Below are 57,671 nucleotides of genomic sequence, written 5' to 3' on the forward strand. Positions count from 1 at the left end.
TTTTTAACATTCTCCGATCCCGATTTTCCTTTTATTATACAAGAAATACCCTATAGAATAGACTTTTTTCAAGTGTCTATTCTATAGGGTACATTTTACATATCCTAATCTTTTTTATTTATTCAATTGCACCAGCAACGTCATAATCGTTTAAATCTAATTCTATTGTTTGGCCAAGTGCTAATTTAGCAAGTTCTGATCCTAAATATGGACCTGCAGTTAAACCAGAAGCACCTAATCCGTTTGCAACGAGAATGCCTTTAAAGTTAGGTAATGGTCCGATAACAGGTAAGAATCCTGGAGTAAATGGTCTAAATCCAACTCTCGTTTCAAGCATAGTACTATCTTCTAAACCAGGCGCAACTGTTAATGCTTTATGGAATACTTCATGTAAACCACCTGCTGTTACACGGTGATCGAAACCAGTTTCATTCTCATGTGTTGCACCAATTACGACGTGACCATTGTCAAATGTTAAAATGTATTGATCGTTTGGCGGCATAACAACTGGCATATTTTCTGTTGCTGTATTTTCAATTTGCAGGTGAACAATTTGTCCTTTTTGGAATGTAACTAAGAAATTAATTCCTAACGGATTCAAGATTTCATTCGCCCAGGCGCCTGCAGTTACAATGACCTTTTCTGCTAAAATTGTTTCATCGTTTACTGTAACTCCAGTAATAAGATTACCTTCACGAACTAATACAGCATCTCCTTTTATAAAAGTAGCACCATGTTTTTTCGCAGCACTTATTAATGCGTTACGTAATAATCTTCCATTTACTCGTGCAGCGCCACTAATGTGAATAGAACTGTATTCTTCTGATAATGCTGGGAATAATTTTTTCGTTTCTTCAGCTGATAAACGTGTAATTTCCCCAATCTCTGGTGCATCTTCACGTCGTTTATAAGCTCGCTCTTCCATTTGATCTAGTTTTTTCTCGTCAGTATGTAAACTAATTGCACCTACACGGTTGTAACCTGTATCTGTCTCACCGTCTTCTTCTAATTGTTGGATTAACGAAGAATAGTAACGTGCACCGCCTTTAACGATTTTATACCACGCTTTATTACGACGCTGTGAAAGCCATGGACATACAATACCAGCCGCTGCATCAGTTGCTTGACCTAATTGTTGGCGATCAACGATAGTAACATTCGCACCTGCTTTAGCAAGGTGATAAGCTGTAGACGCTCCTAAAATTCCAGCTCCAACTACAATATACGATTTCATTTCAAACACCTTTTCTCTTTTACTAATTATTTAAATATAAGAACATACTTTAGTATACTGAAAGGAATTCTATTTTCAATGTGCAAAGTGACATTAATTGTTGCATCATTGTGACGTTCCTGACCATTATTTTTTCTTCTTACGGAATAATTCAATTGTTTTATAGCCTTGTGAAAGGATTTCAATCATTTTCTCAAGACGTTTATCACGTGTTTTTTCTTGTTTTACAGAAAATAAATTACGTGCCCAATCCTTTTGATATCCAGGTGTTAAACTTTGATAAAATTTAAGTTCAATTGGATGATTAGCCAATAGGGCTTCTACATCTTTAATACGATCTGCATAATCGGCAACACATTGACTCATAGCAGGCGCTTTTTTCTCTTTTTTCTTTTCATGCTTTAAGCCTACAACAGTAAAGACGTCGTCCATACTCACCATTCGTGCAAATTTAATATCACTCTGTCCTACATACCCATCTTCGCCAACGCTTAATGCAGGAAACATTTCATCACGGTGAATAAACGTACTGTAACGAGAATTACCTTTTTTCGGATACGCGAAGAATATGTAGCCTTTTTCAAGTAGTAATTCTTCATTACTAATAATATAATTCGTTTGTTTCACCATTTCATCAAGTGTTTCTACAAAAATAAAAATGGCATCGTGTTCTTTTGAAAATGCAGTTTCTTTTCCTGTAAAAATGTCATAATCATTAGGTTCATTAATTACGACCATATTTGTATACTTATTAAGTTTCAATTTATCAATAATTGACATAAAAATCTTCCTTTACATTCAAAATTCATTGTTTATAATTTTTCATACTGTTCTAGTGTATTATATCTAATTAGAAAATCAAACTTTAATAGTTATTTTAAATAAAAGTTAATAAAAATAGCCGATTCCGCGTAAGAACCGGCTAGCTATTCGTGTCATCACAACTCAATAGCAAATAAAGTATATAAAAACGCTCTATATTGATCTTCTGTAATTTCACGTTTCACTTTTTCACCATGAATGATTTCAGTTAAACTCGTATTCGTTAAAGAGACATGGCCAGAGACCGTCAATTTAACTGCAATTGGTCTTTTATTGAAAATAGATTTCTCATCTTCTATTACTCTTTTTTGAACATCATTCACTTCTGTCTCATCAATGATACGATTATAAAATGCATGACAAACTTTCCACTCACCGTTCGTATCTTTTCTTTCTAGAACGTAATTTCCTTTACTTGTATCTTTTCGTCTCACTCGATACGTACCATTTTTAGAGGAAACAGCCCCACCAGTAAAAGGTACAGGGACTAGAGGTACTAAAGAAGCAATACCTACATCAATTAAGTATCGTATGTTATCATAATTTAAAATAATCGTTATATGTCCATCCTCAAGTGCCCATGCGTTGATTTCATTTTTATATACGGTACCAAGTGCAAGTTGTACATCATAACCACAATCTTGTAAAAAGTAGTAAAAAAGAGTATTTAATTCATAACAAAGTCCGCCGCGGGACGTATTTAAAATTTTATTCTGTAAATTTTCCATAGTAATTGTATTCGCATTACGTGCTATAACATCTAAATTCTCAAATGGTATAGTGTGTGCGAATGCAAAGAGAATTGTGTTTAATTCTTCAAAGTTCACTTCAGTACGGTTTGCAAGATTCAATCTTGTAAAAAGCTTATGTTGTAGACTTGTCATAGTCAGCACCCCTTAACATGTATAAGTTAAAATAGTATATGCTGATTGTAAATTTGATGGGGTCCTGAAACAATGTACATTTCATTTAACTGTACCGGTACAAAAAGTCCAACTCACTAGATTACATAAGAAAAGAAGCTACAAATACAAATTTAATAGTTTATCTATAGGTAAATTATTAGCATCACTTAAATCAACAAAATATTGAAGTTGCCACAATTGGCTTTTTTTCGCTTGATTGCTAACAGGAGTATCCCAAAGCGGATAAATTCTCATAGCCATTTTGCCTTTTTGACTTTGCGTTTTCAATATTTTTTCTTTAAGAAGAATTTCTTTAGGGAAAACAAATTGTCCTAGTTTATTATCATCAATGCAAGTGATAACTAATAAGTCAGGAGCAGCGTCATAAGAAAATGCTTGATTTTGCATATTCTCATCTTTCTCCCAAAAAGAAACAAATTGCCCGATTTTATTAGGCGTAATTTTTGATACTCTAAAACGGATAGTTTTGTTATTTAAGTGAAATAAACAACCGGCATATTCTGCGTTTTGCTGTTCTTCTTTTAGATTCGTGATTATTAATTTGTTAGGTTTGTAAATTATATTGTTTAAATTTCCAATTACATCATTAAATTTGTTCAAGAAAACTCCCCCTTTATTCACCTCTTAGTTTATCACAAACATCAGTTCTTCTATATCGTATATAATCATGAACTAAGTGAAATGAGGGAATTTAGCAGGATATAATTATTACTTTAATGTACTTAGTTTTTCAATTGCTTGTTGTTCAGTTGATAAGTAAAATATATCTCTACCTTTATTACATTCATAAATAAAATCCTTTAAGCTTTTACTAGTATACATAGAGAAATCCCCAACAATAGCAAACTTTACCTTGTAGTTTATAAACTTTTGAAGAATATCGCCCGCAAGACGTGTCTTTAGATCAAAGAAGTCTTCGCTTATTAAAGATTTTGGGATAATAATATGTTTCGCATCTACCTCATATTGAACTGTTGCCATAGTATCTAATGCAGACTGAACATCCGATATTAATACCTTATCGTTTCTAATGACCGCAATATTGATTCCATCGACTACTACTTTCTTTATCTTCATAGTCCCACCCCTATATAATTTACACAGTATGAGTAAAATCGTTTTACAAAACTTCGTATTAATCATAGATTAAATTAGCCGCAGCTATTAAAATCGCCTCTATTTTTTATTGTAAATATATACTTTTTATTATTAATACGGTCAATGAAATTAATGATAGTTTCTCTTTTTTATATTTTTAAATATATATTTGAAATTGCTTTTACTTGTTATAAAAATATTGTGGAGTAACATAACTTAACAAACTATCCAAAGTGTTAATCTCGGCATATGGTTGTATTTGGGTAGTATTCTTGATTTTCTGAGGGTTAAACCACACACCTTTTATATTTGCATTTTGAGGACCAGCAATATCCTTTTCTAAGTCATCCCCAACAAATAAGGTATTTTCCGGCTGTGCATTTAGCTTACTTAATGCTAGTTCGAATATACGTTTATCAGGTTTACTCAATCCCACTTCTTCCGAAATAATGATTGTATCAAAGTAATTGTTTAAATTCGTATTAATTATTTTAGCCTTTTGCCTCTGAGTTGAGCCATTTGTTATTATTCCCACTTTAAAGTGTTTCTTTATATGATTTAAGAAATGAATAGTATTTTGGTCAATTGAAAAACATTTAGGGAAATTTTCATTCCAAAAATCTTGGATATACTTGCGTGGCAATCTATATTTCGGCGCGAATTCATCAAATAATGATTCTATAACTATCGTTTTATCACTAATGCCATATTCCCTTTTATCGTACTCTTTAAATTTCTGTAACATATTGTTTTTGACTGTATCACTAACATCCTCATAACACTTTTCTAAAACTAATAAAAACAAGTTATCTACTGCTTTATCCCTATCAAGTAACGTATCATCTAAATCAAACAGCATCGCTTTATAACCCATCAAATAATTTCACAACCTTTCTATATTTCCTAGATATTATCAAAAGTAATCAAAAACTCGTAATAGGACGATATTCGAAGAGTTAAATCAAAAATCCTTTTTCTGTTTATTAATTGATGTGACAGTACACTATTTCGACTAAGGTAATAGATGAATTTTTTGATTTTAATTTATAATTATCAGACTAATCGGAACACATTTTATGATAATCTGTACTTAAAGATTAAAAACAAAGGAGGATTCGTATGCAAATAAGACCCAAGGCAAGTGAATATAACCTCTATTATGCAACGTATATTAACTTGATATCAGACGGAAATATCATACATATTCTAGAACAACAGATACAGGAAACGAATCTTTTATTAAAGGGGATTTCTGATAGTGAGGGACTTTTCCGATATGCTCCTACTAAATGGAGTATAAAAGAAGTAATCGGTCATGTAGCGGATACAGAACGGATTATGGCGTATCGATTGCTATCTATCGCTCGAGGCGAGAAAGCAGAACTTCCTGGGTATAACGATGAAATGTATGTTCTTAAAGCTGCTTTTGATAAGCAATCTATGCAAGATCTTCTTGAGAATTTCATAGTTGTTCGTCAATCTACCGTACATTTACTTAAAAGTTTAGATAAAGACGCTTGGTTACAAAGAGGAAATGCGAATAAATCTACAGTTACAATTCGTGCATTAGCATACATCATTGCTGGTCATGAGCTTCATCATCTTCAAATTATAAAAGAACGTTATTTTGGTTCTAATGCATATCCATTAAGTTAAATATTATATTTAAGTATATAATATTTAATTTTCTAAATGTAAAAAGAGAATATGGTTAGCTCTTAGAGCCTTGAGCAATTTTTATTAAATTCAGCAGGCTAGCCACTTTTATTCGGTACATAATTTTCTTCAAACTGGTATAATATAAACACAATAGTTCTAGAAAGGTGATGATATTATGTATGAACAACAAAATAATAGGGATAGAGATCAAAAAATGATGTTTTCAATGCAAGGAATTCCCACAAATAGAGTTAACATGAATCAATTACCTAAATGGATTAGAATTTTCGGCTATTGTGCATTTGGTTGGTTGATACTATTTAGTTTCATTATGATCGTAGGGTTAATTCTGCAGTAACGATACTTATAAAATGTTTACGGGAAAGTATTTAGATCATAAGTCTAGGTAATAAACTATTTTAATCAATAAGACCTGTTACTGAATCTGTGTATGATTCTACCCATTCATAAAATGAAAGTTCATTATCCCAGGTGACCATATTCATTGCTTTTGCACAACCCCAATCTAGAAGTCGTTGATGAAGCATATGTACTTTAAGACGTTTTTTATATCCTCTTTCCCTTCTAAATTTCTACAATACAAATTAACTAAATGTTTTGCGATATTGCCTTCATTGTTATCTAAATAGTAAGTAATCATCTTAATTAGATCAGAAACAGGATCTGCAAAATATGAATTTGTAAAATCAAAAACACCACCAAATTCCCATCCATTGTCGCCTAAATAGATTAAGAAGTTTCCAGGCTTAAAATCGCCCATCACATAAGTTGGAGTAGATAAATTTTTAAAAGCCCCCTTGGATTCGTCTAATAAAGCTTCCACCCATTTGAAATCCTTATCCGTAATTTTCGAGTATTTTTTGGCATCCTCTAACCAAAATAATATTCTATTGAAAAGCCATTGCGTGTATGAATTTTTAAAGGGAATTATCATGAGTTTTTCCGTATTAAGTTCACCAAATTCGTTGACTTTCCAATTATGAAATTCAGATAATGTTTTAGCGATTAATTCGGCTATTTTAAACTTGTCATTTAATTTGAGTTTAGCTTTCAGATATTTTGAGTTTAGATGTTCGCCTTGAAGACAAGGCATTAGTGAATAACTCCAACCAAAAATTTCATCCGAATCATCAATTATATATGGCATAGGGACAATCACGTTTGTTCTTTTATGGATATTTTCTACAAAAAATTTTTCCTCAACCAATTGACCAGCATAAAGTGGGTTTCCTTTAAAAACATACTCTCCTTCTGTTGACGAGACAAACATAGTTTGGCCCATAGCTCCATTTGCTGTTTTTTTCGATGAAATGAGTTTACCCAAATTAAATTTATTGAGCATCGATTGTAATTGATTATCATTTACTATTCCTAGTTTATTAGATGCAAAGATTATTTCCGCAGTCATATGAGGCCTCCAATCCGCTTTATCTTTAAATAAACTTCCATATAACAATGATTTCGTTAACCATTTAAAAATACCCTTTAGCAGAATAAAGATTAGCTAATTGTTCATTTCTATTAACTTTCTGTATAAAGGTGCTCTGGACACATTTGATTTACAGTCATGCTTAAATCAAATAAGATATTTTATTACTTGGACGTACACGTACACATACTCCTTATCACCGTTGTGGATATAAATAATTGTATCTTGCGGAAAATAGTAATGAGGATGAAAACGGGGGATACTCACAATCCCTTTGAATTATTTTTGGATGATAAAACATGTTTTTCTACTCTTTCATATAGAGTAAGTAATTTCTTGATAAAAGAAAATTTCGGTACTAACCAATAAGAAAACAATGCTGAAACACATCCTATTAAAGCCCCTATTGCAACATCAAAAGGATAATGAACTCCTACCCAAATACGAGAGATTCCTACACAAAATGCAAGTATAAGCCATAACCAACCAGCTTTATTACGAACAAGCCAAAACGAAAAACAAATTGAAAAAAAGAGAATCGTATGGTCACTAGGAAATGAATTATCTACAGTATGGTCGACAAGTTTATTCACATCAGGCAATATTGCAAACGGTTGATAATTTAGATGGAATTTCCCTGCTATTTTTCCAATCACCTCAGCAATTACAAAAGCAACCATCGCTTGTATAACCATCATCCTAGTTTTTCTGGACCCAGTAAACCAATAAGTTAAAATAATTAAAGCAAAAATATACACCATATATTCTGCCAAAAACACCATGGTTGAGTTTAGGAATGAATATTGTTTACCTAATTCATTAATTGCTCGAAAAATATCAATATTGAATTGAGAAAAAGACATGTTCAAAGCCCTCCTTTTTTATAAGGTGTTTTACTGATTGCCATATACCTTCATTACATAAATAATTTTGATTATTGTACTCATCTGAAAATATCAACCTTTTATGACATCGCTTTCTTCTTTTTCACTTTAATAAAAAAAGAAAAAGGAAAACATCGAACTTTCTTACAAACATTCGTGCATTCTTACAGTTTTGTCATTTTCTCGTCACTTAGCAAATGAATTCGTCGTCTTGCCTTTCGTTATTTTCAAAACTCTTGTAACTCTAGGTTTATATTGTTCTTTCAGTATGCAACGGTTAGTTCTGTAGCAATGATCACATAAGTAAAAAGGAGAAGAACCTTGGTAAGTCTTCTCCTTTTTACTTATGTTTTTATTGAATTGTAATAAAATTACAGTACGTGAAATTATATTACTTAAACTTTAAAAGCGAAGTGAAAACAACATTCACTTCGCTTTTTGAATTTATTTAATTGGTTTCTCTATTTTTAAAACTAATGAACTTAACGCAGGAACTTTAATTTTATTATCATGGACAACATAAAGTGTTGTACTACCTGCTAGTTTACCGTCCACTAGTACTTTCCAAGGACCTTTTGATGGAAGCGTTATGTCAATGTCTTCCCTATTTGCATTGTGAGCCACCATAAAGTATTCGCTTTTATTCCCACTTACCTTTTCATCTATTGTATAAGCGACAACATTTTTTGGAACATCGATAAAAGTTATATGATTTTTAATCTGTTCTGCAGATGTCATTCGAAATGCTGGATACTTTTTGCGTAATTCTATTAAGCCCTTCATATAATCTACTTCATTATTAAATGCTGCACGGCGTAGCCAGTCCATTTGGTTAATTGAATCAGGGGATTTGTAACTGTTATGATCACCATATTTCGTGCGCATAAACTCTTGTCCTGCATGTAAGAATGGAATACCTTGTGATGTTAATAAAATCGAAGAAGACAATTTGTGCATTTGTTTTCGCACTTCTTCACTGTCACCTGGATTAGTCAACTCAAGTTTGTCCCATAATGTATGATTATCATGTGCTTCCACATAAGTTAGTACCTGCTCCGGATCTTGATAAGTAGACGAGTTTATATCGTAGTCAATGCCTGCTGTAATTCCTTTTTTAATACGGTCTTCCATGTTTTCCTTCCCATTTACAAAGCCATTTTCTTTTTCCTCAAATACGCTACCTTTCAATCCATCTCGTATATTATCGTTAAAATGAGCAATCCCTTTCATTTTTTTCGCATTTTTTTGATTTGCTTTCAACTCAGCTGCAAGAGGTGTATTTAAATCCCACCCTTCTCCATGCAATATAATAGAAGGGTCAATTTGATTTACAGCTTTACGTATTTCATTCATCGTTTCATAATCATGAATACCCATTAAATCAAAACGGAATCCGTCTAAATTATATTCTTTTGCCCAGTATGTGACCGAATCCACCATAAATTTTCTCATCATTTTTCGTTCTGAAGCTGTATCATTTCCTACTCCAGTTCCATTTGCAAATGTTCCGTCTTCATTGTAACGATAATAATAACCTGGAACTAACTTATGAAAATTAGATTCAGTAGCATTATACATATGGTTATATACTACATCCATCACAACACGAAGATTATTATCATGCAGTGTTTGAATCATTTGCTTTAATTCAGTTATTCGAACAGTAGGCTCATATGGATTTGTAGAATAGGATCCCTCGGGAACGTTGAAGTTTTTCGGGTCATATCCCCAGTTATATTGTGGTTCGTTTAAATTCTCTTCATTTACTGATGCATAATCAAATATCGGTAAAAGCTGAACGTGCGTAACACCAAGATCTTTTATATGATCAAGTCCTGTTTTCACACCTTCAGGCCCTTTTGTTCCTTTTTCTGTTACCCCTAAATATTTCCCTTTCTGCTTAATGCCACTTTCGGGCTGAATAGAAAGATCACGTACATGCAATTCATAAATAATAGCATCTTCCGGATTTTTAAATTTTGGCTTTTTGTTTGCTTTCCATTTTTTCGGATTTGTTTCTTCTAAATCAACAACTGCACCTTTATCTCCATTTACAGAAGCAGCACGTGCATACGGATCAACTGCTTCAGTCCACTTATCACCAATTTTTACCTTATATGTGTAATAGAGCCCTTTTTGATTCCCTTTAAGTTCTGCTTTCCAAGTTCCTTTTTCAGCTTGTTTCATGTTTATTTCAGTACCTATTTTATCGTTCCATTTTTCATATGTAACTAACTTCGCTTCACTCGCAGTAGGAGCCCATACACGGAACTTAGTAAATTGTGGCGTATATACATTCCCTAAATCGTTACCACCATAATAAAATGAATGATCAAATTCCTCACTACGAATTACTTTACCGATTTCCGTATACGCATCAGCTACGTTTTCGATTTTCACTTTGTATGATTGTTTTAAATCAATTTTCTGCTCCGTAATTATTTTAAACTTATTCGTAACATTTCCACTGTTTCTATCATAAGGACTAATATTCTTTATTTTAATGCCTTCAATTTCAATTTTCCGTTCCTTAATATGAAACGGGACATTAGTCGTTACAGTAATCTCATTGAAACTATCAATAGTTGCTTTTTGAAGTGATAGATCCGAAGAAGGCTTAGAGTTATATACTTTATCATCACCAGAAAGAATCCACACTTCAGCGCGACCGTCCTTTATATTTTCAATCCAACGATCACCACCATCTTTTTCCCAATCATTTGTACGAATGATAAATCCTACACGATTATATTCACCTTCTATATTAATCTTAGCGTACTTTCCAAATTCATCTTCACCAGTAAATTCATATGATTTACCATTTGCATTTTCTCCCCATGTCCAAAGGTTCCAGTTCTTTGTATTTCCAGATTGCTCTTTGTAATGAATGATAACTTCAGTTGTTTTCGAATTTGAAACTGCCTTTACACTTTGAAAAGAGAAAACAGATGATAACATAACGATTATAGTAAGTAATAAAACTGATTTGTTAACTAATCTTTTTATCATTTTCACCACATACACCCTTTCTTTAAATAGTAGGCACAATTTATTATGCTCGTACTAAATTACACTATTTAAATTAATCTAGAAATCTCTTTTACTTCACCCCCATATTGGCTATTTTCACATTTGTATTTCAATGATCTTTTTTATTACGAAAACGTTTGCATTAATTGTTAAAAAAATATATTTGATTCCGTCTACACATATTCGTAATTACTAAAAGATCAGGGAAATTATTTTAAAGCAATCGTTTGTTATCGCTTTCATTCTATAGTACTTCCTATCAATAGGTCAATATATTATTAATTTTCAGTTTTTTTATTTTTAATCCTTATATATTTGTCACAACTTATTGAAGATAGACGGCCTCATTATCGCTTAGTAAGTTTATTTTCACTCATACATTGCTGCATAAAAAAACAGCTACTATCTTTAAAATGACAGTAGCTGTTTTTCATAATGTAATAATATATGAATGAAAACTATATTTCTAACTTACTTAATTTTTGCTGCATCAAATGCCTTTTGAACTGCTTGAACTTCAGCTGTATTCGCTCCATATTTATTCGTTGCCACTCGAATACATGCTGATCTCAATTCCTTGAAATTAGAAGTCATATTTAACTCATCTGTATTTGCATAATAGAAGATATCAAACATTTTATCTTCACCAATCCCTTTAACAGTTACACCGTTATGAGTTCCACCTTTTGCAATGAGATACGCAACTTTATTAATAATACTTGAATTAAAATGAACGCCACCTTGATCCCATCCATTAAAATCATTAAATTCACTGTAATCATCTGGATAAGGTACACCAAGTGAAGATGGAACAGAAGCCGGGTTTTCCATATCACGGAAAATAGATCCAGTTTGTTCTCCCATCGTCCAGTTAAAGCTTCCATTATTTACGTATTTCTCAATAGATGTTCCCATAATATCAGATAGCGCCTCATTAATCGCACCAGATTCACCGTAGTATTCAAGATTAGATTCGCTAGAAGTAACAGCATGTGTAAATTCATGGCCAGCTACGTCATACGCTTTGACGATAGGATCTCCATATACAAGCATACTTCCATTATTCGCACTTAAAGCATTCTGCCAATTTTTCGGATCATTCGTATCTCCAGAATCCCAAGCATGTACAACTGAAACTACCTTTTGTCCCTTATTATCAAAGCTATTACGCTTATATTTATCTTTATAAAAATCAAATACTTTTGTTGCTAAGTAATGAGCACTTACTGCTTTTGAATCGCTAAATGTTGTCGAAGTACTAGTTGCTAATGTACCAGGATAATAGCTTTCTTCTCTAGTAATGTCTCTATAATTTACATCATATGTTTCAATTCCTTGGCCTCTTGTATAATCAGCAAGGGCATATTTGCCATTACTTTGTTTAGAGATACCAAATGTACGTGATATACCTAAATCATCTTTTCCTGTTCCAGTTAATGATGTAAGATTGCTTTTTTTACTTTTCTTTAATGCGCCAACTAGTTTTTCACTTGCTTTTAAGTTAGATTCTTGTACCATATTTTTTAACATATCACCATTTTGTGCATTTACTAAATAAGTTCCGGAAACATAGTTTGGTGTTGCAGCTTCAAATGTAACCTGATATGCATTGCTAGCTTGTCCATTCTTTTCATCAACAAAAATAACTTCTTTAATTTCTGGCTCAGTAATAAAATTGATATCGTTCCCGTACTTCGTATAAATATATTGTGTTGCTTCATCTTTTGATAGATTGATAGGTTTTTTCAATTCTTCTTGTTTTAAATTTTGCGCGCTATCGCCTGAAACACTTTTAATAACGCCCTTATTATCTACGTGTGCAGTTAATTGATGACCATATACTTCTTTTCCTTCGTATGTTTGCTGTATACGTACAAGTGTAGTCCCATCATATGAACCACGTTTTTGAAGAACTTTATAATCTACTCCTGTTTCCCCATTGACTTGCTTTGGAGAAAGAGCTTGTTCTGTTTTCTCCTTCAGAGCATCTTGTACTACATTCTCTGGTGCCTTTTGTGACGGTTGTGTAAGTTCACCTGAACGGAACGATTCTTCTTGAATTTGAACTTGTAGTTGATCTGTTTCCTCTGCATGACCTACTCCGTATGGTGCTACAGCTGTTAAAGCTAAGCCAGTTGTTAAAGCTACCTTAGTTAATGTCTTTTTGTTTTTCATTTTTTTCACCTCGTATAATTTTTGAAATAGAAAGCTTGTACAAAGTATACTTGCTGTTTCTGTCGAAAAAAAGAGAAAATACACAATTTATGTGATATTATGCAGAATTACATACTGCAAGGACGATGATATAAATAAAGAACAACCCATATAAGTGCATTAATTTCAATAAAAAAAGAGCTCCCTAAGGTGCTCTTTACATACGATTAAAAATCATAAATGCATTGTGTCATTTATTAGTATATGCTCGTCTCATTCAATTGTTTATTTAGTGGTTTCTCTGCACAATAACCTTTAAAAATTCGTTATCTAATACATTGAAATTCTCCGGTACTATTTGATTAGTAAATAATAGAGATAGTTAAAATAATGTAAGAAACAAACATGATGAAAGCAAAACAATAGATAAAGATAGCACTCGACATGTATTATTTTATTCTTTTTTTCATATTAATTTGTTTTATTTATTAACATTTCAGGATTAATTTGAAGTTGCCCTTTCCAAGATCCAGCTATTTTTCCTATTTTATTTATGTTTACATCTAATGTTAAAGATTGTTTAAAGGAACCTTTTCCTTCAGGACCTTCAACAAATGTAATGACACCTTCTGGTCTGTCTTTATCACGTATGCCTACATGCTCTAACTTTTTTCCTTCTGACATTAATTCGAATGGTAAATTGTCTTCACTTTGAATAAATGATAATTGTGAAAACATACCATTTCCTATGTTATACTCAGGATTTTCTTCTTGTTGTCCGTTTATTTTCCCATCACTTTTTATATCTAATCCATTTGTATCAAATTCAAATGGCATAAGAGTTCCATCGGCTTTTTCAACTCTATAATGAACAGATATGCGCGCATCTGCCACATATAATTCTTTAAGATGTACAGTTATTCCTTGATCCGTTATTTTTTCATCGATAGGGATAAACTGCCCTTTCAACATACCTTCTTGCTGTACACCGTTTTCATCTTTACTTCCTTCATTTACAACTGAATCATTTAAAACCTCATTAGCAAAGTAAGAAGCAATATTAGTTGCTGCAACTTGAACTTGCGGAATCATAGATATAGTAAAAATACCTACCGCAGCAACCGCCGTATACATGAAACGTTTTGATTTTTTATTCATATTTGAAAATACTCCCTGCTTTTTTTCTATCATTTGATTTGTAGTAAGTACATTATTAGACTGGTTATGATTATTAAATGTTTGCCATGCTTTTTCGACATCAATATTTATTTCTGGAGTCTCATGAAGCTTCTCCTCGGCAAGTGTTGAATTTTCCCATTGATTTAATTCCGTTAGCTCAATTAATAAATTTTGACATTCCTTACATTTGTCTAAATGCTTTATAAATTGTTTTCTTTCCTCACGGGAAAGTTCGCCATCAATATATGATTGAATGGATCCCATTTCATAACAGGTCATTTAGTTCCCCTCCATTTGTTCAAAAATTTCCCGAAACTTTAGCTTAGCTCGTGCCAACAATGTTCCAATAGATGAATCGTCAATTTGAAGTACTTGCGCGATTTCTTTATATCGAAACCCTGAAAATTTCATTAATAATATCGTTCTTTCTTGTTCCTTCATTTGCTGCAACACCATTTGTACTTTTGTAATTTCTTCTTTTCTAATCCATTCATCATCTAGTGACGAATCAATTTGAACTTCTTGATATTGAGCTTCTTTATCGATTCTTGCCTGATGTCTCTTTTCAGAGCGAATGTAGTTATAGGCGACATAAGTAGACGACTTTATAAGCCAAGCACGTAAATTTTCTATTGTTTTCCAATCTGAATGATACAGTTGTAAAAACACCTCTTGTGCTAATTCCTCAGCAACTGTCTGTTCTTTAATGATCCATATTATTTGTTTAACAACATACGCATAATTTTGTTTAAACAACTCTTCAAATGTTATTTGTGAAACATTCCTCTCTTCACTTTTTATTGTTTGCATGTAAGTAAAACCTCTCTCTCATTTGATGCCTGCATTATAGAGAAACCAGAATGCTCATTTTTGTGACAAAAAAGTATATTTTTTATTATGTACTACTGCGTCCATTCATCTTCTAAACAAATATTTATATTAATTAAAGTGAATTTTTTCTTAATAACAACATAAAACCCACTCTTCACTATTTTTAAGAGTGGGTTTTATACTAAAATAAATCAAATTCTATAATGGCAAAAACTTTAAAACATAGATCGATGTTTTAGAATTGATATTACATCACTGCATTTGTAGAAGTTATAGATATGTAAAACTTTTATCTTAACTTTAAATAAAGAATTCCTGCCATTTTTATACTAAATAACATAATAGAACCCCTTTTATTGTCCTAGCAAATTACTAGCAATACATTAATTAAAAACATTGTTCTTTCAATTTATCATTAAATAAATGTAAAAAATGCCCCTATTCATTCATTTTTCATGCGTATGTATGTACATTTGTTAATTTATTCGATATATTATGTGTATTGAATGATTATGAAAAGTTTATAGGTCGCTAAAAACCTTATATTTTTATATCCATGAAAACTACAAAATGTATGTAAATCCATTTGTCAAATGAATTTAATGCGGAAGGAGGTTTGTGGTTACTTCATCGGGATATAATAATCAGTTTTACACTGATAAAAATATAGGAGGCGACATAATGTTTCGTACGATTTCAAATTTCATGAGAGTAGCTGAGATAAGAAACAAAATTCTTTTTACACTAGCGATGCTAATTGTTTTTCGCATTGGCACGTTTATTCCAGTTCCTCATACTAACGCAGAGGTATTAAAAGTACAAGATCAAGCTAACGTTTTAGGTATGCTAAACGTATTTGGCGGAGGAGCACTACAACACTTCTCAATCTTTGCTGTAGGTATTACACCTTATATTACAGCTTCCATCATAGTACAATTACTACAAATGGACGTTATACCTAAATTTTCGGAATGGGCAAAGCAAGGAGAGATGGGCCGTAAGAAATCAGCTCAATTCACTCGATACTTTACAATCATTCTCGCATTCATACAAGCCATTGGGATGTCTTATGGTTTTAATAATATAGCAGGTGGACAATTAATAACAGATCAAAGCTGGACTACATACTTATTTATTGCGACAGTTTTAACTGCAGGTACTGCATTTTTACTTTGGTTAGGTGAACAAATTACTGCTAATGGAGTAGGTAATGGTATTTCGATGATTATCTTTGCAGGACTTGTTGCAGCGATTCCAAATGTTGCTAACCAAATTTATTTACAACAATTCCAAAATGCAGGCGATCAATTATTCATGCATATCATAAAGATGATTTTAATTGGCCTCGTAATTTTAGCGATAGTTGTTGGCGTAATTTACATACAACAAGCTGTGCGTAAAATACCGATTCAATATGCAAAAGCTGTTTCAGGTAACAATCAATATCAAGGAGCAAAAAACACTCATTTACCTCTTAAAGTAAATAGTGCTGGTGTAATTCCAGTAATCTTTGCTTCCGCATTTTTAATGACGCCGCGTACAATTGCGCAGCTCTTCCCTGATTCAAGCGTCTCAAAATGGATCGTTGCAAATCTTGATTTTGCACATCCATTTGGAATGACACTTTATGTCGGTCTTATCGTTGCTTTCACATACTTCTACGCATTTATTCAAGTAAATCCTGAACAAATGGCTGAGAATTTGAAAAAGCAAAATGGATATGTGCCTGGTATTCGCCCTGGTAAATCAACAGAACAATATGTAACTAAGATTTTATATCGATTAACATTTATTGGCGCAATTTTCTTAGGTGCAATTTCAATCTTACCGCTCGTATTCACGAAAATTGCTACGTTACCACCTTCTGCACAAATTGGTGGTACAAGCTTACTTATCATCGTAGGTGTAGCACTTGAAACAATGAAGACGTTAGAAAGTCAGCTTGTGAAACGTCATTATAAAGGATTTATAAAAAAAGTAAATTAAGTAAAAAAACACAGTTGGTTATTTTTCCAACTGTGTTTTTGATTCTGCTACATCTAATTTTCCCACTAATGTATCAATCACTTTTTCTAAGTTCACTATTTTTTCTTCTAATGCCTGTATGCGTTTTTCGCTATCCAGTACATTATTATATTTTAACTCATCATTGGACGATTTGAACTGCTCCCATAATTCGAAAATAGTATTTTCAGTAGGTAATTTTAATTTTTCATCATTAATGTTTGCATCTTTATTTGATTCTAATTCAAATTGAAGTTCATATGTATTTCCAGTTAATTCTTTAGCTATTTGCGAAATTAAATCTTTATAAGACTTTTCAACCCATCCTTGTTGGAATTCGTTTTCAAAATAAATGATCAATGAATTTTCATTTATTCTGGCTGTCGTTTCTTTAACCCACGTTTCATATGAAGGTCTTGAAATTGTTAATTGGATTTTATCTTTTATTTCATCCCAAATCGTGTTGGATTCCTCTTGTCCAGAAGTGAGTGGATGATTTTGCATGTTAAGAATCTGTGCTATAGAAGTGGTTTTTGATTCTATTTCGAACCAAATTTGATATTCTTTATTTGTAAGATTCTGTACGGTACTTGAAATTATATTTTTATACTCTCCTTCAAGCAAATCACGATGAAACGCATCTTCACAAAAGATTATTAATGTGTTATCTTCTATCGTAGCATTTGTATTTCTAATCCACGTCATAAATGTTTTCTCTGCTAATTTTGGCCTTAATGCTTTCTTAACGTCATCCCAGCTATTAAGCCTTTCTTTTTGAACATCATTCAACTTATGTGGTTCGCCATTACATAGATCAAACTGAATTTCAAACGTCGTATTAAACATTTCTCTTAATGTATGAAATACTAATTCTTTGTAATGAGATTCTAACCAGTCACGTGCAAATTCATTCGGACAATAAATCGTTAATATATCATCTTCTAAATAAACAGTTGTATTAGTAAACCAAGTTTCATATGATGGTTTTGAAATTTGTGTTCGAATTTTTTCCTTTACTTCAGTCCAATTTATTTTCATAATAACTCCCCCTCTTTTATAGTTCTTTTTCATATAGCTTAATAATATTACGACTTTCCAATAAATAAAGTCAATCCGTATCTTTAATAAAATTAAAGCAGCCCTATTCTATACAGGGCTGCTTCTTTATACAACTACATTTCCTTCTCAGATAATCTCCCTTGTTTGAAATAAGACTGGAGTGTGGATCGATTAGCTAAAAATACACCAGTCAAAATAAAACATGCACCTACTCCCATTGCGGGGTTTAAAGGTTCGCCTAATATGATATAGCCTACTATAATAGCAATTAACGGTGAGACATATAACCACGTTGACGGGAATACAGGATTTGTTTTTGATAAGAGCCAATAATATAATCCGTGCCCACCAATTGATCCGATAAAGATTAGATATAAAATAGGCCACTGTACACTCCAAGAGGCTAATACAGATACATTCGGTTGTTCTACTACGGCAGACACGATTAATAGTAAAACTCCTCCATAAAACATTTGAATACCATTAATGAGAAATGGTGATACACTTTGTAAATCCGAAAGTATTTCTTTTGATCGAATAGAGCCTATTCCGTAAAATAACTCTCCTATTATTAAAACAACACAAGCAATACTCCATATGAAACTTACTTCTTGGTGCATGCCTGGTAAAGAAACAAAAACAACGCCTATTAGTGCTATAATTAATGCGAAAAATTGCTCCTTTTGTAATTTTGTCTTATTTCTCCTTGCCTGTAATAACAAAATCATCATCGGTCCCGTTGCAGAAAGCACAGCAGCTAATCCCGAAGAAATATATTGTTCTGCCCAGTACAGTGATGCGAATGTCATAAATGTTAAACAAAAACCAGCATACATAATTCGTTTTGAAAATACATGTGGCATAATTTCTTTCCTTTTTAACTTAAATATAATCATCAGAATTACTCCTGCTAAAAAGAAACGAATGCCTGCTGAAAATAATGGAGGTGCTCCTGCTTCAATTCCGATTTTTATCGTTAAAAATGTTGTTCCGAAAATAATACATACTAAAATATAATTGAAAATGACCATTTTTCTTCCTCCTTTTTACTCTTACCATGAGTATAGAAGGTGTGGTGTATAACAGTGTATCTATGTATATAACAGTTACCTAAAATCGTAGTTGATTCTCTTTAAATTTTTCGCTTTAATGAAATAAAAACGAAAAAGGTGAAACCATGAAGATTGTCCTTCGGAAAGAATCCAACATACCGTATTATCAGCAAATATATATGCAAATTGTTGAAAGGGTACAAAGTGGCATGCTTTCACATGGTGACGCACTTCCATCTTTACGCACTATGGCCGAAGATTTACAGATTAGCCTATTAACAGTTCGTAAAGCATATAAGCAGTTAGAAAAGAAAGAATATATACGCATTGAGCAAGGAAAAGGTGCTTATATACATAAACATGGAAAGAAAGACTTCAAACCAATTACGTATAAATGGCAACAAACGAAAACGATTAATGTTATGCGATCTCAAAATGCAATGAATCAGCACCGGAAATATTACGATTTTTCACAAGCAATTTTATATCCTCGCTTATTACCAAATCCATTCTTAGCTGATGAAATGCATAAAATACTGAATAAAGACCAAATGCTCCTAGCAACCTATGGGCCAATTCAAGGCGATTATGAACTGCGAGTTGAAATAGAAAATTACTTAAAAGAACACCAGCAATTACTGACAGATCCCTCTCGATTATTAATTACAAGCGGAGCACAACAAGGAATTGATTTAATTGCTCAAACATTATTAAAACCTGGTGATATTGTATTAGTGGAAAGTCCGTGTTACAGTGCTGCACTTGATATTTTCATCAATAAAGGTGCTCAAATCATTCCAGTTTCTCTTGATAATCAAGGAGTTCGCTCTGACTTAATAGATGATATTTGTCAAAGTAAAAATCCCGTATTATTGTATACGAATCCAACTTTCCAGAACCCAACAGGTACCGTAATGAGTAAAGAACGGAGAATGGAACTTATTGAACTAGCGGAGCTATATGAGTTTTTTATAATTGAAGATGATTCTTTCGGAGAGATATATTTTGAGGGTGCGACTGTTCCTCCTCCTATCAAAAACTTTGATACGAATGGCCACGTAATATATATAAAAGGATTTAGTAAGACGTTAGCCCCCGGACTGCGTATTGCAGCACTTATTGCAGATGGTCCTATTTTTGAATGGTTATTTGCTGTAAAAGGTTCAATGGATATCGGTAGCCCTTTATTAACACAAAAAGCACTTCTACCTTTCCTGCGTGCAGAACGTATGAAAAACCATTTAGAAAAATTACGTACGGCTTTACTAATTAGACGTGATATAACGATTGATTTGTTATCACCACTTAAAGAAATAAGCTTTGAAATACCAAATGGTGGCTTTAATTTATGGATTACACTTCCTGATTCGATAGATCCCTTTACCTTATTACAAAAAGCAAATGAAGTAGATGTCTCTTTTTTACCAGGAACAGCTTGTCTATTAAATCCCGAAATAAATAATCACCAATTAAGGATTAGCTATTCTATGTTAAATGAAAAAGATATGTTAATTGGTTTAGAGAGATTACATGATACAATACGAAACTGTATATGATAGAGATAACATTACATGTCCAATAACAAATACTATCCCAAAATGAAAATGTGACTTTTGGGATAGTATTTGTTTCTAAGTTTTTTCGTGGTTCAAACATTATCTTCCCACTTTCATTACAATCTTACCTCTAACATGTTGACCTTCACTCAAAATATGAGCTTCTCTAACCCCTGCTTCATTAAACGGAACAACTTTACTTATGATTGGTTTTATTTTTCCATGTACAATTAAATCTGATAATTCTTCTAGTTGCTTTCCATTTGCTTTTAGCCATAAAAAACCTGATTTTATTCCTTTTACTTTTTGAATTGGCTCATGAACAATCGAAATGAAAACACCACCAGGTTTTATAATTTGAAAACTTTTTTCCTGTACTTCGCCACCAATTGTATCTAACACAATATCAAAATCTGATAGTAGTTCTTCAAATTTATCTTTTTTATAATCAATAACAAGATCCGCTCCTAGAGACTTTAAAAACTCTTCATTCTTACTACTTGCAGTTGTCGCAACAAAAGCTCCAAATGATTTTGCGATTTGGATTGCTAAACTTCCAACTCCACCAGCTCCAGCATGAATAAGTACTCGGTCATGTTCTTTTATTGTTGCGTAATCTACAAGACTTTGCCACGCTGTAAGTCCTGCAAGAGGAATTGAAGCTGCCTCTTCGAAACTTAGATTTGTAGGCATATAGGATACTAAATCCGATTTTACTGTAATGAATTCAGCATAAGAGCCCTGTCCTATATTTTCTGGTTTCGTATACACCTTATCTCCTATTTTGAAACACTCTACTTCTTCCCCAACTTCTTCAATAATTCCAGCTACATCTAACCCTAAAATGATTGGAAATGAAAATCGTAACTGTTGTTGCAAGTCTCCTTTTCTTATTTTCCAATCAACAGGATTAATAGATGTTGCGAGAATACGTATTAATACCTCGTTATCTTTAACAACCGGTTTTAAAACTTGTCTTTCTGTTAATTCTTCAACACTACCATATTGATCTATAACAATTGCTTTCATTTCCATTCCTCCTTGCTGTTTATTTTAATAACATACAAATATTTCTCAAAATTTTTTGCCTTGAATTATCATAAACTTATTTTTGGAGGTAATTACGTAAGAAACATTAGAATCATTCAAAACTGTATTTTTAATTACATTAAAAAAGAAATGGGGATAACTTTATGACTGAAAAGATATTTAAAATAAACGGGATTGATATATGTACAGAAAGCTTTGGAAACCCTAAAAATCCAGCTATTTTATTAATTATGGGCGCTACGTGTTCAATGGTTTATTGGGATGAAGAATTTTGTGAACAGTTGGCTAACACAGGGAAATTTGTTATTCGTTTTGATAACCGGGATGTAGGGCGCTCTGTTGCATATGAACCCGGTACTTCCAATTATACAGTTACAAATATGGCAGAAGATGCAATTGGAGTACTTGATGCTTATCATATTGATCAAGCACATCTATTTGGTATGTCATTAGGTGGTATGATAGCTCAAATTGCTGCTGTAATACATCCTGAAAGAATATTGTCGTTAACATTACTAGCTACAAGTGTAATAGGCTCTGACGATAACACGCGCGATTTACCTCCGATGGATGAAAGGATTTTAACACATCACGCAAATGGCACGCATTTAGATTGGACAAATGATAAAGTTGTAGCACAATATTTAGTTTCAGGATCTCGGCTATTATGTGGATCAAAACGAACATTTGATGAAAAAAGGGTCTATAGACAAGTGAAACAAGAAATAGAACGAGCTAACAATTTATTAAGTATGTTTAATCACGCTCTACTACAAGGAGATGATGCATATGAAAATGTGCTTTACTCCATACAAGCACCTACATTAGTCATTCACGGAACAGATGATACCGCACTCCCTTTTGAACATGCTCTCGCACTTATTGATGAAATTCCTAACTCAGTCCTATTAACCCTCGAAGGCGCAGGACATGAGATTCATCCTGATGACTGGAAAGACATAATTCATGCTGTTACTGAACATACTTCTAAAATATAGGTGAATAACGTATAGAAGGGGCACACCACAATTTGTGCCCTTTTATTCGTTACATGAAAAAAGCCCATCACTGTATCCATATGTATAGTGATGGGCACTTCTTATATTTTTCTATGTTTAAAAAAACGGACAATCTAATTGATCAACAGATTCCCATGATTTTTTTTTTATATTTTCGGTGGATTTATTAGCTTCTAGTGGTACGTTTTTAAAAGGGTTTACTTCAACTTTTAATATGGAAGATGGCTCTACGTATAATGAGAAAACATGGCTACTAGGTATAGCTTTTGACACATCAATATCTCCTACTTGTTTAAAAAGTTGCTGCGCTGCAAAGAAAAAGAAATTCGTTGGGTTCGATTGTTTATTTAGCCATGCAAGCATTTCAGGTGATACTGACTTATGAATATTGATTTTTACTCGATCACCACGTTTATATCGCCTAGATCGCATGCTTCCACCAACTAACTTATCGTTAAGTTTGTAAACCCTAACTCTTTTTGCTTATGCTCTCTATATTTTGGTGAACAAGTGTATACTAATAATCCACGTGCATTTGTAAATAACGGATTATCTACAAAAATTACATTTGTTAATCGTCCTTTTTGTTTTAAAATCATTTTCAAACTGTTTTTAATAATTACTGCGCCCCCGCCATAAATAAATACGTATGGATCGTCTTTCATATCATCAATTTTATTTATGATATCCGTTGCGACACGCGCTGCTAAACCTAATAATGCTGGTTGTGATTCTTCAACTAATAACGCATTTCTTGGATGTTTTTCATGTAAATAAATTTGGTTAAACTCTGTAATGCTATCGATCGTTTTTGTTGGATACTTCCGGTTCCATCTCGTAATAATTTGTAGCAACGTTTCTTTCACACCATATGATAAGCCCTTACTTAGTTGTGGCCTAAAGTTCACACCTAGTGAAACTACTTCTTCTGTCGTCCCTGCACCAATATCAAAAGATAATAGTGTTTTATCAACAAAATCAATTTCTGAAACTTGATTTTGTTCACATTCTATTTTATGTTTCACAACATTTCCTTCTTCATCATATACAATGCCCCACGTCCCGGAAGCACCTTCAGGTAGGCATTTACAAAACTCGATAGATACATTAATCGTAACATCACGTCCGTTTGGATAATGGAACACAACTTTATGATTACCCATATAACGTTTCGCATTTTCCGCAGCTATTTCTTGTGTAATAAGCTGCATAGGAAGAGCAACAGATAAATCGTAACGAATATTAATATGACTAGAAGTTGGACTTTGACGCATAGCACTTACCGCTAAACCAGATAGAATTGTAATAACCATTAACTCATCAGTTGACTTATTCGATTTCTTCTCAACCTCAGTACCTTTTAATTGATCTTGAATGACTTTTTCTCCAACAATATACCGAACGTTATTTAACATTAGCGATGGAGAACTAATGGTCACGTCAATGTGATTTTCTAATTCAGATAATGAAATATCCCCCTCATCTAACAATCCTGTAGGCTCTCCTATATATAAAGAATATATACTCGGAATAAAAATAGGGTCTTGCCCTTTCACCATTAACTTCAAACCGTTATTTCCTGCATCAGCACCAGCTTTTAATAGAATAGACATAACTACCCCCTAAATTAATCTGACATCCCTTCCAAATATATGCGAGCCCATTCTTTTACATTCAAATGTAATGTAATTTTTTGTTTATCGTAAAAACAAAATATCACATTATCGCCCTTAATGTAAAAAGTATTTGACATAAAACTTTCCCAATTTTATACTATGGGTGTAAAGAGTTTTTTACATAATAGGAGGTGTCATTTCTAAATTGAATCATAAAAAATTTATTTTCATAATTATCGTTTTATCATTAATCGGAGTCCTTATATATGGCGCATATAAATATGTAACGGAAGGTTCGATTTTTGGAGGGACAATATTCGCTTTTTCGTTAATACTTGGTAATTTAATTAATCAAATTACTTGGGGAGATCCAAACGGAGTATCAGAAGAAAGCCAAGATGAAATGGGACAACAAATTAAATATAAAAGCTTTAAAATTGCTTATTTTGTACTAATAGGCCTTATGTTTTTTATTTTAATAGCATCAGAAGGATTTGCATTCCTATTACTCGATGAAATAAAGAATCTTCCTCTTTTTATCTCTCTTTGTTCTTCTTTCTTTATTTATCCTATTGTCGAACTTATAGTCGCAAAACAATATAAATAAAAAGGTGAGATTTTCTATATACAGAAAATCTCACCTTTTTATTTATATACCCTCAACTATCGCTTTTAATTTATTCACTGTCCGCCAATTTCTTACTGTAGATGCTGTATGTAGCTTCTGAAATTGACTCATTAATTTAGAATTTCGAATGCTATTTTTGAAAAACAAGTACACTACCTTTTCATCTATATAACAATCTTCAGTTTCACTTTTTTGCATAAGCAGCTGATCTTTTTCTTTTTCAGAAAGTTCATTTACTAAGAAGGCAACATGAATACTCTCACCTTCTAGCAATGAATCAGCTTCATAGGGGCATCTTTTTATAATGTTTATAAATTCATCATGTGTACTTAATATGACTGGAACATCATACCCAAAAGTGATTTTAATTTCAGATTGTATTCGTTCCTTTAGAAATCTTATATCTTCATCAGATTCAAATACGATATTACCACTTTGAATATATGTTTTTACTTGTTTTAACCCTATGGATTCAAACATTTGTTTTAAATCCGCCATTTTGATTACCTTATGCCCGCCTACATTGATTCCTCTTAGTAATGCAATATAAATTGTCATATCATTTCTCCTCATTTAAATGTGTTTCAAAGTTGATGTAAAGATATTTAATACCCTATAAGAACCTTACTACATTTTATTATAGTAAGGTTCTTATAGCGGTTAAATTTTATTCAACGAAAGCATCTGTTTGTTGAATAAAAAGTGCTTTCGTTATAGAGCCGTTGACTTTTTAAACAAAGGTATGCACCCTCCACTAGGCCCATAAGCAACTCCAATTTTATCCCATCCATATTTTTCATAATAGCCGTTAAGATCTGACGTAAGATAAAGAAAATGGTACCCTCTTTTTGCAGCTTCTAGCAGTCCATGATTCAACAATTTTTCACCAATAGAGTTACCTCTAAATTTTTCATCTACAAACAAACATGCTAGCCAAGGGCTCAAATCCTGACGACTATTTAAATCATTGCGAATTAATGCATATGTTCCGATAATTTTATCATCTACTTTTGCAATGTAAAAACTCGGTATGTCATTTGGATCAGTTAAAGCATTAGTCATGCAATCTTTATAGAATGCACGCCCACCTTCCTCACCCCATTCTTTCCAAAAAACATCTATTGCCTTATTAAATAAGTCATCCTTCTTTAGTAATTGAATAATTTCCATGCAGCTACACCCCCAAAAAGTATTATTTAATGATTGTCGAACTAACTAAATTTAATGTTTTTCAAATTTCTTTATTTTTTTATGTATCTAGCTATAATTTCTTTACTCTTAAATAAAGCCTTTTAACATATATTCTCTTATCGTTCTAAATAAAAAAACTTACTACTTTGTTATGCAAGAGTAAGTTTTCTTCTCATTATTTTATAATAGGTAAATGCATTATAATTTGTTGACCAATTGGTCCCATTCTTCTAAAGCCTTTATCTTGGAAGCCGACTTTTTCGTATAAATTTTGTGCAGGAATATTTTTTTCATTTACAGCAAGTACAACCTCATTTTTTATCGGGAAATAACGTTTTACAAACTCTTGTAATAATGCCAATGACTTTTTAGCATATCCTTTTCTTTGTCTATTGTGATTTATAGAAAATGATGTTAAAAGTAAAGCATCTTGATTGTCTGTGAATTCCTGTACTCTATCCCCTGTTTGCAATGCGAAAAGACCAACAGGTAACCCATTGTAATCTAAAATAACAATCACATTTTTTGTTCGATCACTTTTTGCTTTCTCCAATAATTCGCCTGGATCTGATGTGAATTGAACTTGTTCACTTGGTAAAGTAAATGTTTGTATAACTTCTTTATATTTCTCCTTATACGGAACTAATTGAATTTCCCCTGTATGTATGTTCATGCGAAACTCTCCCATTTTTCAACATATTAACTTAAACCTTGCTGCGCTTTTGAATGCACTTTTCCATCTAAAAAAGTAATTTCAACTAATGAAGTTGGATCGCTACCCTTCCAAGAAAAAATTTGTTTAATTTGTGTAGAATCTTCTACACCTTCTTCTATAAGTAAATTACCATCAAAGCCAATTAAATCTTTCACTTCTGTATAAGTCATTCCTTCATTTATATTCAAGAAATGATTTATATTGATAGAATCTTTCTGCTGCCTTTCCATCACAGTAGAAGAAGTCGCTGTTTGTTTTTTCACTTCTTTCTTCTGCTCACACGCTGTCATACTGAAACCTAAGCATAAACTACATACTATTAATGCGCTTTTTTTCATCATAACAGTTGTCCCTCCCATCATAATTAAACCATATATTCCCTTAAAAATAAACTGAATATTAAATGTTATATTAAAAAATCCCCGTACAATTAAGTACGGGGTTAATTTTATTTATTCAAATGATTATTTGATTGGTCATTCTGTTCTTTTCTTAGTTCTTGTTCTTCATCTTTTGGTAATTGTTTATCATTATCTTTAATTGGATTCGTTTCTCGATTTTCAATCATGTCATTTGGAACTTGCGGCATTACGCGGCCAACGATTGCAGCTAACTCATCAAGTATACCTTCACCTGTTTTTCCTTTTTTAATTTGCTTTCCAATTTGTTTCAGTCGTTCATACGTATCAACATCTGCTACAACGACTGCATTAGCACCATCAGGATCGTTTTTCAAACTTTCTGCAACAGAGTATTTAATAGACTCAACGCGAGTTCGATCAAGTTTCGCTTTTACATCAATACCTACAATTGCATATTTGCCGACTACTACGGCAGTTGCATCATTCACACCTGGCACACTAGCGGCTAAAGAAGCTAAATGATCCGCTGCTTTTTCATTTGGCTTATTTGGTTTGTTCGTGTAATTAACATTTTTCGTCGAAACATTTTTTTGCTCTGGTTTTTCATTTGGATTGTCCTTTTTTCCAATACTGCATCCAGTTATTAAAAAGCAAAGCATCAACATATATATTAGGCTCTTCATTTTTCTCACCACTTTACTATTAAAATTTAATCATAAATTTTTTCAACAGCTTGCATTTTCTTCACTTTTTCCTCTGCACCGTTATTTGCATTAATGAAAATTTGGTACGTATCTTTTCCTAAAGTACCTATAAACTCATAGCAGAGTACTTCATTATGCAAATCATTTACTACGACAGCTTTTCGTTCTTCCATAACTTTAACATCTGGATTGATTTTCTTTCTTGCTTCTGCTGCAGTTAGCTTTGCTGATGGAACTGTTCGCTTTTGATGTGATGCTAAATATTCTTTTGCGGAAAATCCAACGATAGAACCGTCATCTAAAGCAATTTTCATTTGAATTGCTTCTGGATAAATTCGTACGCCATTTTCATTTACTACATACGTAAATACACCAACATTATCATATTGTGAGCTATCAAAAAGCTCCATATTATTAAACTTATGATCCTTTAAGAATGTCAAACCTTTACTTCCTGCATCGTTTAAACTAATTTTCTGTTCTTTAATATCTCGATTATTCATAACCCAAATTGGATATCCGCCTTTTCCGGTAATATCCATATAAAACTCATTATTCGTTGCTGGATCTTTTATTTTCACACTATAGAAAGATTCTTTCGCACCTTTTCCACTTTTCTCAACATCTACTTTTTCATTTCCTTTTAAGTTCAAAAACGATTTTGCAATTTTCGCTGCTTCATCTTTAGAAATTGCTTTCCCTTCTGCTTCAAATCCACCTTTTTTATTTTTTTGTGCACTAGTAAAGGTAGGTCCGAAGTTTGTAGATGAATACGATGTTACGTTTTTCTCTACTGTTTTTAAACCGTCAATAATTGTATTGTCTGCAGGGTCACGATTTGATGCGAGTGCCATCTCAACATCCATCCAGCGTAAATTGTTTTTCAATACTAGATGTTGTACTTTTCGTAACTCATCTTGTATATTTCCTGCATTTGAATATAAAGTTTCCAATGTTTTGTATTCTTGATCATTTAACGGCTCTTTTTCTAAATCACGAATCGCTGCACGATAACTAAAATCACCGATATTCGCTAAAAATTCTTCCGTTTTATTAAAAGGCATTAATGTTAAAGGAAGTTGTCCTACATCCGAACGAGCTTCAGATGTTAATCTCCATACGTCTGCTAATGCAGGTGATAAAGACGCACGTGAATTCATCGCAAGTGTTGTTCCAATTTTGTCGTGCAACAAATCAACCTCGTACGCTAAATCATGAAACGCTCGTTGATAGCTATTTTCCGCTCGAATTAATACTGCATTCTTCTCTTGGTGCTCTTTATAGCCCCAGTAACCCGTTCCAACTACACCGACTGTTAATAATACGATTATAATACCTCGTAACATAGTTCCACCTCCGCTCTATTTACAGAAAATATGTTTCCCAATCTTTTTAATTTGTGGACGAGTCCAAATCCATTTACTTGTTGCGGTATCAGGATTGAAGTAATACAATGCATTTCCTGTTGGATCCCATCCATTTAGTGCATCTAATACAGCTTTTTTCGCTGTTTCATTTGGCGTTAAATATATTTGTCCGTCTGCTACCGCTGTAAATGCTCTTGGCTCAAAGATTACACCCGAAACGGTATTTGGGAACGATGCACTAGTAACACGATTCAAAATAACCGCAGCTACTGCAACTTGCCCTAAGTACGGCTCACCACGAGATTCTCCATATACTGCGTTTGCCATGAGCTGAATGTCATTTTGAGAATAACCATTCGGAACATTTGTCCCTTTATTTTGAGATGGTTTATTTTCTTGTGCAGTACCACCACTATTTCCTTTATTCGTTGTTGTTCCTTTATTAGCAGTCGACTTGTCATACTTCGTTGCCTTCACAAGCATTTGCTTCGTTTTAGCTCCAGCTAAACCATCAACAGGTAATCCGAATTTCTCTTGAAAATTTCGAAGTGCCCAGTATGTACCCCATCCGAAAACCCCATCCACTTTTCCCGTATAAAATCCGTTATATTTCAAACGAGATTGCAGTTCAATGACATCTTCACCAGATGCTCCTCTTTGAATGACTTGATTAGAAAAAGCTTCTACATTTTTTAGTTGTATACTACTTACCATCAAAGATAGTCCGATGAACGCAAGTAAAATTGCTATTTTAAAAATAGCTTTTTGATGCATAATTTTCCCTCCTTGATTACAGAAATGATTTCTTGGTTATGTTTTGTAAAAGCCTCGTTTTTATGTAAAGAAGACAAAAAAATCCAAACTCATATCGTTAAAAAAATATGTAAACAATATAAAAAAAGATAAAAGGAGTTCATTATGAAGAAATTGTTAAAACGTATCGCACTCGTCATCCTGTTCATAACAACATGTTCTAACATATATACTGGTCCATCAATTGTTCATGCACAGCCTCCGTATGCCAAATGGGGGAAAATTGCTGTAGAAAAGACGAAAGAACAATACCCAAAAGCTGAGATTATTGATTATCTTCATATAGGTAGAAAACCAAAAACCGTTCAAATAACAATCGAAAAATTTAAATTGTGGCTACGTGAGAATGGGCAAGAATATGGTGTTTTTGTTGATGTAGAGTTTGAAACGAAGACGGATAAGTTTATAAAAATGTCGTTTCAGAAGACGAGTAGATAAAAAGAAACCTCCACTGTTTAGCATATGAACAGTGGAGGTTTCTTTCATTTTTAAAATTCTTTCTCAAAATTTCGATTTCCTAAAAATCTTATTAACATACAAATTAACTGGATTGAATGGTTTCACTTGCGCTCTTATTATAGCGCTCCATGCTAAAAGACTTAAACATAGTCTATAAAGATAATGTTTTTACACCTTTCATACATTCTCTCCTCTTCTTATATAAACTTATTATTCTCCTGTACATGCTCCAAAAATAATTTCAATGGAACAAGTCCACGTTTTGGCATATGACTACTTATGACAGCAACAAGCTCTAACTGCGGAATGATAACGATGTATTGTCCGCCATATCCCATAGCAAAATATATACAATGCGGTATGTGAAATCTTTCGTTATTCAAAACCCACCAGTGATAACCATACGCCCCGACATGTTCATACGTTTCAAATAGAGCTGTACTTGATTCTTCTAACCATTTCGATGATACAATTTCATTTCCCTGCCAATATCCATTCTGCAAACATAATATTCCGAGCTTTAATAAATCTTTAGATTTCATTTTCATGCCGAACCCGCCGACGTTTATACCTTTGGGATCTTGTTGCCACTCATATTCAGTAATTTCTAACGGTTCAAATAAGTACCTTTGCGCAAACTGTTCTGTCGACATTCCAGTAGCTTTTTGGATAATGTAGCTAAGCAAATGCGAAGAACCTGAGTTATAATTCATTTTGGTAGCGGGTTCTTCAATTATTGGTTTTTCTAATATGTACTGGACCCAGTTTTCCGATTCTACAAAATCATTTGGGAACACTACTCCATTTCCAAACTCTTTCCAATCCTCACCTGTAGTCATCGTTAATAAATGATACAGAGTCAAATCCTGCTTTTCCTCAGATACATTTTCAATCCACGCTGTAATCGGTGTTTGTATATCATTTATATAGCCTTTATCTATTGCAATACCAATTAATATAGATACGATGCTTTTTGTAATCGAATTTATTTTAAATAGATTATTTTCACATTCTAACGTTTTATAATACTCAGTTGTTAACTCACCTTTTTGATAAACAAGAAATGTATTTACTTTTTTCTTTTCAAATTTATTTTCTAGTTGTTTAAAATCCAAAACTTTACCTCCAATTAGATTGTTACTTGATTTATTATAACTTGTAGCTTTCATTAAAACATAGTTGCGTTCAAATAAAAAACAAACCTGCCAGTTATGAACTGACAGGTTTGTTTTTTATAATTTTGTACGAACATTCCAAAGTTCTGGGAAGAATCGTTGATCAAGTACTCGTTTTAAATAAGATACACCAGAAGATCCGCCTGTTCCCATTTTATGTCCGATAATACGTTCTACCGTTTTCATATGACGGAAACGCCATTGTTGTAACCAATCTTCAATATCGATTAATTTTTCAGCGAGTTGATATAAATCCCAATACTTTTTCACATCCGCATACACTTCAATCCAAGCTGCTTCTACTGTTGCATCTTCTTCATAAGGCTGCGTAATGTCACGGTTTAACACATCTTGATGGATCGGGAATCCTTCTTTTACAAGAGCTTGAATTGCGACATCATACAAACTTGGTGTATGTAGCGCTGTATGAAGTCGAGCGTGTAATTCTGGATCTTTTTCATAAATTTTTAATGCATGCGGCGTCTTATAGCCAAGCGCATACTCAATCATACGATATTGATATGATTGAAAACCTGAAGCTTGACCGAGTGAATCACGAAACTCAATGTACTCTGATGGCGTTAATGTCGCAAGAATATCCCAAGATTGAATAATTTGCGACTGAATTTTTGATACACGTGCTAACATTTTAAAAGCTGGTTGTAATTTATCATTTTTAATAGATTCGATTGCTGCATTTAACTCATGTAAAATAAGCTTCATCCAAAGTTCACTTGCTTGGTGAATCACGATGAATAACATTTCATCATGATGGTCTGATAATCTCTTTTGAGAAGATAGTAAACTATCTAATTGTAAATACTCCCCGTACGTCATATTCTCTTTAAAGTCCGTATGAATCCCTTTTTCCATAATTACCTTTTCGTTTTCTTTCATATTAGCCAAACGCCCCTTTTATATAATTCTACTTAAATTGGTCTAATAACTGCTCGAACTGGACTTCCATCTGCTTCTGTTAAAGCAAGTGGTAATGCGATTAATTCATAATCGCCGTCTGCTACATGATCTAGTACGACATTTTCTAAAATGTGTATGCCGTGTTTAAACAATTGATGATGCGCTGCTAACTCTTTATCATCTAATGGATCTACTGAAGGTACATCTACCCCGATTAAACGGATACCTTTCTCTGAAAGAAACGGTGCTATATCTGCACGTAAATGCGGGATTACATCTGGGAATTCATTCGCTTTGCCATGTGAAGATGTGCGTAACAATAATCTTTCTACGCCTTCTAAATGAAAGCTTTCTAATTCCTTTTTCCCAATGCTTTCTAGATTAGAAACATCTATGATGCGCGCTGGGCCGACATAAACTTGAACGTCTAAATCTATTACTTTTTTCCCATCACTATCAAAATGAAACGGTGCGTCAATATGAGTACCTGTATGAATACTCATCGATAACTTTCCGACATTTACTGACCCACTCTCTTCTTTTGACCATGAAACTTCATACGAGAACGGTGTATCTCCTGGCCAAGTGGCAATATCATTATTTAGCGGTTGTGAAATATCAATCCACTCTGAATTTTTCATGCTTATGCCACAACCTCTCGCTTATTTTCAAACTGCTTATATTCTTCATCTTTCATGATTTTCTTTAAAATTTGAACAGAATGCCACACTTCTCCGTATGTGTTATATAAAGCAACCGGTGCAAGTCTTACTCCATTAGGTGCACGGAAATCGGGAATAACTCCATTTGCTTTTAACGCTTTACAAATACGTGCCGCTTCAGCATGCTCTAAATAAATGTGTCCGCCTCGTTTTTCATCCTCTAATGGATTGCCAACTGTAAATCCAAAATCTTTTAATTCATGATCAATTAAATTAAGCATGTATCTTGTAATATGTAGCGATTTTTCACGTAAACGTTCTATACCAGCATCTTTAAAGATTTCAAGAGAACCGATTAACGGTGCTGTACTTAATACGTGCGGTGTACCAATTTGATAAGCACCTGCATGATCAGCAGCTGTTAATGTATGTTCCATATCAAATTGCTTATCTTTTCTAGAACTAAACCAGCCTGATAATCCTGGAAGTCTATTAAAATGCTTTTTATTTACATAAAGTCCCGCAACTCCACCAGGTCCTGCATTTAAATATTTATAATTACACCAAATAGCAAAATCAACATCCCATTCTTTGAAATGATGCGGAATAGAACCGATTGAATGACATAAATCGAATCCGATATGAATACCACGCTTATGTGCTTCCGCGGTTAAACGTTTCATATCAAGAATTTGGCCGCTTCTATATAGTACAGAAGGCAATAAAATTAATGCGATATCATCTGTCATCGCTTGAATAATATCATCTTCAGAAAGTGTTCTACCATCTCGGCTCGTCACTCGTACTAAATGCTCATCTGGATCTAATCCTTTTAAACGAATTTGACTTTGAAGTGCATATATATCTGACGGGAATGTTAATTCATCAGCAAGAATTTTTGTACGTATTCCTTTTGGCTCATAAAATGTCGCGATTACTTGATGAATGTTCGTCGTCGTGGAACCGGTTACAATTGTTTCTTCCGGCAAAGCTCCAATAAGAGGTGCTGTCAATTCACCTAATTTCTCCGAAAGGAAAAACCACGGATGCTCACCCTCTGTCCAACCGTCAATACCATACTCCTTCCATGAATCTAGTAACGTAAGTAACGATTTTTCTGCTCTTTTTGAAAGTAGTCCTAATGAGTTTCCATCTAAATATATTGTTCCTTCTTTTTTATAGAATTCAGTTTGAAAATCTTTCAGTTCATCATGTTTATCACATTCAAGCGCATATTCATAAGTTGGTTGAAATGGTTCTTTATACATGGTGTCACCTTCTTTTAATTTTCTTTTAATTCTAACTAATTGAAATATATCACCTTAGTTGATATAACGTCAATGATATTATGTCAGTTGACTTTATATATGCATTTCTTTTACAATACAGTTATATTTTCAGATATTTCAGTATAAAGAGGTGATTCTTTGAAAAACAGTACTCTTTCATCGAGAAAACACCGCTCCTTAGAAACAAAGAAGAAACTATTACACGCTGGTTACACGATTTTTATACATAATGGATTTCAAAAAACGACAATTACACAAATTATTAAACATGCAGAAACTGGTTATGGAACAGCATATGTATATTTTAAAAACAAAGATGATCTCCTCATCGTTTTAATGGAAGATGTCATGAATCAATTTTATGATATTGCTGATCGCTCCTTTTCCCCTCAAACAAAAGAAGAAGCGCGTATCATGATTCAAAATCAAGTTAGAGCATTCCTACAATTAGCTGAAGAAGAACGTGCTATTTTGCAAGTTGTGCAGGAAGCAATCGGATTATCAAAAGAGATACGTCAAAAATGGGACGAGATACGGGAACGCTTTATAAACAATATTACGCAGGATATTACATACTCTCAAGAAAGTGGATTAGCACAATCTGAATTAAATAAAGAAATTGTAGCACGTGCTTGGTTCGCGATGAATGAGATGTTTCTTTGGACGATTGTGAAAAATAATAACAATTTAGAGTTAGAAGAGACAGTACATACATTGACGGAAATGTATACGACTGGGTTATATAAATAACACACCTTCAATAAGTAAGGTGTGCTATTTTATCTCTATAAAAATATTTTATCTAGGTATGGGAACGCTAAAGCTGGTCCCAATAACAATTTCTATATTGAAGCGGTACTTGTTGGACACACTCGATTGGATTCCATTGGTTATTATCAAATCTTGGTTTTGATGTTCATTATATGTATATGGATCCTGGACATTTATGCTTACGAGTTAACTTAGAGCAACCATATTATGTTGATGTTGGTTACTGTGCACCTTTATTCCAAGCTTATCCACTTTTTAAATCATTTCAAGTTAGTAATGTAAGAGAAACTTTTACTTATGAAGTCTCAAATAATAGTATTGAAATTACTAGAGATTCAGGTCTAGCGAAAACCTTACATACAGAGTCAATACATTTATCAAGTATGAAAGAACTTATTACAAAGTCTAATGATTGGCGGACTTCTCCTGTGTTGCAAAAAATTCGAATTTTCGGTTATATCGATGGCATTCCAACTTCTATAAATGATAATGTTTTAAAACAATATTTCCAAGGTAAGAAAAAAGGACATAACCTTACCTCTTTTTAACTTACTTATTGGATAACAGAAAGATTTTGTATTGATAAAAAAATATATGAAAAATCTTAAAATAATAAAAACGTTACTCAATCCTTTGAGTAACGTTTTTCCCTTAATGTGTCTTTAATATTAATTTTCTTTATTATAAGCAGTTTCTACACATTCTGCTAGACGCTCCATTTGTTCCATAGTCAAACCTCGTGAAATCCAACCTGTTAACTTATACATAATTTTATAATAAAAATTACTAGGTTCATATTCTGAAATTAATGTTAGTGCTGTACCTTCCTCATCTTCTTCTAACAAATAAGTCATCGCTGAATAACCTTGCTTCATTTCACTTCCTAGTGAAATAATATGTGGTGCATCGTATTCAATGATTTCTACTTCTGCCTCAATTATTTTCTTACCGACTTTTTGAACAGAGATATATTTATCTCCTACACATGGATTCTCTTTATCCATATTTGAAGGATAACGATTTTCTATTATAAACGTATTCCATTCTTTTATTTTTTCATCTTCTACAATATAGTCACAAACTACATCAATTGGTGCTTTTATTACTATTTCTAGTGCGAAACTCATTAAACTGCCCCTCTCAAATACCCTATCCAATTCTATATTAACTAAATCATTATGCCATATTTTATATAGTGAAATACAAGTAGAATTTCAACTTTTATTGTGAGAATGCTTATTGTAATAAGAAAATCATTTTTCAGTAATTTAAGTACGTATTCATTTAAAATATTTTATAACCGATACAACAATTAGAAATACAGCAACAAGTAGTAAAGCAATTCCTATACTTCTATTTTCTTTTTCTTTATTTTTGAAATTTTGTACCCCCATACTAACTAACATACATCCTAAAAGCGTTTGTAAAATTAGTACACTTTGTTTCGAAGCATCATCCCAACTATACATGGAATACCCCATTACAATAATTGCAAGGGAAATCGTTAAGATCCTATTCATACGCAAATCCCTCCTATTTAAAAAGAAACCGCTAAGTTTCCTTAGCGGCTTTATTAACAATTTACATTTACAAAATTACTTTTTATGAATTTGATATAAGTCCAAAGAATTTCCTAGCCAATATAACTGCTTATGTTAGCACACCTTTTCTTTATTCATTCTACTTACAATTCCAACAATAAACTTATACTCATCTCTACCCTTTCTTACTTTCTTAAACCCTTCTTTCGTATCAAAAATAAAACAAGTTTTCCGAAACCAAATTCGTACATATAAAGACTCAAAATAAATAGGTTTTATAATTCCGCGTTCTTCAAATTCAGTTCCATCTTTATTTTCAGTTTCCGTTCGAACGAACCACCTATTTCCGATGCCAATTTCAATATACTTCACAAAAGTCCCCCTTTCGGAAATTAATTTCTAACTATTCTATTATTTCCCCGGTAAGCGCACATTCCGACAGAACATGAGCCCACAAAGAAAAAGTAGATTACAAAAATCTACTTTATAACTTATATTTTTGCATTCGTTTATAAAATGTACTTCGAGGTACATCTAAAAGTTTGGCAGCTAACGAAACATTTCCATTCGTCTTTTCTAGCGCTTCAATCATACTATCACGCTGTATTTTTTCACGAAAATTTAATGTATGCTCTGTTTTATTTTCTGCTTGCAATGCAAGTTGATGTTGATTTCCCATCATTGTTTGTAATAAAAAAGAGATTTGTTTTTCACATATTTCCCGTCCTTGCGACAAAATGTAAATACGTTCTAATACATTTAATAATTCTCGAATATTTCCTGGCCATGTATGTTGTGAAAATTGATTACAAATACTCTTTGGAAATACAAAATTCCAATCTTTTTGTTCACAAAAATGTTGTATGAAGTACGGAATATCCTCTTTTCTTTCCATTAACGATGGAACATATAACGGATACACATGTAAATGATAATATAAATCTTGACGGAATTTTCCTTCTTCTACTAATCGCAGTAAATCTTTGTGTGTCGCAGTAATAATACGAATATTTACTGGTACCTCTTTTGAACTGCCAATTGGGGTTACTGTTCGTTCTTGTAAAACACGCAATAATGCTACTTGCATCTCTGGCGGTACTTCACCAATCTCATCTAAAAATATTGTTCCTCCGTCTGCTTGTTCGAATTTCCCTTTATATCCTTGGCGCCGCGCACCTGTAAACGCTCCTTCAGCATAACCGAATAATTCACTTTCCATTAATTCTTTCGGCAATGAACCGCAGTTAACAGCTATAAAAGGACCATTTTTTCTTGGACTATTTTCATGAATCGCTCTCGCTACATATTCTTTCCCTACACCTGTTTCACCACAAACATATACACTAGCGTCAGTTGGAGATACAAGCTTAATTTCTTCTAAAGTATGTTGAAATGCATTGCTCGTCCCAATAACGCCATGGAAAGTGATTTCGCTTTTAAATGTGGACGTTGAAAATACATTCCCTTGTTTATTTTCCTTTACATACATACATTTCCCGATCATTCTATCATTACTATATACTGGTACTTCTAATTTAGGTTTCAATCCATTTTGCATTAAATCTTCAAGTTTCATTCGTGACCAATTAGAAACTCGTTCCCGTACACTCTTGCTTGCAGAAACAATAACATCTCGATGATTACATATAACAACTTGTTCATCACTGTCAATTACATCTAAAAAACGATGGATTAAGTGTAGTTCATTTTGATGCACTCGAATACTACATTCACGTTCAATCGAATGTGCAATCGAAGTTACCATTCCGAGCATATATGGATGTGAAAATTCAATTGGACAGGAGAAATCTAGAACTCCAATTAATTTCCCATCATCATTATGAATGGGAGCGGCCGCACAACTCCAGCTATGAGATGCGATAGAATAATGCTCTGTACCACTTATCATAATGGCCTCTTCAATCTGTAACGCGGTTCCTATCGCATTTGTACCAACAGCTGCTTCTGTCCATTTCACACCTTCAATAAAATTAATATGTTTCGCTCGTTTCAACGTTTGTTGATTTCCACTTAACGATAGAACGTAACCATCTGGATCGATTAATAATGCCATCATTTGCAGTTCATCAATGGTTTTTCTCATATTTTGTATTTGAGGTATTGCTATATCAAGGAAGATTTCACTCTTTTTCTTTTGATCCTGAAAAATATTAGAAGACAAAATTTTCTGACCTTTGTTCATATGAGGATTCACATTTGCTTGTTTACATCGATACCATGACTCTGAAATCCTTTCGTTTATACGGTTCGAATCAAGAACACCTTCATCAACAAACTTTTTCCATGTATGTAAGTAAAACGGTGAAGCTAACATTGTATCATCTCCCTATTCATTGTTTTGGAGATCTGTAAAAATATACTTTTATTATAAAACTGAATAAAAGCGTTTTCAATAAAACTAGAAAGACGACACAAATATGTTAATAATTAGTATATATTAATGAACTTCTTTATTCTTTTTTAGTAGAACTATATTTTGTATAATGGAAGCAAAGAAAATACATAACCAAAACCACTTTTGTGGAGTATCATTTATAAAGAAAATTATGACCGCTATTGAAAATAAAATGGTAGATGCTAAACTAAAATATAATTTTGTTTTAATTTTCATCATTCCTCACTCCTCTATCACTTTACAGTACATACTAACTCTTCATTTTTTAACTCTAATATGTACTTCTGTAAAACAAATTCTCTTCCGCCATGTTTTTCATACCAATCATGTATTCTTTTAGCATGCTTCTCGTCGCTTCTAATTTTCGATTCTATTTCTTTATACTCATCATAACTATCATATTCCCATATGGCGAATATTTCAGTTGTACCATCATTGTTATCTTTCATCCAGCGTCCTATTAGCCTGGAACCATGCTTTAATTGATTAGGTAAGTTCGTGTTAGTAAAATGCTCATTAAATATTTCTATAAATTCATTCTTTACTATATAGTACTTTCTTCTATAAAACATACATTTCCACCTCTTTTATGAACAGCCTCAAATACACCTTCCCATTACTACCGTATTATAATACTTCCCATCCGACAGTCTTTTATCATTTTTCAAAATACCTTCTACTTCAAAACCTAATTTCTTATAAAGTTGAATGGCTTTTTCATTTGTCTCTAACACTTGTAATGATATCTTTTTCACTTCATTTTCATCAGCCCACTGAATAGATTGTTGCAGTAAACTCTTACCCATTCCATATCCCCAAAACTCTTTTAAAATACAAACACCAAACTCTACTTTATGGGTTAATCTTTTCAAATTAGAACCTTCACATCTTGAAAATCCTACGATTCGGTTGTGCACTTCTGCAACTAAAAACAGATTCTTTATCTCTTCACTATCTGCTTTTATTATTTTTTGAAACCCTATCTTATCTATTAATCCCTCTCCAGCTTCTCTATCCATATTTTCAGTTTCACCATCGATCTGCACTCTAATTTTCGATAACTGCTCAGCATCCGTTTCAGATGCAGAACGAATTGTATAAGTTAATCCATTTATATGAAACTCTTGTCCCTTTATAATCATTACAAACTCCTTTTAAATGAGGTGTATTGACGCTATTACAATTTCTTTACCTTGTTTCTCAAATTGTTGAATTGTTTCTTTACTAGCCTCTTCATCTGTTATGATAAGGTCAATTTCTATTAGTGACTCTCCTTTTATAAAGCAGTCTATTCCTAGTTTTGTATGAGGAGCTAAACAAATGTTTTTTCTAGCAATTTTACTTACTGTTTTTCCAAAATAAGCAACTTCCGGCGTAGCAGTACTTATACCATTCAATGAAATGCCACCGCCTGTAGAGAAATACAGATCAATAGAGAATCTACTTATCAATTCTGAGGCAAGTGTATCTGTCATATTTCCTGATGGTTTCACCTTTCCACCAATTAAGTATGTATCTACATTCTTATAATCCCGTAACATACTAGCAATTTCTAAAGAATTCGTAATCACTGTAAATGACATTTCAGGTAAATATTTTAACATCGCATAATGAATAGAAGCCCCGCCAATAAAAACGGAATCGCCTTCTTGTATGTAGGATGCAGCAACTTTCGCAATCGCATCTTCCTCTATTGAACTATCACGATAACGTTTCGATGGTTCAGTAGCTAAGTTTCTCACTCGCGTAAGTTCAACTGCACCTCCGTGCGTTCTTTTTAATAGGCCGTCCTTCTCCATAATAGATAAATCTCTTCTTATCGAATCAATAGACATATCGAAACTTTCCGCAAGATCCTTAGCGATTACTCTTCCCTCTTTCTTAAGTAACTCTAAAATTTTCTCTCTACGCTCTTCAGTAAACATGTACCCACCACCGTCATTGAAGATTCTGAAATTTCGTCTTTATTTTAATTATATGCATGCTTTTTCTGTATTACAATATTTTCAATTCTTATTTATTCAGATTTATACCGTTTTCACCCACTTTCTATCCCATTAACTTTACAACTAAATAAATGTATATCTTTATATTACATAAATAAACTTCCATTTACCTTCCTATTCATGTAAAATTATTCCTATGCTTTATTTTTTAACACAGAAAGGAATTATTATGAAATCTATAATTAAAGTAACTTGTACAGCATTATTATTCACAGGACTAATGGCAGGATGTAATGGAAATACTACACCAAAACAAGAAAAGAGCGCTCTTGAAAAGGATGCAATGCACTATGGGGAAATATATAAAAATGAATACTATAGAGCAACTGTTGAAAATGCAAAATTCGAGAAAATAGACAAAGAGTGGCGTCTCACAGCTCGCGTTACTATAAATAATGCTCGTACTGACGGACAAACGATAGATCTTTCAGAAATAAAATATTTCATAAAAGATGAAAAAACGGGTGAAAAATACGAAGGTGAAGTTATACAAAATGAAAATGCTAAAAAGGTTCCTTCTGAGTTTTCTTTAACTAGCGACATTGTATTTAATATGAAAACTTCACCAAAAGATTTAAATTCTATGTATTTATACATAGATAGTAAAGCTGCACCGTTAACAGATACATTTTGGAAACTTGATAATTTAGCATCTAAATAAAAAACAGTCTTATAAGACTGTTTTTTTGTTTGTAAATTTATAAAGTTTACTAGTTACCTATCTCAAGCAATACGTCTTTTGCACAAATTGTCACTTCTTCAAATGGGCAATCAAATAAAACACCGAATTCGAACCCTTCATTAGTAAGATCTATTTCATGACTTAACCACAAAGCACCTTCAAAATTTTCCGGAATTGAACACTTCGTTACGCCTGTAAAAGTTACTTGCAGTTTATCAAATTCACTGAAAGTACCACTGCAATCTAAAGTAATAATTAGCGTATCTTTTGATCTTCTCTCTACTGATTTTAATACACTGTCATGTAGTGAGTATTCATGTAACTGAATAACATTTGTTGGGAGTTTTTTCTTAATTGAATGGAAGTGATCTAAATAGAATCGATCTAAATGAGCCCTTCTTTTCTCACAATCCCCTATCCATACTTTCATAAGTTTTTTCAATTCACTAGAAGGATATTCTGAATTAATTGTGATGCTATGAATAAATGGATGTATGGATTCAGGAAGGAATTTTAATAAATCTGTTTTCCTTTCCTTTATTTCCTCAATTAAACTTTGTATATCCATTTCTGACCATTCTTTTATAGAGTCTATATAACTTACAAATTCTATAATTTGCATTTCTTTATACCAATTTTTATTGAAATACTTCAATAGCTTCCCTCCTAAAACATTTTAACATCCAACAAAAGCGATATATCTATTTATTATATCATTCCAATAACTATTTTTTCTAAAGAAAAAATGAAAAACTGTAAATATTCCGCCTTTTATTTCTAAAACTTCAGAATATTTACAATAGTTCTCGATTGGAATACATTTTAATAGTACAAAGATTCACCTGTACAAAAATCTAAACAAAAAGGGATGGTTATATGTTGAAGAAATTAGTAGCAGGTACACTAGTAGCGGGATTTGCATTAACTGGAGGATTAGGTGCAGTAAGTGCTGAAGAAAAAAGTAACACAATTAAGTCATTTGACTATTTAAAAGTGGATGAACAGAATGTTAATTCATTTGCAAAATTAACTGATCAGGATAAGAAAAACATCCAAATTACAATGGTATTACCAGAGCAAAATGAAAATGGAGATTGGCTAGCTTACGGTTTTACTAACCGTGAAACATTAGATGCTTATATTGAAAAGGATAAAAAAGCACTTAAAAATAAAATTAATCCTTTAGGTAGCGGTGCTGGTAGTACTGATTTTTATGAACATAAAGATAAAGGTGGCCAATATATTTACTGGAGCAGCGGTTTTAAAAACCTACCTTCTAGCTGGAATGATAGAATTTCTTCTGTAAGTACAGCATCGCCTTCAGCAAGTTATTCAACGACACTTTGGGAGCATACTTCTACACAAGGATATGGAAAAGGTGTTGTATTTAAACATGCTGATTGGTACGGTAAAACTGCTAATTTAGCTGCTGATTGGAACGATATTACTTCAGCGATTGACGTAAAAAAATAATAGGATATTCAATTTTTTCTGTAAAAATCCAAACCACTATTCTCTTATTCATTTAGAGAATAGTGGTTTATTATATTTTCATTAAGCATGTACAGCATGTCCTATCGCTTGCAATAACGCTTCATGAATCGCTTCAGATAAAGTTGGATGCGCTGCAATATAATCTCTCATTATATCAGCGGTAACTTCTGTATGAAGCATTACGGTTCCTTGTCCGATCAGTTCAGTTGCACGAGGACCGATAATTGAAATCCCTATAATCTCTTGATATTTAGGTTCCACAATAACTTTTACTTTCCCCGTTTGTTCTCCAATAATAAGCGCTTTTCCGTTCGCTGTAAAAGGAAATTCGCCAATTTGTATGTCACCGTACTGCTCTCTTGCATCTTTTTCATTTAAACCGACACTTGCGATTTCTGGGGATGTGTATATACATCGAGGTACTGCATGATAGTTAACTTTCACATCTTCTCCACTCGCATGTAATGCTGCTGTCGTTCCTTCATGGAAAGCAACGTGAGCAAGCTGGATTCCACCAATCACATCACCTGCTGCGTAAATATGTGATACATTTGTTTGCATATGTTCATTCACAGCAATCCCTTTATTTGAAAATTGAATGCCTGCCTTTTCTAAATCTAATCCTTGTACACGTGGTTTTCGGCCGACAGAAACAAGTACATATTCCGGATTGGCTTCTTGGATATTTCCTTCATATTCAAATGAAGCTTGTTTCTTATAATTATTTAATCCTTTTAAAGCTGCTCCTGTAAATATTTCTACGCCATCATTTTCTAGTTTCTCTTTTAATATTTGTGCGATATCTCCATCTTCACCAGGTAATAGTTGCGGTGCCATTTCAACAATCGTAACTTTTGTTCCAAGACGACTATAAATACTTGCAAACTCGCACCCTATTACACCACCGCCAACAATCAATAATGATCTTGGTATATTTTCTAGGGACATCGCATGGCTACTATTTAAAATCCACTTCCCATCAAATGGAGCAAAAGGTAATTCAGTTGGTTCTGAACCTGCGGCTATAATGAATTGTTCTCCATCTACTACGGTTTCTTTATCACCATGTGTAACTCTCACTCGGTGATCCGTTTCAAATCTCGCTTTACCTTGTATAACTTGTATTTTATTTTTCTTCATTAAATATTGAATTCCTTGCACGAGTTGCGTTACGATTTGTGATTTCCGCACCTGTATTTGCTTCCAATCTACTGAAATACTTCCTTCATTAAGAGCAATTCCATAATAGTTCGCTTTTCTCACAATGTCATGCACTTCTGCACTTTCTAGCAATGATTTCGTAGGCATACAACCAACATTTAAACAAGTCCCGCCAAGGTCAGCTTCATCAATAAGAGTGACATTTTTTCCATTTTGAGCCGCGGTAATTGCTGCTACATAGCCAGCAGGACCGCCCCCAATGACAACTAATTTACTCATTCTCTCACCTTCTCTTTATAAAAGAATTGTTACAGGTTCTTCTAAATAACGTTTAATTGTACGTAAAAATGCAGCTGCTGGTGCACCATCTAATACACGATGATCGAATGTTAAACTTAAAGGCAACATACTGCCTTTTCTTAATTTTTTCCCTTTATATACAGGAACATGTTCAATTGCACCTACACCTAAAATACCAGTTTCAGGTGTATTTAATACCGGCGTAAAATATTCAATACCGAAGCTACCTAAATTACTAATTGTAAATGTTGTTCCTTGCATATCATCACTACTTAAACTACCTGCTCGTGCTTTTTGTGCCACATTCTTAATCTCTTTAGATAACTCTACTACAGATAGATTATTAGCAAAGCGAATAGCTGGGACAACTAATCCTTTTTCTAACGCGACTGCCATGCCTAAATGAACATGTTCAAATTGATGAATTGCGTCATCTATATACGCGCTGTTCATTTCTTTATGCTCTCCAAGCGCTAATATTACAGCACGAGAAACAAAATCCGTAATGGTTAGTTTGTTATCGTATCGTTTTTGTACAGCTTCCGCTATATCTTTATGTAAAGCCACTAAATCTGTCACATCTACTTTCATCGTTAATGTTAATTGCGCACTATTTTGTAAACTTGCATGCATACGGTTTGCGATTGCTTTCCGCATACCAGTAACAGGAAGGACTTTACTTTCTTCTTGTTCATGTACTTCTGGAATCAGCACTCTTTCTTCAAGCGCCTTTAACACATCTACCTTTGTAATTCTTCCGCCAGGACCTGTACCAACCAATACCTTTATATCCAGATTTTCAGACTTTGCAATTTTCTTCGCTACAGGTGAAATTTTAATTCTTTGCTTTGCTACTTCTTTCGCATATGGTTCTGGATGTTTTACATTTTTAGATTCTAAATTAGGTATTTTTTCTTCTACAACAAGTGTACTTTCATGAACTTCTACTTTTTCATTCTGCTTACCGATGTAGCAAATTACAGTACCAGGTGGAACTCCCTCATCTTCACTTACAGCTATATCAAGAACAGTTCCATCAGCTGGTGCCTCTATTTCCGTTTCGATTTTTTCCGAGTTAATACTAGCAATTAGTTCACCTTTTGCTACATGATCACCCGCTTTAATATTCCAGCTCGTAATAATACCTTCTTTCATCGCCATACCTAACTTCGGCATTACAACTTCTACAGCCATGTTTCTCTCTCCCTTCTCATCGTTTCATTACACATGTAATAAAGATTGGTCTCCGATCATTTCAGATACAATTTCAATTACTTTCTCCGGCGTTGGTAAATATAACTTTTCAAGTGGTGGTGAGAACGGAACTGGTGTATGTGGTGCTGTAATTCGTTTAATAGGTGCATCTAACAAATCGAATCCTTTATCTGCTACAATTGCCGCAATATCTGTTGCGATACTACATCTTGGATTTGCTTCGTCAATAACAATTAAGCGATTCGTTTTTTCAACAGATGCTAAAATCGTATCTTCATCCAGTGGTGATAAAGAACGTGGATCGATTACTTCTACTTCAAGTCCCTTTTTCGATAATTGCTCAGCAGCTGCAAGTGCTGTATGAACTTGTTTTCCAATTGCGACGATTGTTACATCAGAACCTTCGCGTTTCATATCTGCTTTCCCTAAAGGAATTGTATAGTACCCTTCTGGTACTTCGCCTTTCATATTGTAAAGTGTTTTATCTTCAAAGAAGATTACTGGATCGTCATCTTCAATTGCTGCTAATAATAAGCCTTTTGCGTCATATGGAGTGGAAGGAACGACAACTTTAATACCTGGAATGCTAGTAAATAAAGCGTATAAACTTTGTGAATGCTGCGCTGCTGCGCTAAAACCAGCACCATGCATCGTACGTACTGTAACTGGCACTTTCGCTTTACCACCGAACATATAGCGGAATTTTGCACCTTGGTTTAATACTTGATCAAGACAACTGCCGATGAAATCATTAAACATTAATTCAGCAATCGGACGTAATCCTGTTGCCGCAGCTGCCATGGCTGCTCCCATATAACCAGCTTCAGAAATTGGAGTATCTAAAATACGATTCCGGCCAAATTCTTGCACAAGCCCTTTCGTAACACCGAGTACACCACCCCACGCTTCATCATCTTGTAAGTGATCCACTTGTGCACCGCCTGCAACATCTTCTCCTATTAAAATTACATTTTCATCACGACGCATTGATATTTTCATCGCTTCATTGATTGCAGTTGACATACTTACTGTTCTAGTCATTATTTTTCACCCTCCTCTTATTTGTAAGAAACGTATACATCTTTTAATAATTCTTCATCCTCTGGATATGGACTATTTTCACTAAATTCAATTGATTTTTGTACTGCTTCATCTACTGCCTTTTCCATATCCACAAGTTCAGATTCAGTCAATAAAGCTTCATGAATTAAATGCTTACGGAAATTCACAATCGCATCTTTTTCATTTAAATGTTCTTCTTTTTCTTCTGAAGTTTTATATGTTTGCGCTTCACCTTCGAAATGACCGTAATTGCGATATGTCATACATTCAATTATTGTTGGACCATCGCCATTACGTGCGCGCTCCACCGCTTCTTCCGCTGCTTTATACACCGCAAGTAAATCTTTTCCATCTATTTGGACACCTGGAATATTGTAAGCTTTCGCGCGATCTGCAATGGAATTACAGCTTGAAGCATATTCAAATGTTGTCGCCTCACCGTAACCGTTATTTTCTGCGATAAAAATAACTGGTAACTTCCAAATCGCCGCTAAATTAACCCCTTCGTGAAATGTCCCTTCATTATTTGCTCCGTCACCGAAGAAGCAAACACTTACATCTTTCGTTCCTTTATATTTAGCTGTTAATGCAGAGCCGCAAGCAAGTGGAAAACCTCCGCCTACAATCCCATTTGCACCAAGCATTCCTTTATTTAAATCGGCAATATGCATGGAACCGCCTTTACCTTTACATAACCCTGTCGCTTTCCCAAAAAGTTCAGCCATCATCCCATTTAAATCACAGCCTTTTGCGATACAATGCCCATGTCCTCTATGCGTACTTGTAATACTGTCACTATCTGTTAAGTGGGCACATACACCAACTGCTACCGCTTCTTCACCTGCGTATAAATGAACGAAACCTGGCAGAACGCCTTGCGCGAATAATTCATGTACCTTATCTTCAAACTTACGAATTTCTAACATTTTTTCATACATCCAACGAGCTTGTTCTTTCGTAATTTCATTCCCTTTACTTTCAGTTGTTTTTAACATGTCCAGCCCTCCTATTTTCTTGTTCATCTTTTATATTGCAAGTACTGTGCCAAATTCTAATCCTTGATTTCAAAGGTTTTCTCTATTCTTTCAAAATAAAAAAGTGGACAAAATGAGACTTATGTCTCGTTTTGTCCACTTTTGTTCACCTAATTTGATAATTATGATCTTATTCATTCTCAAAACTCTTCTGTAACTTCCGGATGTAAATAATTTGACCAATATGATAAGCGTTATGAGTTGTTACATTTGCTAGCACTTCCCACCACTTTGCAGAAACAGGAAATCCAACTACATCACTTTCAACCTTCTCTTCATCTATAAGCTTTTGCCATTGTAACAGTTTCTCTAGTAGTTTTTCTCTCAACTCATCGAAAGATTGATTATTTGAAAGCATAAAACTTTTGTTATTATCACCAATAGCGGGCACAGCATTCACATTCGATTCTTTATACCTAGTTTGCCACGTTGAGTTCCAATACAATAAATGTTGTACAATTTCAGCTATACTATTACTCTCTTCATTCGGTTTCCAGAAAGCTTCTCTCTCAGATAGATCTTTCACAGCATCTGAAAATGGCATATACCAACTGGGATCGTTCGCATTCGCTAATAATTGATCTGCTAATACATCTTTCACATGAGCCATTTTTTCCCCTCATTTCATTAACGTATTTATACTCACTTCTTTATATACGCTGAGTCCAAATAATTCCCTCTTTTAAAATAGAATTAACGGTATTGCTCTCAAAACGAATGTAAGATTAATAGATTTTCTTTTCATAACTCGTTATGATAAAAGAAAAAGAAAGCGAGCAAAAAATGAATAAAAAAATCGCAATTATTACAGGAGCCTCAAGTGGATTCGGACTATTAACTACACTTGAACTTGCAAAAAAAGACTATTTAGTCATTGCTACAATGCGAAACCTTAATAAACAAGAAGATTTAATATCTCAAGCTACTAAACTCAACTTACAACAAAACATAAAAATTCAGCAATTAGATGTAACCGACCAAAACTCTATACATAACTTTCAATTGTATTTACAAGAAATAAGCAGAGTAGACCTTCTCATTAATAATGCAGGATATGCAAATGGGGGCTTTGTAGAAGAAATTCCAGTAGAGGAATACCGTAAACAATTTGAAACGAATCTGTTTGGAGCTATATCAATTACTCAACTTGTATTACCTTATATGAGAGTACAAAAAAGTGGAAAAATCATTAATATAAGCAGCATCAGTGGTCAAGTTGGATTCCCTGGTCTATCTCCTTACGTTTCATCAAAATATGCATTAGAAGGCTGGAGTGAATCTCTTCGTTTAGAAGTAAAACCGTTCGGAATAGATGTTGCTTTAATAGAACCAGGTTCTTATAACACAAATATTTGGGAAGTTGGTAAACAACTAGCTACAAACCAATCTGATACATCTTCTCCTTACAAAGAATATATGGATAAAATACAAAAACATATTAATAGCGGTAGTGATACGTTTGGTAATCCGATAGATGTTGCAAATAAAATCGTAGAAATCGCTGAATCTAAGCGTACGAATTTACGCTATCCAATTGGAAAAGGTGTAAAATTCATGATCTTTTCGAAGAAGATTCTTCCTTGGAGATTGTGGGAATACCTTGTTTTGAGAACCTTTAAGAAAATGTAATAGACTTTTGAAAACTATTTTGAAAGAGGTGCAAATTAAATGTTAGGTTTACCATATGGACAAGTGTTTTTAGTTCCGTGGACTGAAGAATGGCAAATTGATTTTATAAAAGAGAAACAATTCATTGAGGAACAAATTGGCGAACATATTTTAGCGATACACCATATTGGTAGTACCTCTATTCCACATTTAAGTGCAAAGCCAATTATTGATATAGCAATTGAATTAGAAGATTATAAGGATGGCTTAAAATGCATTAAAAAGTTAGAACTACTTAACTATAAATATAGAAAAGATGTACTACCTGAACGATACTATTTTAATAAAGGAGAGCCAAGAACTCATCAAATTCATATGTATGAACAAGGAAATACATATTTATTAGAGCAATTACAATTCAGAGATTACTTAATAAACAACAAAACTTCTCGTATACAGTATGAACAGTTAAAGATTCAACTTTCACAGGCTAATCCTAATGACAAACATCAATATGCAGAGGATAAAACTAATTTCGTTACATCCATATTATCCAAAATAAAGTGAAACTTTAATCAGTCGGGGTTTTGTTCATCCCCACTAATTATTAGCCCTCACCAATCGGACTTTTATGGGCAGTTGATCCCCCACCTAAATTCTTTGCTTACGTTGAATTTTGAGGTGGGGGTCTTACTGCCCATTAAAGTGGGATAAATGATGAATTTAAATAAGAAACCATTTAGTAGTAAATGGTTTCTTATTTATTAGTTAACACTTGATTTGTGCCATCAATAATAATATCTGCAAACGCATGTGGCTTATGACTTTCTACATACATATCTTCAGCAACCATCCAATTATTTTCCCACATATCGCGTGCTGCTTCCCCGTCTCTAGCAATCCCTCTTTTTATGCGTGTTTCACGAGGACAATTCACCCATATTTTCAAATCATACAGTTCCGCCAGCTCCTGACGTGTTGCATATACACCTTCTATAATAACAATTCCGTTTGTAGGGACAGTATGAGATTCTGCTAAAGAATCCGTTTCCCAATCGTAACGTTTATAACATCCTTCAATGCCATTACTAATCGGATCTAAAACATCTTGTAAAAGGCGTTTCCAATCAAAATCTGCACCAACCGATTTATTCATAGGATGTTCATTTACAATTTGTGCGGATGGTAAATAAAAATCATCCATATGAACAATCGTTACAGTTGAAAATTTATTTTTTATTTTATTAGCTAACGTACTTTTTCCTGCTCCCCCACAACCATCAACACCTATTATTAGTAGTGATTGCTCTACAGACTTCACTCGAATTTGTTCTAATATTTCATTTAATCCCAAACTATTTCATCCCCTCGTTTTATATCTATAGACTTACTTTTATAATGAAATTGGATCGAAGTAAAGTAGCAATGAAATCGCAATAAAAAATGTAAATAAGCCGATTATTGATATAATATATTCTTTCGATTCCCTATCATATTGCCACTCCATCCATGCACGTAATGTCCATAATACTCCAAAAAAAGCGAAGAATGCATAACCTACATTTGCATTTTCAAAGTTGTTAGTATAAATTATACTACTAATAAAATAAATTATAAATAATCCAATTTCCAATTTTACATGCAAGCTATTTACATGCTTATATCCAAAGAAACCTCTCTTCTCCATATTCAACTTTCTTCTTAAAAATTGTTCTAAAAAATAACCACCTATAGCAATTCCTATAATGATTATCCAAACTGTAGAATTCCACATGTTTAATCCCCTCCTATTACTACGTTGCATTATTTAAAGTAAAGTGGATTACATGATAGCTAGTATCTTCTAAATAGTCACTTTATTATGCAGCAGGTGGAACGATATAAAATAATATTAAGAACATAACTATAAATGAAACTAGTCCGATTATCGAAAATATATACTCTTTCGACTCTCTATCATACTTCCATTCCATCCATGATCTTAAAATCCATGTTACCCCTAAATAAGTAATAATAGCATATCCAATATTAGCGTTTTCAAATTTATATATATAAATAAAACTAGTTATTAAATAAATTATAAATAGTCCTACTTCCAATTTTACATGCAGGCTATTCACATGCTTATATCCCCAAAAACGACTCTTTGGCATATCCAATTTTTTTCTCAAGTACTTATCGAAAAAATAGCCAACTATGCAAAAAACGAAAATTAGTATCCAAAAAGTAGAGCTTCCCATTGTGATCCCCCCTATTACCTTATATATTTTTAGAAATAAAGTGGACTATATTACGGTTATCCTCTTCTAAATAGCTTACAATCCCTTCAGGATATGTGCGCTTCTCCTTTAATTCATTTATACTTTTCCAAATTAATATAATATCCTCATATTCTTTATGTCTTATTTCATTTGTAATTCTCTCTTTAACAGTCCCCCAATGTATCAATGTGCAATGATGTCCTTTTTCGTTGTTCCACTCAAAAATATGCTCATTTACAACGGCTAATTCTTGAACATAAATCTTCAAATCGTATTCTTCCATTAATTCTCGTATTATCGATTCTTTTACAGTTTCACCAAATTCTATAGAACCGCCTGGAAAACGATAAAATGTTTCACTTAAATCACATTGTACAAGTACTTCAGAACGATCTTCATTTAAAATCATTACTTCAGCACGTAATTGAGGACTTTTCATTTCTTCTCTCCCTATAATTGCTCATTTTATGATATTGCCAGAGTGTCTTAATCAATACGTATTAAATAAGGAAATATAGAATTATCCCCGTTATCAACAGTGATACAACTCCGCCTAAGGACATCAAAAACTCCCTTGATTCTCTATCATATTTCCATTCCATATACGATTCGAAACTATACAAAGTAATTAAAAACAGAAAGGGTAGGAAGCCCATGTATAAAGGGTTCGAAAGAGAAGAGCATATAATTATAACCACTATATACGAAAAAATAATGATCCTGTTTCCCCATTTATGCAGCTTATTTACATATTTATTATTCCATCCTGTTTGTTTCGGTATATTTAGCCTTTTTCTCACTATATTTTCTAAAACAAATAAGAATATGATCCATAAAACTAATACAATTACTTTCACATGCATTAGAGAGATCACCTCCTTTATCTTATAGTCTGGATTTTCTCCGGCTGATCACTCGGATACGTAGTACTCATTTTGTTCTCTACGTCCCAACTAATAATTGTCGCACTATCTCGTCCGAATTGATGATGAACGTACTCTAATACATGATGAACACTTTCTTCAAGTTCTACATTAGTTCTATTCATATCATTATATAGATTAAATGGTGTTTCATAGTGTCGGTCCCCGCATTCTAATACCCCATCTGTAACCATTACAATTCGATTTTTTCCAGTACGTAATTCACGAATGCCTGTTGAGTAGCAAGGAACTGGTAAATGAAATGTGTTTACATTTCCAATCCATTCATAAAAATGACGCTGATTTAATGCATATTGTCCTAACTTATGTAATTCTTCATGAAATACATAAATGAGGCAATCGCCAATAGATAACCACCATATATAATTTTCTTTTCTTACACATATTAAACAAGCTGTTTCACCTTTAATTTTTTGGCACTTTTCTTTAAATGAAGAGGACTGAAAGATTGTAAGTATATGATTTTCAACAGATCGAAATACTGTATCAATCGATTCATTCATCATTGCTTTTATATTTTCGTATTCTTTTTGGATTGTATTCACTACTAAATCAACACTTTCCGCACTATTATGTCCATCTAAAATGGCTGCAAATTCCCAATCACTATTTGACCAAACTAACGCGCCATCTTCGTTCTTTTTTGCTCCGGCACTTATATTCCCGCCATATGTACCGAGTACGATATCACCATATTGTTTTACTGAAACTTCGTCTAAACACATCTTCTTATTTCCAATCCATGAATATTGTCTATTATTTCTTGTATGCATATTCACTCACCATATACTTTCGTATTCTTTCGCATAGTTTTTTGATTTTCTCTGCGTCACCATATGGCGCACCAGTCCATTTCGCTACTTCCGTTGGTGACCAAAACTCTTTGGGTGTATTTGGATAACGCGGGATGATGTGCATATGCATATGTGGTACACCATTCCCTGAAACAAAAGTATAAATATGTTCTGCACCTTCACTTTCTTTTAGCGCTTTACTTACTCTACTTGTTATAAGCCCGAACGTTTTTGCTTCTTCATCTGTTAGTTCAGCAAGGCCAGGTACATGTCTTTTTATATCTATCATTACATAACCAAGGTATGTTTCTTCGCTATCCCAATGGACATGTCCCACGTAAACGAGTTCATCTTCGTAAATAGCTCCACCTGGAACTGAAATGTTTCCTCTATGTTTTTCGCAAATAAAGCATTTTTGTTCTACTTGATTGTTTGTTGACATATCCTTCACCAGCCTTTTTATTAATAATAGCATAAAAAAAGGAAAACCAGGATTTATATTCCGAAAATTCATTCTTTTAATTAGGCATTTTTTGAAATAAATTTAAAACTTACTATTTCTTCAAAAACGCAATTCCTATTACTATTCCAATCACAATTCCGATTACTAAATTATTAGTAAAGAACCCTTGAAACACACCGATTACAACCCCTAAACTGACACCTATTGCTAATGCATCATTCCTTTTATTATTTTTAGCCACAATTGCATCTCCTCTCATCATTTCTCCCTAAATAATATGCATTCACTTGAATATCTCCAAAAAATGTACTTTAACTTTACATATAATATTTTCCATTTTCTGTACATACTCCTTTTATAATGAAAAAAATTCAAGTAACCATTGAATATATAGGCATTTACTATAAGAAAGACCAATAATTTATTTAAGGAGGAACGATTCAAATGCATCCTCATTGGAATCCAAATATAAATCAACAATATGTGTATTCCCCCCATCCCGTAAGGAATACATTGCATCATGATTCACAATATATGATGCAGCGTATCGCAAGTCTTGAAAGCCAATTAGCGAAATTAATCTCATTAATCAAAGAAAATAATCATTTAATTAAATCAATGGAACAGCAACAAAAACAAGTTTGTGCACCAGCTGGTGGTTCTGTCATTGTTCGTATGTAATTTATTCAAATAAAAAACACACTTTGTATAATAAAGTGTGTTTTTTTGTTATCTTCTTTTTTGATGAAATCCTTGTGTAATGCGGTCTAATATAATCGCAATGACAACAATAGCTAGTCCGGCTTCAAATCCCATTCCGATATTTACTTGTGTTACAGAGCGGTATACATCAACCCCAAGACCTGGTGCCCCTACAAGAGATGCTGTTACTACCATAGATAAGGAAAGCATAATGCTTTGGTTCACACCAGCCATGATCGTTCCAGTTGCGAGTGGTAATTGTACTTTAAATAATTTTTGTGATGCGGTAGAGCCAAACGCATTCGCTGCTTCTATTAAATCTTCTGGAACTTGTCTAATTCCTAAGTCAGTAAACCGAATTGTCGGGGGCATTGCAAAGATTACGGATGCAATAATCCCAGGTACTACACCTACTCCGAAAAATGTAATCGCAGGAATGAGATATACGAAAGCCGGCATTGTTTGCATAAAATCTAATGTCGGTTTTAAAAATTTTGAGAAGCGTTCATTTTGAGAAGCTAAAATTCCGATTGGGATTCCTACAATGATTGAAATAATAACAGATGTAAGTACGAGTGCTAATGTCTGCATCGTTTGTGCCCAGTAGTTAATATTTAAAATAAATAATAAACCGACCAGTGTAAAAATAACTAAAGATACTTTTCTCGTTGTGTACCAAATGAGGAAACAAAGGATGATAATCATCAATATGGCTGGTATTATTGTTAAAAAATTAGTGAGTAAATCTACGAATCCGCCGATAATATAAGAGAACCCTCGGAATAAGCCTTCAAAGTGCTCATATAAACTTGCAACAAATGAATCAACCCATTCACCTAATGGAATACGTGGTATACTACTCATCGTCTTTCACCTCTTCCTCAATATTTCCTGCAAGAGCTTGAATGACACTTTCACGTTTAATAATTCCTCTTAGTCTTTTCTTCTCATCAATTACGGGTAACGGATATTTCATCTCTGCCATTTTTGCATATGTTTCCTCAAGTAAGGTATCTACATACACATGCGGGATATCGTTAAGTAATAAATCAGCAATTGGCCACTGTTTTTGAACGGCTTTACTTGCATCGTCCGCAGTTAATATACCTAAAAACTCATACTTTTTGTTAACAACATATACAGTTGATACACCAGCGTTCCTCATAATTTGAAGTGCTACACGTGGTCCACGATCAATCAATAATGTCTCTGGTCGTTTTAAAATAGATTCCGCCGTAATGACTTTTCCTAAATTCACGTCCGCCACGAACTTCTCGACAAATTCATTGGCAGGACTCATCATAATTTCTTCTGGCGTTCCAATTTGAACAATCTCTCCATCTTTCATTAATGCAATCCGATCTCCAATTCGAAGCGCTTCGTCTAAATCATGTGTAATAAATATAATTGTTTTTTCCATTTTATCTTGTAATTCTAACAGCTCATCTTGCATTTCTTTTCGAATAAGTGGATCTAATGCACTAAATGACTCATCCATTAACAATACATCGGGATTATTTGTTAATGCCCTTGCGATTCCAACACGCTGTTGCATACCGCCACTAAGTTGACTTGGATAATTATCTTTATGATGATCAAGCCCTACTAACTGTAGCGATTCTAATGCTTTATGCTCTCGTTCCTCTACTGGAACTCCTTGAATTTCTAATCCGTACGCAACATTTTGTATCACTGTACGATGCGGAAATAAAGCGAACTTTTGAAACACCATACTCATTTTCGTTCTTCTCACTCTTCGTAACTCTTCTTTCCCCATCGTCGCGATATCTTCACCATCTATGTATATATGCCCTGCTGTTGGTCTAATTAATTGATTTAACATCCGAACTAACGTAGATTTCCCGCTACCAGACAGCCCCATAATCACAAAAATTTCTCCCGCATATACTTCAAACGTTGCCTTTTTTACACCAACATTCATTCCTGTCTCTTTCAAAATTTCCGATTTATTTTTTCCTTCTTTTAATAAAGTAAGCGCTCTTTGCGGGTGTTTCCCAAATACTTTTGTTACGTTTTCAACACGCACCTTTGTATTATCCATGTCACTACTCCTTTTCTACCCATCTATTCACATAGTGTTGCGATTTTGCAAAGAAATATTACATAAAAATGACATTCATAAGATTTCTTTAAAATTCTCGTTTCCGTTCATAATAAGAATGCTTACTTATACATTTATTTAAAAAGGCAAACGTTTCTTAGGAGGGTTTCAATGAGAAAGAAAATATGGCTTATATGCCTTTCGTTATTTATTACTATGATTTTCTCTTCATGTAATGCAACAAATGCA

The 57,671-nt window shown here is 33.3% G+C and carries 65 protein-coding genes and 2 pseudogenes (1 of these 67 running past the window's edge); 15 read left to right on the forward strand and 52 right to left on the reverse strand.

What is annotated here, in order from left to right; genetic code table 11:
• Window positions 1-118: 118 nt before the first annotated feature.
• From FOT98_RS09070 to FOT98_RS09095, 6 genes are all read right to left on the reverse strand, one after another.
• Window positions 119-1,234, reverse strand: a complete 1,116-nt coding sequence (locus FOT98_RS09070; RefSeq protein WP_063263026.1) for an NAD(P)/FAD-dependent oxidoreductase — start codon at window positions 1,232-1,234, stop codon at window positions 119-121.
• Between the two features lie 126 nt (window positions 1,235-1,360).
• Window positions 1,361-2,014 carry a YdeI/OmpD-associated family protein gene (locus tag FOT98_RS09075; RefSeq protein WP_063263027.1) on the reverse strand — a complete coding sequence of 218 codons (654 nt, stop codon included), beginning with the start codon at window positions 2,012-2,014 and terminating at the stop codon, window positions 1,361-1,363.
• Between the two features lie 158 nt (window positions 2,015-2,172).
• Entirely contained in the window at window positions 2,173-2,940 is a 768-nt protein-coding gene (locus FOT98_RS09080) for an arylamine N-acetyltransferase family protein (protein WP_063263028.1), read from the reverse strand.
• Between the two features lie 138 nt (window positions 2,941-3,078).
• On the reverse strand, window positions 3,079-3,582 hold the full coding sequence (locus tag FOT98_RS09085) for a MepB family protein (protein WP_063263029.1): 504 nt from the start codon (window positions 3,580-3,582) through the stop codon (window positions 3,079-3,081).
• 108 nt (window positions 3,583-3,690) lie between these two features.
• Entirely contained in the window at window positions 3,691-4,059 is a 369-nt protein-coding gene (locus tag FOT98_RS09090; RefSeq protein ID WP_061679051.1) for a DUF4180 domain-containing protein, read from the reverse strand.
• 202 nt (window positions 4,060-4,261) lie between these two features.
• A complete protein-coding gene (locus FOT98_RS09095; RefSeq protein WP_063263030.1) occupies window positions 4,262-4,954 on the reverse strand; it encodes an HAD family hydrolase in 693 nt (230 codons plus the stop codon).
• Between the two features lie 245 nt (window positions 4,955-5,199).
• Between FOT98_RS09095 and FOT98_RS09100 the strand changes: the two genes are divergently transcribed.
• Together FOT98_RS09100 and FOT98_RS09105 are read left to right on the forward strand one after the other, a co-directional pair.
• Entirely contained in the window at window positions 5,200-5,736 is a 537-nt protein-coding gene (locus FOT98_RS09100) for a DinB family protein (protein ID WP_063263031.1), read from the forward strand.
• Between the two features lie 178 nt (window positions 5,737-5,914).
• Window positions 5,915-6,097: a hypothetical protein gene (locus FOT98_RS09105; protein WP_063263032.1), complete on the forward strand. Its 183-nt coding sequence runs from the start codon at window positions 5,915-5,917 to the stop codon at window positions 6,095-6,097.
• A 168-nt stretch (window positions 6,098-6,265) separates the two neighbouring features.
• Here FOT98_RS09105 and FOT98_RS09110 read toward each other — a convergent pair whose 3' ends face one another.
• The 6 genes from FOT98_RS09110 to FOT98_RS09140 form a co-directional block, all read right to left on the reverse strand.
• The gene (locus FOT98_RS09110) at window positions 6,266-7,168 is read right to left on the reverse strand and encodes an aminoglycoside phosphotransferase family protein (protein ID WP_313902277.1); all 903 of its coding nucleotides are present in this window, start codon (window positions 7,166-7,168) and stop codon (window positions 6,266-6,268) included.
• Between the two features lie 284 nt (window positions 7,169-7,452).
• Window positions 7,453-8,052, reverse strand: coding sequence for an undecaprenyl-diphosphatase (locus tag FOT98_RS09115; protein WP_063263033.1), 600 nt, complete (start codon window positions 8,050-8,052; stop codon window positions 7,453-7,455).
• A 465-nt stretch (window positions 8,053-8,517) separates the two neighbouring features.
• Window positions 8,518-11,088, reverse strand: a complete 2,571-nt coding sequence (pulA, locus tag FOT98_RS09125) for a type I pullulanase (protein ID WP_063263034.1) — start codon at window positions 11,086-11,088, stop codon at window positions 8,518-8,520.
• Window positions 11,089-11,574: 486 nt separating this feature from the next.
• Window positions 11,575-13,278 (reverse strand): M4 family metallopeptidase, encoded by a 1,704-nt coding sequence (locus tag FOT98_RS09130; RefSeq protein ID WP_063263035.1) that lies wholly within the window; start codon window positions 13,276-13,278, stop codon window positions 11,575-11,577.
• A gap of 450 nt (window positions 13,279-13,728) precedes the next feature.
• Window positions 13,729-14,715, reverse strand: coding sequence for a DUF4179 domain-containing protein (locus tag FOT98_RS09135; RefSeq protein WP_063263036.1), 987 nt, complete (start codon window positions 14,713-14,715; stop codon window positions 13,729-13,731).
• Window positions 14,716-15,246 carry an RNA polymerase sigma factor SigX gene (locus FOT98_RS09140; protein WP_063263037.1) on the reverse strand — a complete coding sequence of 177 codons (531 nt, stop codon included), beginning with the start codon at window positions 15,244-15,246 and terminating at the stop codon, window positions 14,716-14,718.
• A 702-nt stretch (window positions 15,247-15,948) separates the two neighbouring features.
• Here FOT98_RS09140 and secY point away from each other — a divergent pair.
• Complete coding sequence (gene secY, locus FOT98_RS09145) at window positions 15,949-17,253, forward strand: preprotein translocase subunit SecY (protein ID WP_063263038.1); 1,305 nt, start codon at window positions 15,949-15,951, stop codon at window positions 17,251-17,253.
• An 18-nt stretch (window positions 17,254-17,271) separates the two neighbouring features.
• On the opposite strand, the gene FOT98_RS09150 is transcribed toward secY, so the two are convergent.
• The gene (locus FOT98_RS09150; protein ID WP_063263039.1) at window positions 17,272-18,309 is read right to left on the reverse strand and encodes a DnaA N-terminal domain-containing protein; all 1,038 of its coding nucleotides are present in this window, start codon (window positions 18,307-18,309) and stop codon (window positions 17,272-17,274) included.
• A 134-nt stretch (window positions 18,310-18,443) separates the two neighbouring features.
• Window positions 18,444-19,361: a DMT family transporter gene (locus tag FOT98_RS09155; RefSeq protein ID WP_063263040.1), complete on the reverse strand. Its 918-nt coding sequence runs from the start codon at window positions 19,359-19,361 to the stop codon at window positions 18,444-18,446.
• Window positions 19,362-19,507: 146 nt separating this feature from the next.
• Between FOT98_RS09155 and pdxR the strand changes: the two genes are divergently transcribed.
• On the forward strand, window positions 19,508-20,938 hold the full coding sequence (pdxR, locus tag FOT98_RS09160; RefSeq protein ID WP_063263041.1) for a MocR-like pyridoxine biosynthesis transcription factor PdxR: 1,431 nt from the start codon (window positions 19,508-19,510) through the stop codon (window positions 20,936-20,938).
• Between the two features lie 99 nt (window positions 20,939-21,037).
• Here the strand turns inward: pdxR and FOT98_RS09165 are convergent, their stop codons facing one another.
• Window positions 21,038-21,967, reverse strand: coding sequence for an NADP-dependent oxidoreductase (locus FOT98_RS09165; RefSeq protein ID WP_063263042.1), 930 nt, complete (start codon window positions 21,965-21,967; stop codon window positions 21,038-21,040).
• Between the two features lie 164 nt (window positions 21,968-22,131).
• Between FOT98_RS09165 and mleBCA the strand changes: the two genes are divergently transcribed.
• Window positions 22,132-22,986 carry a BCA family alpha/beta fold macrolide esterase gene (gene mleBCA / locus FOT98_RS09170; protein WP_063263043.1) on the forward strand — a complete coding sequence of 285 codons (855 nt, stop codon included), beginning with the start codon at window positions 22,132-22,134 and terminating at the stop codon, window positions 22,984-22,986.
• A gap of 117 nt (window positions 22,987-23,103) precedes the next feature.
• Here mleBCA and FOT98_RS09175 read toward each other — a convergent pair whose 3' ends face one another.
• Window positions 23,104-23,439 carry a hypothetical protein gene (locus tag FOT98_RS09175; RefSeq protein ID WP_061679806.1) on the reverse strand — a complete coding sequence of 112 codons (336 nt, stop codon included), beginning with the start codon at window positions 23,437-23,439 and terminating at the stop codon, window positions 23,104-23,106.
• 11 nt (window positions 23,440-23,450) lie between these two features.
• Entirely contained in the window at window positions 23,451-24,620 is a 1,170-nt protein-coding gene (locus tag FOT98_RS09180) for a ParM/StbA family protein (protein WP_063263044.1), read from the reverse strand.
• A 208-nt stretch (window positions 24,621-24,828) separates the two neighbouring features.
• Between FOT98_RS09180 and FOT98_RS09185 the strand changes: the two genes are divergently transcribed.
• Window positions 24,829-25,230, forward strand: coding sequence for a hypothetical protein (locus FOT98_RS09185; RefSeq protein WP_063263045.1), 402 nt, complete (start codon window positions 24,829-24,831; stop codon window positions 25,228-25,230).
• Between the two features lie 42 nt (window positions 25,231-25,272).
• Here the strand turns inward: FOT98_RS09185 and FOT98_RS09190 are convergent, their stop codons facing one another.
• The 7 genes from FOT98_RS09190 to sleB form a co-directional block, all read right to left on the reverse strand.
• Window positions 25,273-25,809: a DUF1697 domain-containing protein gene (locus FOT98_RS09190; RefSeq protein ID WP_063263046.1), complete on the reverse strand. Its 537-nt coding sequence runs from the start codon at window positions 25,807-25,809 to the stop codon at window positions 25,273-25,275.
• A 153-nt stretch (window positions 25,810-25,962) separates the two neighbouring features.
• A complete protein-coding gene (locus FOT98_RS09195) occupies window positions 25,963-26,421 on the reverse strand; it encodes a GNAT family N-acetyltransferase (RefSeq protein WP_063263047.1) in 459 nt (152 codons plus the stop codon).
• 196 nt (window positions 26,422-26,617) lie between these two features.
• Complete coding sequence (locus FOT98_RS09200; protein ID WP_063263048.1) at window positions 26,618-27,115, reverse strand: GNAT family N-acetyltransferase; 498 nt, start codon at window positions 27,113-27,115, stop codon at window positions 26,618-26,620.
• Window positions 27,116-27,141: 26 nt separating this feature from the next.
• Window positions 27,142-27,498 carry a hypothetical protein gene (locus FOT98_RS09205; protein WP_061679796.1) on the reverse strand — a complete coding sequence of 119 codons (357 nt, stop codon included), beginning with the start codon at window positions 27,496-27,498 and terminating at the stop codon, window positions 27,142-27,144.
• Between the two features lie 107 nt (window positions 27,499-27,605).
• Window positions 27,606-28,202 (reverse strand): YhcN/YlaJ family sporulation lipoprotein, encoded by a 597-nt coding sequence (locus FOT98_RS09210; RefSeq protein WP_063263049.1) that lies wholly within the window; start codon window positions 28,200-28,202, stop codon window positions 27,606-27,608.
• Between the two features lie 26 nt (window positions 28,203-28,228).
• Window positions 28,229-29,569, reverse strand: a complete 1,341-nt coding sequence (gene ypeB, locus FOT98_RS09215) for a germination protein YpeB (RefSeq protein WP_063263050.1) — start codon at window positions 29,567-29,569, stop codon at window positions 28,229-28,231.
• Window positions 29,570-29,584: 15 nt separating this feature from the next.
• Window positions 29,585-30,364, reverse strand: coding sequence for a spore cortex-lytic enzyme (gene sleB, locus FOT98_RS09220; protein ID WP_063263051.1), 780 nt, complete (start codon window positions 30,362-30,364; stop codon window positions 29,585-29,587).
• Window positions 30,365-30,508: 144 nt separating this feature from the next.
• On the opposite strand from sleB, the gene FOT98_RS09225 reads away from it, so the two are divergent.
• Window positions 30,509-30,841 (forward strand): DUF3889 domain-containing protein, encoded by a 333-nt coding sequence (locus FOT98_RS09225; protein WP_063263052.1) that lies wholly within the window; start codon window positions 30,509-30,511, stop codon window positions 30,839-30,841.
• A 96-nt stretch (window positions 30,842-30,937) separates the two neighbouring features.
• Here the strand turns inward: FOT98_RS09225 and FOT98_RS33545 are convergent.
• The 5 genes and pseudogenes from FOT98_RS33545 to kynU form a co-directional block, all read right to left on the reverse strand.
• Window positions 30,938-31,043: pseudogene (locus FOT98_RS33545) on the reverse strand (Pr6Pr family membrane protein); the annotation flags it as partial.
• Window positions 31,044-31,059: 16 nt separating this feature from the next.
• Window positions 31,060-31,977 carry a serine hydrolase domain-containing protein gene (locus tag FOT98_RS09230; RefSeq protein WP_063263053.1) on the reverse strand — a complete coding sequence of 306 codons (918 nt, stop codon included), beginning with the start codon at window positions 31,975-31,977 and terminating at the stop codon, window positions 31,060-31,062.
• Window positions 31,978-32,094: 117 nt separating this feature from the next.
• Window positions 32,095-32,934 carry a tryptophan 2,3-dioxygenase gene (kynA, locus tag FOT98_RS09235; RefSeq protein ID WP_063263054.1) on the reverse strand — a complete coding sequence of 280 codons (840 nt, stop codon included), beginning with the start codon at window positions 32,932-32,934 and terminating at the stop codon, window positions 32,095-32,097.
• 32 nt (window positions 32,935-32,966) lie between these two features.
• Window positions 32,967-33,596 (reverse strand): arylformamidase, encoded by a 630-nt coding sequence (kynB, locus tag FOT98_RS09240; protein WP_071723361.1) that lies wholly within the window; start codon window positions 33,594-33,596, stop codon window positions 32,967-32,969.
• 2 nt (window positions 33,597-33,598) lie between these two features.
• Complete coding sequence (kynU, locus tag FOT98_RS09245) at window positions 33,599-34,885, reverse strand: kynureninase (RefSeq protein ID WP_063263056.1); 1,287 nt, start codon at window positions 34,883-34,885, stop codon at window positions 33,599-33,601.
• Window positions 34,886-35,044: 159 nt separating this feature from the next.
• Here kynU and FOT98_RS09250 point away from each other — a divergent pair, with 159 nt between their 5' ends.
• Window positions 35,045-35,656 (forward strand): TetR/AcrR family transcriptional regulator, encoded by a 612-nt coding sequence (locus FOT98_RS09250; protein ID WP_063263057.1) that lies wholly within the window; start codon window positions 35,045-35,047, stop codon window positions 35,654-35,656.
• Window positions 35,657-35,760: 104 nt separating this feature from the next.
• A pseudogene (locus tag FOT98_RS32885) lies at window positions 35,761-36,222 on the forward strand (hypothetical protein); the annotation flags it as partial.
• A gap of 123 nt (window positions 36,223-36,345) precedes the next feature.
• Here the strand turns inward: FOT98_RS32885 and FOT98_RS09260 are convergent.
• From FOT98_RS09260 to FOT98_RS09290, 7 genes are all read right to left on the reverse strand, one after another.
• Window positions 36,346-36,804 (reverse strand): SRPBCC domain-containing protein, encoded by a 459-nt coding sequence (locus FOT98_RS09260; RefSeq protein ID WP_063263058.1) that lies wholly within the window; start codon window positions 36,802-36,804, stop codon window positions 36,346-36,348.
• 153 nt (window positions 36,805-36,957) lie between these two features.
• Window positions 36,958-37,197, reverse strand: coding sequence for a YczI family protein (locus FOT98_RS09265; RefSeq protein WP_063263059.1), 240 nt, complete (start codon window positions 37,195-37,197; stop codon window positions 36,958-36,960).
• Window positions 37,198-37,332: 135 nt separating this feature from the next.
• On the reverse strand, window positions 37,333-37,590 hold the full coding sequence (locus tag FOT98_RS09270) for a DUF3977 family protein (protein WP_063263060.1): 258 nt from the start codon (window positions 37,588-37,590) through the stop codon (window positions 37,333-37,335).
• A gap of 112 nt (window positions 37,591-37,702) precedes the next feature.
• Window positions 37,703-39,553, reverse strand: coding sequence for a sigma-54-dependent Fis family transcriptional regulator (locus FOT98_RS09275; RefSeq protein WP_063263061.1), 1,851 nt, complete (start codon window positions 39,551-39,553; stop codon window positions 37,703-37,705).
• Window positions 39,554-39,867: 314 nt separating this feature from the next.
• On the reverse strand, window positions 39,868-40,206 hold the full coding sequence (locus FOT98_RS09280) for an NIPSNAP family protein (protein ID WP_063263062.1): 339 nt from the start codon (window positions 40,204-40,206) through the stop codon (window positions 39,868-39,870).
• A gap of 27 nt (window positions 40,207-40,233) precedes the next feature.
• A complete protein-coding gene (locus FOT98_RS09285) occupies window positions 40,234-40,776 on the reverse strand; it encodes a GNAT family N-acetyltransferase (protein WP_063263063.1) in 543 nt (180 codons plus the stop codon).
• A gap of 12 nt (window positions 40,777-40,788) precedes the next feature.
• Window positions 40,789-41,559 carry a DeoR/GlpR family DNA-binding transcription regulator gene (locus tag FOT98_RS09290; RefSeq protein WP_063263064.1) on the reverse strand — a complete coding sequence of 257 codons (771 nt, stop codon included), beginning with the start codon at window positions 41,557-41,559 and terminating at the stop codon, window positions 40,789-40,791.
• Window positions 41,560-41,809: 250 nt separating this feature from the next.
• Between FOT98_RS09290 and FOT98_RS09295 the strand changes: the two genes are divergently transcribed.
• Window positions 41,810-42,301 (forward strand): hypothetical protein, encoded by a 492-nt coding sequence (locus tag FOT98_RS09295; RefSeq protein ID WP_063263065.1) that lies wholly within the window; start codon window positions 41,810-41,812, stop codon window positions 42,299-42,301.
• A gap of 49 nt (window positions 42,302-42,350) precedes the next feature.
• Here the strand turns inward: FOT98_RS09295 and FOT98_RS09300 are convergent, their stop codons facing one another.
• Window positions 42,351-42,977, reverse strand: coding sequence for a DUF4085 family protein (locus FOT98_RS09300; RefSeq protein ID WP_063263066.1), 627 nt, complete (start codon window positions 42,975-42,977; stop codon window positions 42,351-42,353).
• 221 nt (window positions 42,978-43,198) lie between these two features.
• Between FOT98_RS09300 and FOT98_RS09305 the strand changes: the two genes are divergently transcribed.
• Window positions 43,199-43,795, forward strand: coding sequence for a hypothetical protein (locus FOT98_RS09305; protein ID WP_063263067.1), 597 nt, complete (start codon window positions 43,199-43,201; stop codon window positions 43,793-43,795).
• 81 nt (window positions 43,796-43,876) lie between these two features.
• Here FOT98_RS09305 and lpdA read toward each other — a convergent pair whose 3' ends face one another.
• The 5 genes from lpdA to FOT98_RS09330 form a co-directional block, all read right to left on the reverse strand.
• Complete coding sequence (gene lpdA, locus FOT98_RS09310; protein ID WP_063263068.1) at window positions 43,877-45,256, reverse strand: dihydrolipoyl dehydrogenase; 1,380 nt, start codon at window positions 45,254-45,256, stop codon at window positions 43,877-43,879.
• Between the two features lie 15 nt (window positions 45,257-45,271).
• Window positions 45,272-46,471, reverse strand: coding sequence for a dihydrolipoamide acetyltransferase family protein (locus tag FOT98_RS09315; RefSeq protein ID WP_063263069.1), 1,200 nt, complete (start codon window positions 46,469-46,471; stop codon window positions 45,272-45,274).
• A gap of 27 nt (window positions 46,472-46,498) precedes the next feature.
• Window positions 46,499-47,533 (reverse strand): acetoin:2,6-dichlorophenolindophenol oxidoreductase subunit beta, encoded by a 1,035-nt coding sequence (gene acoB / locus FOT98_RS09320; protein WP_061679768.1) that lies wholly within the window; start codon window positions 47,531-47,533, stop codon window positions 46,499-46,501.
• Window positions 47,534-47,550: 17 nt separating this feature from the next.
• The gene (gene acoA / locus FOT98_RS09325; RefSeq protein WP_063263070.1) at window positions 47,551-48,549 is read right to left on the reverse strand and encodes an acetoin:2,6-dichlorophenolindophenol oxidoreductase subunit alpha; all 999 of its coding nucleotides are present in this window, start codon (window positions 48,547-48,549) and stop codon (window positions 47,551-47,553) included.
• A gap of 169 nt (window positions 48,550-48,718) precedes the next feature.
• Window positions 48,719-49,198, reverse strand: coding sequence for a DinB family protein (locus tag FOT98_RS09330; protein ID WP_063263071.1), 480 nt, complete (start codon window positions 49,196-49,198; stop codon window positions 48,719-48,721).
• Window positions 49,199-49,371: 173 nt separating this feature from the next.
• On the opposite strand from FOT98_RS09330, the gene FOT98_RS09335 reads away from it, so the two are divergent.
• Window positions 49,372-50,217, forward strand: a complete 846-nt coding sequence (locus FOT98_RS09335; protein ID WP_063263072.1) for an oxidoreductase — start codon at window positions 49,372-49,374, stop codon at window positions 50,215-50,217.
• A gap of 39 nt (window positions 50,218-50,256) precedes the next feature.
• Window positions 50,257-50,763 carry a GrpB family protein gene (locus FOT98_RS09340; protein ID WP_063263073.1) on the forward strand — a complete coding sequence of 169 codons (507 nt, stop codon included), beginning with the start codon at window positions 50,257-50,259 and terminating at the stop codon, window positions 50,761-50,763.
• Between the two features lie 190 nt (window positions 50,764-50,953).
• On the opposite strand, the gene FOT98_RS09345 is transcribed toward FOT98_RS09340, so the two are convergent.
• The 8 genes from FOT98_RS09345 to FOT98_RS09380 form a co-directional block, all read right to left on the reverse strand.
• Window positions 50,954-51,550: a uridine kinase family protein gene (locus FOT98_RS09345; RefSeq protein WP_063263074.1), complete on the reverse strand. Its 597-nt coding sequence runs from the start codon at window positions 51,548-51,550 to the stop codon at window positions 50,954-50,956.
• A 39-nt stretch (window positions 51,551-51,589) separates the two neighbouring features.
• Window positions 51,590-51,970, reverse strand: a complete 381-nt coding sequence (locus FOT98_RS09350) for a DUF4181 domain-containing protein (RefSeq protein WP_063263075.1) — start codon at window positions 51,968-51,970, stop codon at window positions 51,590-51,592.
• Between the two features lie 85 nt (window positions 51,971-52,055).
• The gene (locus tag FOT98_RS09355; protein ID WP_063263076.1) at window positions 52,056-52,436 is read right to left on the reverse strand and encodes a DUF4181 domain-containing protein; all 381 of its coding nucleotides are present in this window, start codon (window positions 52,434-52,436) and stop codon (window positions 52,056-52,058) included.
• A gap of 19 nt (window positions 52,437-52,455) precedes the next feature.
• Complete coding sequence (locus tag FOT98_RS09360) at window positions 52,456-52,896, reverse strand: NUDIX domain-containing protein (RefSeq protein WP_063263077.1); 441 nt, start codon at window positions 52,894-52,896, stop codon at window positions 52,456-52,458.
• 61 nt (window positions 52,897-52,957) lie between these two features.
• Window positions 52,958-53,320, reverse strand: coding sequence for a DUF4181 domain-containing protein (locus FOT98_RS09365; RefSeq protein ID WP_063263078.1), 363 nt, complete (start codon window positions 53,318-53,320; stop codon window positions 52,958-52,960).
• Window positions 53,321-53,337: 17 nt separating this feature from the next.
• Window positions 53,338-54,174, reverse strand: coding sequence for a PP2C family serine/threonine-protein phosphatase (locus tag FOT98_RS09370; protein WP_080467809.1), 837 nt, complete (start codon window positions 54,172-54,174; stop codon window positions 53,338-53,340).
• Window positions 54,158-54,709, reverse strand: coding sequence for an HIT family protein (locus FOT98_RS09375; protein WP_144291053.1), 552 nt, complete (start codon window positions 54,707-54,709; stop codon window positions 54,158-54,160). The genes FOT98_RS09370 and FOT98_RS09375 overlap by 17 nt, the downstream gene beginning before the upstream one ends.
• Before the next feature lie 40 nt (window positions 54,710-54,749).
• Complete coding sequence (locus FOT98_RS09380; RefSeq protein ID WP_063263080.1) at window positions 54,750-54,917, reverse strand: glycine zipper domain-containing protein; 168 nt, start codon at window positions 54,915-54,917, stop codon at window positions 54,750-54,752.
• A 185-nt stretch (window positions 54,918-55,102) separates the two neighbouring features.
• Between FOT98_RS09380 and FOT98_RS09385 the strand changes: the two genes are divergently transcribed.
• Complete coding sequence (locus FOT98_RS09385) at window positions 55,103-55,339, forward strand: hypothetical protein (protein WP_063263081.1); 237 nt, start codon at window positions 55,103-55,105, stop codon at window positions 55,337-55,339.
• 48 nt (window positions 55,340-55,387) lie between these two features.
• Here FOT98_RS09385 and FOT98_RS09390 read toward each other — a convergent pair whose 3' ends face one another.
• On the reverse strand, window positions 55,388-56,224 hold the full coding sequence (locus FOT98_RS09390) for an ABC transporter permease (protein ID WP_063263082.1): 837 nt from the start codon (window positions 56,222-56,224) through the stop codon (window positions 55,388-55,390).
• Window positions 56,217-57,422 (reverse strand): quaternary amine ABC transporter ATP-binding protein, encoded by a 1,206-nt coding sequence (locus FOT98_RS09395; protein WP_063263083.1) that lies wholly within the window; start codon window positions 57,420-57,422, stop codon window positions 56,217-56,219. The genes FOT98_RS09390 and FOT98_RS09395 overlap by 8 nt, the downstream gene beginning before the upstream one ends.
• Before the next feature lie 171 nt (window positions 57,423-57,593).
• On the opposite strand from FOT98_RS09395, the gene FOT98_RS09400 reads away from it, so the two are divergent.
• Window positions 57,594-57,671 carry the 5' end (the start) of a glycine betaine ABC transporter substrate-binding protein gene (locus FOT98_RS09400; protein ID WP_061679754.1) on the forward strand. The gene runs 780 nt beyond the window's last position, so 78 of the gene's 858 nt are visible here — the first part of the coding sequence; its start codon is at window positions 57,594-57,596; its stop codon lies beyond the right edge, outside the window.

The sequence above is a fragment of the Bacillus sp. HY001 genome, assembly GCF_007558965.1.
GTDB lineage: Bacteria > Bacillota > Bacilli > Bacillales > Bacillaceae_G > Bacillus_A > Bacillus_A mobilis.

Coding starts and splice junctions, on each gene's coding strand:
- FOT98_RS09395 (WP_063263083.1), bottom strand. CDS start 57,422: ATGGATAATACAAAGGTGCGTGTTGAAAACGTAACAAAAGTATTTGGG.
- FOT98_RS09330 (WP_063263071.1), bottom strand. CDS start 49,198: ATGGCTCATGTGAAAGATGTATTAGCAGATCAATTATTAGCGAATGCG.
- FOT98_RS09070 (WP_063263026.1), bottom strand. CDS start 1,234: ATGAAATCGTATATTGTAGTTGGAGCTGGAATTTTAGGAGCGTCTACA.
- FOT98_RS09165 (WP_063263042.1), bottom strand. CDS start 21,967: ATGAAAGCAATTGTTATAGATCAATATGGTAGTGTTGAAGAATTAACA.
- pdxR (WP_063263041.1), top strand. CDS start 19,508: ATGAAGATTGTCCTTCGGAAAGAATCCAACATACCGTATTATCAGCAA.
- FOT98_RS09350 (WP_063263075.1), bottom strand. CDS start 51,970: ATGTGGAATTCTACAGTTTGGATAATCATTATAGGAATTGCTATAGGT.
- ypeB (WP_063263050.1), bottom strand. CDS start 29,569: ATGTTACGAGGTATTATAATCGTATTATTAACAGTCGGTGTAGTTGGA.
- FOT98_RS09190 (WP_063263046.1), bottom strand. CDS start 25,809: ATGACAATTTATATTGCATTACTAAGAGGAATCAATGTAGGCGGGCAT.
- FOT98_RS09175 (WP_061679806.1), bottom strand. CDS start 23,439: ATGCGATCTAGGCGATATAAACGTGGTGATCGAGTAAAAATCAATATT.
- FOT98_RS09150 (WP_063263039.1), bottom strand. CDS start 18,309: ATGAAAATAAATTGGACTGAAGTAAAGGAAAAAATTCGAACACAAATT.
- FOT98_RS09205 (WP_061679796.1), bottom strand. CDS start 27,498: ATGATGAAAAAAAGCGCATTAATAGTATGTAGTTTATGCTTAGGTTTC.
- acoB (WP_061679768.1), bottom strand. CDS start 47,533: ATGACTAGAACAGTAAGTATGTCAACTGCAATCAATGAAGCGATGAAA.
- FOT98_RS09275 (WP_063263061.1), bottom strand. CDS start 39,553: ATGTTAGCTTCACCGTTTTACTTACATACATGGAAAAAGTTTGTTGAT.
- FOT98_RS09305 (WP_063263067.1), top strand. CDS start 43,199: ATGTTGAAGAAATTAGTAGCAGGTACACTAGTAGCGGGATTTGCATTA.
- FOT98_RS09210 (WP_063263049.1), bottom strand. CDS start 28,202: ATGAAGAGCCTAATATATATGTTGATGCTTTGCTTTTTAATAACTGGA.
- FOT98_RS09290 (WP_063263064.1), bottom strand. CDS start 41,559: ATGTTTACTGAAGAGCGTAGAGAGAAAATTTTAGAGTTACTTAAGAAA.
- FOT98_RS09390 (WP_063263082.1), bottom strand. CDS start 56,224: ATGAGTAGTATACCACGTATTCCATTAGGTGAATGGGTTGATTCATTT.
- FOT98_RS09380 (WP_063263080.1), bottom strand. CDS start 54,917: ATGAGAGGAGATGCAATTGTGGCTAAAAATAATAAAAGGAATGATGCA.
- FOT98_RS09280 (WP_063263062.1), bottom strand. CDS start 40,206: ATGTTTTATAGAAGAAAGTACTATATAGTAAAGAATGAATTTATAGAA.
- FOT98_RS09095 (WP_063263030.1), bottom strand. CDS start 4,954: ATGGGTTATAAAGCGATGCTGTTTGATTTAGATGATACGTTACTTGAT.
- FOT98_RS09115 (WP_063263033.1), bottom strand. CDS start 8,052: ATGTCTTTTTCTCAATTCAATATTGATATTTTTCGAGCAATTAATGAA.
- kynA (WP_063263054.1), bottom strand. CDS start 32,934: ATGAAAGAAAACGAAAAGGTAATTATGGAAAAAGGGATTCATACGGAC.
- kynB (WP_071723361.1), bottom strand. CDS start 33,596: ATGAAAAATTCAGAGTGGATTGATATTTCACAACCGCTAAATAATGAT.
- FOT98_RS09105 (WP_063263032.1), top strand. CDS start 5,915: ATGTATGAACAACAAAATAATAGGGATAGAGATCAAAAAATGATGTTT.
- FOT98_RS09135 (WP_063263036.1), bottom strand. CDS start 14,715: ATGACCTGTTATGAAATGGGATCCATTCAATCATATATTGATGGCGAA.
- FOT98_RS09225 (WP_063263052.1), top strand. CDS start 30,509: ATGAAGAAATTGTTAAAACGTATCGCACTCGTCATCCTGTTCATAACA.
- FOT98_RS09155 (WP_063263040.1), bottom strand. CDS start 19,361: ATGGTCATTTTCAATTATATTTTAGTATGTATTATTTTCGGAACAACA.
- FOT98_RS09180 (WP_063263044.1), bottom strand. CDS start 24,620: ATGTCTATTCTATTAAAAGCTGGTGCTGATGCAGGAAATAACGGTTTG.
- FOT98_RS09130 (WP_063263035.1), bottom strand. CDS start 13,278: ATGAAAAACAAAAAGACATTAACTAAGGTAGCTTTAACAACTGGCTTA.
- FOT98_RS09365 (WP_063263078.1), bottom strand. CDS start 53,320: ATGCATGTGAAAGTAATTGTATTAGTTTTATGGATCATATTCTTATTT.
- FOT98_RS09195 (WP_063263047.1), bottom strand. CDS start 26,421: ATGGAAATTATTCAATTACTAAAGAAGGATGACTTATTTAATAAGGCA.
- acoA (WP_063263070.1), bottom strand. CDS start 48,549: ATGTTAAAAACAACTGAAAGTAAAGGGAATGAAATTACGAAAGAACAA.
- FOT98_RS09335 (WP_063263072.1), top strand. CDS start 49,372: ATGAATAAAAAAATCGCAATTATTACAGGAGCCTCAAGTGGATTCGGA.
- FOT98_RS09090 (WP_061679051.1), bottom strand. CDS start 4,059: ATGAAGATAAAGAAAGTAGTAGTCGATGGAATCAATATTGCGGTCATT.
- FOT98_RS09315 (WP_063263069.1), bottom strand. CDS start 46,471: ATGGCTGTAGAAGTTGTAATGCCGAAGTTAGGTATGGCGATGAAAGAA.
- FOT98_RS09385 (WP_063263081.1), top strand. CDS start 55,103: ATGCATCCTCATTGGAATCCAAATATAAATCAACAATATGTGTATTCC.
- mleBCA (WP_063263043.1), top strand. CDS start 22,132: ATGACTGAAAAGATATTTAAAATAAACGGGATTGATATATGTACAGAA.
- FOT98_RS09285 (WP_063263063.1), bottom strand. CDS start 40,776: ATGATTATAAAGGGACAAGAGTTTCATATAAATGGATTAACTTATACA.
- secY (WP_063263038.1), top strand. CDS start 15,949: ATGTTTCGTACGATTTCAAATTTCATGAGAGTAGCTGAGATAAGAAAC.
- FOT98_RS09080 (WP_063263028.1), bottom strand. CDS start 2,940: ATGACAAGTCTACAACATAAGCTTTTTACAAGATTGAATCTTGCAAAC.
- FOT98_RS09075 (WP_063263027.1), bottom strand. CDS start 2,014: ATGTCAATTATTGATAAATTGAAACTTAATAAGTATACAAATATGGTC.
- FOT98_RS09340 (WP_063263073.1), top strand. CDS start 50,257: ATGTTAGGTTTACCATATGGACAAGTGTTTTTAGTTCCGTGGACTGAA.
- FOT98_RS09375 (WP_144291053.1), bottom strand. CDS start 54,709: ATGAATTTTCGGAATATAAATCCTGGTTTTCCTTTTTTTATGCTATTA.
- lpdA (WP_063263068.1), bottom strand. CDS start 45,256: ATGAGTAAATTAGTTGTCATTGGGGGCGGTCCTGCTGGCTATGTAGCA.
- FOT98_RS09355 (WP_063263076.1), bottom strand. CDS start 52,436: ATGGGAAGCTCTACTTTTTGGATACTAATTTTCGTTTTTTGCATAGTT.
- FOT98_RS09265 (WP_063263059.1), bottom strand. CDS start 37,197: ATGAATAGGATCTTAACGATTTCCCTTGCAATTATTGTAATGGGGTAT.
- FOT98_RS09110 (WP_313902277.1), bottom strand. CDS start 7,168: ATGACTGCGGAAATAATCTTTGCATCTAATAAACTAGGAATAGTAAAT.
- FOT98_RS09360 (WP_063263077.1), bottom strand. CDS start 52,896: ATGAAAAGTCCTCAATTACGTGCTGAAGTAATGATTTTAAATGAAGAT.
- FOT98_RS09370 (WP_080467809.1), bottom strand. CDS start 54,174: ATGCATACAAGAAATAATAGACAATATTCATGGATTGGAAATAAGAAG.
- FOT98_RS09295 (WP_063263065.1), top strand. CDS start 41,810: ATGAAATCTATAATTAAAGTAACTTGTACAGCATTATTATTCACAGGA.
- FOT98_RS09100 (WP_063263031.1), top strand. CDS start 5,200: ATGCAAATAAGACCCAAGGCAAGTGAATATAACCTCTATTATGCAACG.
- FOT98_RS09200 (WP_063263048.1), bottom strand. CDS start 27,115: ATGAACATACATACAGGGGAAATTCAATTAGTTCCGTATAAGGAGAAA.
- sleB (WP_063263051.1), bottom strand. CDS start 30,364: ATGCATCAAAAAGCTATTTTTAAAATAGCAATTTTACTTGCGTTCATC.
- FOT98_RS09260 (WP_063263058.1), bottom strand. CDS start 36,804: ATGAGTTTCGCACTAGAAATAGTAATAAAAGCACCAATTGATGTAGTT.
- FOT98_RS09140 (WP_063263037.1), bottom strand. CDS start 15,246: ATGCAAACAATAAAAAGTGAAGAGAGGAATGTTTCACAAATAACATTT.
- kynU (WP_063263056.1), bottom strand. CDS start 34,885: ATGTATAAAGAACCATTTCAACCAACTTATGAATATGCGCTTGAATGT.